The organism is Methylobacter sp. Wu1, assembly GCF_036553575.1.
In the GTDB taxonomy this organism is placed as follows: Bacteria; Pseudomonadota; Gammaproteobacteria; order Methylococcales; family Methylomonadaceae; genus Methylobacter.
In genome coordinates this window covers 1-57,671 of sequence record NZ_JAZHOC010000073.1, presented here as the reverse complement: position 1 = coordinate 57,671, position 57,671 = coordinate 1, and the positions used below count along the sequence as shown (strand labels likewise).

52 protein-coding genes and 1 tRNA gene (1 of these 53 running past the window's edge) are annotated in these 57,671 nt (G+C 48.5%); 39 read left to right on the top strand and 14 right to left on the bottom strand.

From position 1 onward, the window contains the following. The 9 genes from ftsW to lpxC form a co-directional block, all read left to right on the top strand. Positions 1–1,032, top strand: the 3' portion of a protein-coding gene (gene ftsW / locus V2P20_RS15995; RefSeq protein WP_331820045.1) for a putative lipid II flippase FtsW. It extends 144 nt beyond the left edge of the window; only the last 1,032 of its 1,176 coding nucleotides appear in the window; its start codon lies off the left edge, out of view; the stop codon is at positions 1,030–1,032. Beyond that, positions 1,017–2,072: an undecaprenyldiphospho-muramoylpentapeptide beta-N-acetylglucosaminyltransferase gene (gene murG / locus V2P20_RS15990; RefSeq protein WP_331820044.1), complete on the top strand. Its 1,056-nt coding sequence runs from the start codon at positions 1,017–1,019 to the stop codon at positions 2,070–2,072. The genes ftsW and murG overlap by 16 nt, the downstream gene beginning before the upstream one ends. Further along, the gene (gene murC, locus V2P20_RS15985) at positions 2,069–3,520 is read left to right on the top strand and encodes a UDP-N-acetylmuramate--L-alanine ligase (protein ID WP_331820042.1); all 1,452 of its coding nucleotides are present in this window, start codon (positions 2,069–2,071) and stop codon (positions 3,518–3,520) included. The genes murG and murC overlap by 4 nt, the downstream gene beginning before the upstream one ends. 23 nt (positions 3,521–3,543) lie before the next feature. Continuing rightward, a complete protein-coding gene (gene murB, locus V2P20_RS15980) occupies positions 3,544–4,431 on the top strand; it encodes a UDP-N-acetylmuramate dehydrogenase (protein WP_331820040.1) in 888 nt (295 codons plus the stop codon). Further along, positions 4,428–5,360, top strand: a complete 933-nt coding sequence (locus V2P20_RS15975) for a D-alanine--D-alanine ligase (protein ID WP_331820038.1) — start codon at positions 4,428–4,430, stop codon at positions 5,358–5,360. The genes murB and V2P20_RS15975 overlap by 4 nt, the downstream gene beginning before the upstream one ends. 98 nt (positions 5,361–5,458) lie before the next feature. Beyond that, positions 5,459–6,163, top strand: a complete 705-nt coding sequence (locus tag V2P20_RS15970; protein ID WP_331820036.1) for a cell division protein FtsQ/DivIB — start codon at positions 5,459–5,461, stop codon at positions 6,161–6,163. Then, entirely contained in the window at positions 6,141–7,367 is a 1,227-nt protein-coding gene (ftsA, locus tag V2P20_RS15965) for a cell division protein FtsA (protein WP_194968208.1), read from the top strand. Before V2P20_RS15970 ends, ftsA begins: the two co-directional genes overlap by 23 nt. Before the next feature lie 32 nt (positions 7,368–7,399). Then, the gene (gene ftsZ, locus V2P20_RS15960) at positions 7,400–8,560 is read left to right on the top strand and encodes a cell division protein FtsZ (RefSeq protein ID WP_194968209.1); all 1,161 of its coding nucleotides are present in this window, start codon (positions 7,400–7,402) and stop codon (positions 8,558–8,560) included. An 82-nt stretch (positions 8,561–8,642) separates the two neighbouring features. After that, positions 8,643–9,566 carry a UDP-3-O-acyl-N-acetylglucosamine deacetylase gene (lpxC, locus tag V2P20_RS15955; protein ID WP_331820032.1) on the top strand — a complete coding sequence of 308 codons (924 nt, stop codon included), beginning with the start codon at positions 8,643–8,645 and terminating at the stop codon, positions 9,564–9,566. Positions 9,567–9,579: 13 nt separating this feature from the next. Here lpxC and V2P20_RS15950 read toward each other — a convergent pair whose 3' ends face one another. Continuing rightward, on the bottom strand, positions 9,580–10,044 hold the full coding sequence (locus V2P20_RS15950; protein ID WP_331820030.1) for a DUF721 domain-containing protein: 465 nt from the start codon (positions 10,042–10,044) through the stop codon (positions 9,580–9,582). 109 nt (positions 10,045–10,153) lie between these two features. Here V2P20_RS15950 and V2P20_RS15945 point away from each other — a divergent pair, with 109 nt between their 5' ends. The 7 genes from V2P20_RS15945 (at position 10,154) to V2P20_RS15915 (ending at position 15,868) form a co-directional block, all read left to right on the top strand. Then, a complete protein-coding gene (locus V2P20_RS15945) occupies positions 10,154–11,938 on the top strand; it encodes an NAD(P)H-dependent oxidoreductase subunit E (RefSeq protein WP_331820028.1) in 1,785 nt (594 codons plus the stop codon). Then, on the top strand, positions 11,931–12,647 hold the full coding sequence (locus V2P20_RS15940) for a 2Fe-2S iron-sulfur cluster-binding protein (RefSeq protein WP_331820026.1): 717 nt from the start codon (positions 11,931–11,933) through the stop codon (positions 12,645–12,647). Before V2P20_RS15945 ends, V2P20_RS15940 begins: the two co-directional genes overlap by 8 nt. Continuing rightward, the gene (locus V2P20_RS15935; protein WP_331820024.1) at positions 12,637–13,176 is read left to right on the top strand and encodes an NADP oxidoreductase; all 540 of its coding nucleotides are present in this window, start codon (positions 12,637–12,639) and stop codon (positions 13,174–13,176) included. The genes V2P20_RS15940 and V2P20_RS15935 overlap by 11 nt, the downstream gene beginning before the upstream one ends. Before the next feature lie 6 nt (positions 13,177–13,182). Further along, positions 13,183–14,685 (top strand): Ni/Fe hydrogenase subunit alpha, encoded by a 1,503-nt coding sequence (locus tag V2P20_RS15930; RefSeq protein WP_331820022.1) that lies wholly within the window; start codon positions 13,183–13,185, stop codon positions 14,683–14,685. Further along, entirely contained in the window at positions 14,678–15,178 is a 501-nt protein-coding gene (locus tag V2P20_RS15925) for a hydrogenase maturation protease (protein WP_331820166.1), read from the top strand. Before V2P20_RS15930 ends, V2P20_RS15925 begins: the two co-directional genes overlap by 8 nt. Beyond that, the gene (locus V2P20_RS15920; RefSeq protein WP_331820020.1) at positions 15,175–15,438 is read left to right on the top strand and encodes a hypothetical protein; all 264 of its coding nucleotides are present in this window, start codon (positions 15,175–15,177) and stop codon (positions 15,436–15,438) included. Before V2P20_RS15925 ends, V2P20_RS15920 begins: the two co-directional genes overlap by 4 nt. A 220-nt stretch (positions 15,439–15,658) precedes the next feature. Then, positions 15,659–15,868: a cold-shock protein gene (locus tag V2P20_RS15915; protein WP_194968218.1), complete on the top strand. Its 210-nt coding sequence runs from the start codon at positions 15,659–15,661 to the stop codon at positions 15,866–15,868. A gap of 69 nt (positions 15,869–15,937) precedes the next feature. On the opposite strand, the gene V2P20_RS15910 is transcribed toward V2P20_RS15915, so the two are convergent. Further along, positions 15,938–16,453 carry a DUF3465 domain-containing protein gene (locus V2P20_RS15910; protein WP_331820018.1) on the bottom strand — a complete coding sequence of 172 codons (516 nt, stop codon included), beginning with the start codon at positions 16,451–16,453 and terminating at the stop codon, positions 15,938–15,940. After that, positions 16,453–17,037 carry a phosphoribosylglycinamide formyltransferase gene (gene purN / locus V2P20_RS15905; RefSeq protein WP_331820016.1) on the bottom strand — a complete coding sequence of 195 codons (585 nt, stop codon included), beginning with the start codon at positions 17,035–17,037 and terminating at the stop codon, positions 16,453–16,455. The genes V2P20_RS15910 and purN overlap by 1 nt, the downstream gene beginning before the upstream one ends. Positions 17,038–17,532: 495 nt before the next feature. Here purN and secA point away from each other — a divergent pair, with 495 nt between their 5' ends. The 3 genes from secA to trmL all read left to right on the top strand — a co-directional run bounded on the left by secA (position 17,533) and on the right by trmL (position 23,452). Beyond that, positions 17,533–20,241 (top strand): preprotein translocase subunit SecA, encoded by a 2,709-nt coding sequence (gene secA / locus V2P20_RS15900; protein WP_331820014.1) that lies wholly within the window; start codon positions 17,533–17,535, stop codon positions 20,239–20,241. Between the two features lie 231 nt (positions 20,242–20,472). After that, positions 20,473–22,980 carry a glycogen/starch/alpha-glucan phosphorylase gene (locus tag V2P20_RS15895; RefSeq protein WP_331820012.1) on the top strand — a complete coding sequence of 836 codons (2,508 nt, stop codon included), beginning with the start codon at positions 20,473–20,475 and terminating at the stop codon, positions 22,978–22,980. A gap of 1 nt (position 22,981) precedes the next feature. Beyond that, positions 22,982–23,452 carry a tRNA (uridine(34)/cytosine(34)/5-carboxymethylaminomethyluridine(34)-2'-O)-methyltransferase TrmL gene (gene trmL / locus V2P20_RS15890; protein ID WP_331820010.1) on the top strand — a complete coding sequence of 157 codons (471 nt, stop codon included), beginning with the start codon at positions 22,982–22,984 and terminating at the stop codon, positions 23,450–23,452. A 93-nt stretch (positions 23,453–23,545) separates the two neighbouring features. Here trmL and V2P20_RS15885 read toward each other — a convergent pair whose 3' ends face one another. The 4 genes from V2P20_RS15885 to V2P20_RS15870 form a co-directional block, all read right to left on the bottom strand. After that, positions 23,546–24,544, bottom strand: coding sequence for an NAD(P)H-dependent glycerol-3-phosphate dehydrogenase (locus tag V2P20_RS15885; RefSeq protein WP_331820008.1), 999 nt, complete (start codon positions 24,542–24,544; stop codon positions 23,546–23,548). Between the two features lie 7 nt (positions 24,545–24,551). Next, positions 24,552–25,022 carry a protein-export chaperone SecB gene (gene secB / locus V2P20_RS15880; protein WP_331820006.1) on the bottom strand — a complete coding sequence of 157 codons (471 nt, stop codon included), beginning with the start codon at positions 25,020–25,022 and terminating at the stop codon, positions 24,552–24,554. A gap of 70 nt (positions 25,023–25,092) precedes the next feature. Further along, positions 25,093–25,542 (bottom strand): rhodanese-like domain-containing protein, encoded by a 450-nt coding sequence (locus V2P20_RS15875; protein WP_331820004.1) that lies wholly within the window; start codon positions 25,540–25,542, stop codon positions 25,093–25,095. A gap of 37 nt (positions 25,543–25,579) precedes the next feature. Next, complete coding sequence (locus V2P20_RS15870; protein WP_027159106.1) at positions 25,580–25,894, bottom strand: metalloregulator ArsR/SmtB family transcription factor; 315 nt, start codon at positions 25,892–25,894, stop codon at positions 25,580–25,582. A 282-nt stretch (positions 25,895–26,176) separates the two neighbouring features. Here V2P20_RS15870 and gpmI point away from each other — a divergent pair, with 282 nt between their 5' ends. Genes gpmI through V2P20_RS15855 form a run of 3 tightly spaced genes read left to right on the top strand, consistent with a single transcriptional unit; the run spans position 26,177 to position 30,357 of the window. Beyond that, positions 26,177–27,721, top strand: a complete 1,545-nt coding sequence (gpmI, locus tag V2P20_RS15865) for a 2,3-bisphosphoglycerate-independent phosphoglycerate mutase (RefSeq protein ID WP_331820000.1) — start codon at positions 26,177–26,179, stop codon at positions 27,719–27,721. Positions 27,722–27,728: 7 nt separating this feature from the next. Continuing rightward, the gene (locus V2P20_RS15860) at positions 27,729–28,985 is read left to right on the top strand and encodes a peptidoglycan DD-metalloendopeptidase family protein (protein WP_331819998.1); all 1,257 of its coding nucleotides are present in this window, start codon (positions 27,729–27,731) and stop codon (positions 28,983–28,985) included. A gap of 46 nt (positions 28,986–29,031) precedes the next feature. Continuing rightward, on the top strand, positions 29,032–30,357 hold the full coding sequence (locus tag V2P20_RS15855) for a S41 family peptidase (protein WP_331819996.1): 1,326 nt from the start codon (positions 29,032–29,034) through the stop codon (positions 30,355–30,357). A gap of 272 nt (positions 30,358–30,629) precedes the next feature. Here V2P20_RS15855 and V2P20_RS15850 read toward each other — a convergent pair whose 3' ends face one another. Then, positions 30,630–31,082, bottom strand: a complete 453-nt coding sequence (locus tag V2P20_RS15850; protein WP_331819994.1) for a DUF934 domain-containing protein — start codon at positions 31,080–31,082, stop codon at positions 30,630–30,632. After that, positions 31,069–32,721, bottom strand: coding sequence for a nitrite/sulfite reductase (locus V2P20_RS15845; protein WP_331819992.1), 1,653 nt, complete (start codon positions 32,719–32,721; stop codon positions 31,069–31,071). The genes V2P20_RS15850 and V2P20_RS15845 overlap by 14 nt, the downstream gene beginning before the upstream one ends. A gap of 208 nt (positions 32,722–32,929) precedes the next feature. On the opposite strand from V2P20_RS15845, the gene nhaD reads away from it, so the two are divergent. Further along, positions 32,930–34,237, top strand: coding sequence for a sodium:proton antiporter NhaD (gene nhaD, locus V2P20_RS15840; RefSeq protein WP_331819990.1), 1,308 nt, complete (start codon positions 32,930–32,932; stop codon positions 34,235–34,237). Positions 34,238–34,290: 53 nt separating this feature from the next. After that, positions 34,291–35,643 carry an AmpG family muropeptide MFS transporter gene (locus tag V2P20_RS15835; RefSeq protein ID WP_331819988.1) on the top strand — a complete coding sequence of 451 codons (1,353 nt, stop codon included), beginning with the start codon at positions 34,291–34,293 and terminating at the stop codon, positions 35,641–35,643. Here V2P20_RS15835 and V2P20_RS15830 read toward each other — a convergent pair. Next, positions 35,579–36,391, bottom strand: a complete 813-nt coding sequence (locus tag V2P20_RS15830) for an exodeoxyribonuclease III (protein ID WP_331819986.1) — start codon at positions 36,389–36,391, stop codon at positions 35,579–35,581. The genes V2P20_RS15835 and V2P20_RS15830 overlap by 65 nt on opposite strands. Before the next feature lie 95 nt (positions 36,392–36,486). On the opposite strand from V2P20_RS15830, the gene rpmE reads away from it, so the two are divergent. Continuing rightward, on the top strand, positions 36,487–36,687 hold the full coding sequence (gene rpmE, locus V2P20_RS15825; protein WP_268119351.1) for a 50S ribosomal protein L31: 201 nt from the start codon (positions 36,487–36,489) through the stop codon (positions 36,685–36,687). A 198-nt stretch (positions 36,688–36,885) separates the two neighbouring features. Here the strand turns inward: rpmE and V2P20_RS15820 are convergent, their stop codons facing one another. Next, on the bottom strand, positions 36,886–39,210 hold the full coding sequence (locus V2P20_RS15820) for a penicillin-binding protein 1A (protein ID WP_331820164.1): 2,325 nt from the start codon (positions 39,208–39,210) through the stop codon (positions 36,886–36,888). 284 nt (positions 39,211–39,494) lie between these two features. On the opposite strand from V2P20_RS15820, the gene V2P20_RS15815 reads away from it, so the two are divergent. From V2P20_RS15815 to V2P20_RS15750, 14 genes are all read left to right on the top strand, one after another. Next, positions 39,495–40,556: a pilus assembly protein PilM gene (locus V2P20_RS15815; RefSeq protein ID WP_194968236.1), complete on the top strand. Its 1,062-nt coding sequence runs from the start codon at positions 39,495–39,497 to the stop codon at positions 40,554–40,556. Continuing rightward, positions 40,556–41,149, top strand: a complete 594-nt coding sequence (locus V2P20_RS15810; protein ID WP_331819982.1) for a PilN domain-containing protein — start codon at positions 40,556–40,558, stop codon at positions 41,147–41,149. The genes V2P20_RS15815 and V2P20_RS15810 overlap by 1 nt, the downstream gene beginning before the upstream one ends. Beyond that, positions 41,130–41,780 (top strand): type 4a pilus biogenesis protein PilO, encoded by a 651-nt coding sequence (locus V2P20_RS15805; protein WP_331819980.1) that lies wholly within the window; start codon positions 41,130–41,132, stop codon positions 41,778–41,780. The genes V2P20_RS15810 and V2P20_RS15805 overlap by 20 nt, the downstream gene beginning before the upstream one ends. Continuing rightward, positions 41,780–42,340 (top strand): pilus assembly protein PilP, encoded by a 561-nt coding sequence (locus tag V2P20_RS15800; protein ID WP_194968239.1) that lies wholly within the window; start codon positions 41,780–41,782, stop codon positions 42,338–42,340. Before V2P20_RS15805 ends, V2P20_RS15800 begins: the two co-directional genes overlap by 1 nt. A gap of 16 nt (positions 42,341–42,356) precedes the next feature. Then, entirely contained in the window at positions 42,357–44,687 is a 2,331-nt protein-coding gene (pilQ, locus tag V2P20_RS15795; protein ID WP_331819976.1) for a type IV pilus secretin PilQ, read from the top strand. A 76-nt stretch (positions 44,688–44,763) separates the two neighbouring features. After that, complete coding sequence (aroK, locus tag V2P20_RS15790; protein ID WP_331819974.1) at positions 44,764–45,297, top strand: shikimate kinase AroK; 534 nt, start codon at positions 44,764–44,766, stop codon at positions 45,295–45,297. Further along, a complete protein-coding gene (gene aroB / locus V2P20_RS15785; RefSeq protein ID WP_331819972.1) occupies positions 45,294–46,373 on the top strand; it encodes a 3-dehydroquinate synthase in 1,080 nt (359 codons plus the stop codon). The genes aroK and aroB overlap by 4 nt, the downstream gene beginning before the upstream one ends. Continuing rightward, complete coding sequence (locus tag V2P20_RS15780; protein WP_331819970.1) at positions 46,363–47,913, top strand: ATP-binding protein; 1,551 nt, start codon at positions 46,363–46,365, stop codon at positions 47,911–47,913. Before aroB ends, V2P20_RS15780 begins: the two co-directional genes overlap by 11 nt. A 154-nt stretch (positions 47,914–48,067) precedes the next feature. Then, positions 48,068–49,135, top strand: coding sequence for a uroporphyrinogen decarboxylase (gene hemE, locus V2P20_RS15775; protein ID WP_331819969.1), 1,068 nt, complete (start codon positions 48,068–48,070; stop codon positions 49,133–49,135). Between the two features lie 354 nt (positions 49,136–49,489). Next, the gene (locus V2P20_RS15770) at positions 49,490–49,954 is read left to right on the top strand and encodes a DUF411 domain-containing protein (RefSeq protein WP_331819967.1); all 465 of its coding nucleotides are present in this window, start codon (positions 49,490–49,492) and stop codon (positions 49,952–49,954) included. Then, positions 49,954–50,949 carry a glucokinase gene (gene glk / locus V2P20_RS15765; protein WP_331820162.1) on the top strand — a complete coding sequence of 332 codons (996 nt, stop codon included), beginning with the start codon at positions 49,954–49,956 and terminating at the stop codon, positions 50,947–50,949. The genes V2P20_RS15770 and glk overlap by 1 nt, the downstream gene beginning before the upstream one ends. Positions 50,950–50,955: 6 nt before the next feature. Further along, on the top strand, positions 50,956–52,056 hold the full coding sequence (gene ald / locus V2P20_RS15760; protein ID WP_331819965.1) for an alanine dehydrogenase: 1,101 nt from the start codon (positions 50,956–50,958) through the stop codon (positions 52,054–52,056). A 31-nt stretch (positions 52,057–52,087) separates the two neighbouring features. Continuing rightward, positions 52,088–52,163, top strand: a tRNA-Thr gene (locus V2P20_RS15755). Positions 52,164–53,176: 1,013 nt separating this feature from the next. After that, complete coding sequence (locus V2P20_RS15750) at positions 53,177–54,163, top strand: phosphatidylglycerol lysyltransferase domain-containing protein (RefSeq protein ID WP_331819963.1); 987 nt, start codon at positions 53,177–53,179, stop codon at positions 54,161–54,163. On the opposite strand, the gene V2P20_RS15745 is transcribed toward V2P20_RS15750, so the two are convergent. The 3 genes from V2P20_RS15745 to V2P20_RS15735 all read right to left on the bottom strand — a co-directional run bounded on the left by V2P20_RS15745 (position 54,142) and on the right by V2P20_RS15735 (position 57,323). After that, positions 54,142–55,026 (bottom strand): CocE/NonD family hydrolase, encoded by an 885-nt coding sequence (locus V2P20_RS15745; RefSeq protein WP_331819961.1) that lies wholly within the window; start codon positions 55,024–55,026, stop codon positions 54,142–54,144. The two genes, V2P20_RS15750 and V2P20_RS15745, sit on opposite strands and share 22 nt — an antisense overlap. Before the next feature lie 559 nt (positions 55,027–55,585). Next, complete coding sequence (locus V2P20_RS15740) at positions 55,586–56,152, bottom strand: hypothetical protein (protein WP_331819959.1); 567 nt, start codon at positions 56,150–56,152, stop codon at positions 55,586–55,588. 184 nt (positions 56,153–56,336) lie between these two features. Next, positions 56,337–57,323, bottom strand: coding sequence for a hypothetical protein (locus tag V2P20_RS15735; RefSeq protein ID WP_331819957.1), 987 nt, complete (start codon positions 57,321–57,323; stop codon positions 56,337–56,339). Positions 57,324–57,671 lie beyond the last annotated feature (348 nt).

Genomic DNA, 57,671 nt, shown 5'->3' with positions numbered 1-57,671 from the left:
AGCCTGCATTATCCGATCAGGCAGCTGATACACATCGGCCTTGGATTATTCCTGGGTGCCGGCGTTATGGCGGTGCCCATGCAAACTTGGGAAAAATGGGGACCGTGGCTGTTCATAACGGGCTTGCTGTTGCTGGTGATTGTGCTGGTGCCCGGCCTCGGCATAAGAGTCAACGGCAGCGTGCGCTGGCTGTCATTAGGCGGTTTGCGCATACAGGTGTCGGAAGTCGTTAAGTTCTTCGCCGTTATCTATATGGCGGGCTATGTTACTCGGCACGAGCAGTCTCTGCGCGAGTCGGCTTACGGGATTGTAAAACCTTTGGCGCTGTTTTCGTTGGCTTGCCTGTTATTGCTGATGGAGCCGGATTTTGGTTCGTCGGTAGTCATTTTATGCATCGCCATGGGCATTATGTTTCTCGCCGGTGCCAGATTGTCGCAATTCATTATTCTGCTGGCCGTAGTGGCCTTGCTGGCCGTCTTGCTGGTTTATTTTTCGCCTTACCGTCTGGTCCGGGTGACCAGTTTCATGAATCCTTGGGCCGATCCGCTGAATACGGGATTTCAGTTGGTGCAGGCGCTGATTTCTTTTGGGCGCGGCGAATGGTTGGGCGTGGGACTCGGCAGCGGCATACAGAAATTATTCTATTTGCCGGAAGCGCATACCGACTTCCTGTTTTCAGTGATTGGCGAAGAGTTGGGGCTGCTGGGCGTAGTGACTGTCATCGGCTTGTTTTCGTTACTGATATGGCGGACTTTTCAGGTGGCTGTCGAGGCAGAAAAGGCAGGGCAAAAATTCTCGGCTTTTGTTGCCTATGGGTTGGCCATCTGGTTTGGTTTTCAGTCGTTCGTCAATATGGGGGTCAACATGGGCATTTTGCCGACGAAGGGGCTGACTTTGCCGCTGATGAGTTACGGCGGCGGCAGTATGATGATTATGTGTTGCGCGGTGGCGCTGCTGTTTCGCGTGCAGAGCGAAGTTTATGAAATTAATGCCAACAGGCCTAAAGGAAAATCGGAATGGGCAAGCGCATAGTCATCATGGCCGGCGGGACCGGCGGTCATGTGTTTCCAGCCTTGGCGGTCGCACAGTCGCTGGCGGAAAAAGGCTGGCAGGTCAGCTGGCTGGGTACGCGGAAAGGCTTGGAAAGCCGTGTCGTTCCCGAGAATGGCATTGAGATTGACTGGCTGTCGGTTTCGGGCGTGCGCGGCAAAGGCATAATGGCCAAATTAAAAGCCGTATTGACACTGGCAAAGGCTTGCACGCAGGCATTGCGAGTCTTGCGGCGGCGCAAACCCGATGTGGTGCTGGGCATGGGCGGATTTGTCGCAGGGCCGGGCGGACTGATGGCAAGATTGCTGGGCATACCTTTGGTCATTCATGAGCAGAACCGTGTACCCGGTACGACAAACCGGCTGCTGGCAAAAATAGCCAATCGCATACTGGAGGCTTTCCCCGACAGTTTTAACAGGGAGGTGAAGGCTGAATGCACAGGCAATCCACTTCGGAAACAGTTTTTAAACAGGCTCGATGACCGCGGCAGGCGGAGCAATCAGGCTGTCCATATCCTGGTCGTGGGCGGCAGCCAGGGCGCCCAGGTATTGAATGAGGTCGTTCCGGAAGCGGTCAGGCAACTGAAAGATGCGCAGATCAAGCACCAGACCGGCACGGCCATGTTCGAGCAAGTCAAAAGCCGATATGAAGCTTTGGGAATTAATGCTGACGTAAGCGCTTTCATAGATGATATGGTGGCGGCCTATCAATGGGCTGATATGGTGATTTGCCGGGCCGGCGCGATGACCGTCAGTGAAGTCGCAGCCTTGGGGGTGCCGGCTATTTTTATACCGCTGCCGCATGCCATTGACGATCATCAAACAGCGAATGCCCGCTATTTAACCGATGCCGGCGCCGGAATCTGCTTGATGCAGAAAGACTTGAATGCCGCAACGCTGGCAGAACAAATAACAAGAATGCTGAAACAACTGGATGTAATGAGTAAAACTGCAAAACAATGCGCCCGCCTGGATGCGACTGAAGTCGTTGCCGGCTATTGCATGGCCGAGGCCGGCTTATGAATTTCCCTAATGTACAGATGCCGACCCAGGTGTTAGGCAAAATCGACCGGATACATTTTGTCGGCATAGGCGGCACCGGCATGAGCGGTATCGCAGAAGTTTTGTCCAATCTGGGCTATAAAGTCTCAGGTTCGGACATAAAAGAAAGCTCGGTCACGCAACGGTTGGCCGGCTTGGGCGTAACCATCAATATCGGACACAAGCGCGAAAATGTTGCAAAAGCGGATGTGGTTGTTGCTTCAAGCGCCATAGACCGCAGCAATGAGGAAATCGATGAAGCGTATCTGAACAGGATACCGGTGATTCCGCGGGCGGAAATGCTGGCGGAATTGATGCGCTTCAGGTTCGGCATTGCCGTAGCGGGCACGCACGGCAAAACCACTACGACCAGCCTGACAGCCAGCATGCTGGCCGAGGGCGGACTTGATCCGACTTTCGTCATTGGCGGCCGGCTGAACAGCGCGGGCAGCAATGCCAAGCTGGGGCTGGGCCATTATCTGGTTGCCGAGGCCGATGAGAGCGATGCTTCATTCCTGTATTTACAGCCGATGATGGCGATAGTCACCAATATCGACCAGGATCATATGGCGACTTATCAAGGCAGCTATCAGCGATTGAAGGAAACGTTTATTGAGTTTCTGCATCATTTGCCTTTTTATGGTTTGGCGGTCATGTGCATGGATGACGAAGGCGTCAGAGAAATTCTGCCGCACATCTCCAAGCCGGTGACCACTTATGGTGTGCATGCCGATGCCGATGTGCGAGCAATCAATATCAAACAGGAAGGCATGCATACTTCTTTTAAAGTGATTCGCCGGAGCGATCATCCGCCGCTGCAGGTCACCTTGAACATGCCCGGCTGGCACAATATGCTCAATGCGCTTGCGGCTATCAGCATCGCGACCCATCTGAATGTCGATGATGAGGCGATCATCAAGAGTCTGGGCGCATTCAAAGGCGTCGGCAGGCGGTTTCAAATTCAGGGCGATCTGGAAATCGCCGGCGGGCAGCTGACATTCGTTGACGACTATGGCCACCACCCGCGCGAGATTGCCGCAACGCTGGAAGCCTTACGGCAGGCCTGGCCGGACAGACGTTCGATTGTTATTTTTCAGCCGCACCGCTATACGCGTACACGGGACTTGTTTGAGGATTTTGTCAAAGTTCTTTCGACCGTTGATGTGCTGATTCTGATGGATGTTTATTCAGCAGGGGAAGCGGTTATTCCCGGCGCAGATGGAAGAGCATTAAGCAGGGCTATTCGCTTGCGTGGCCAGGTTGATCCGGTATTCGTCGAAGACTGGGAAGATCTGCCGCAAATACTGGCTGGGATCGTAAAGCCTGATGACGTGATTTTAACAATGGGGGCCGGCAATGTGGGGCAAGTCGCCACGCAATTGCCGCAACTGCTATTGGACGCTTTCGGGTCAATAACTTGTCAGGATTGAGAGAAGAAAGATTGGATCTTGCGATGAAAGGGCGATTGTTAAATCATGAAAAACTGGCGAAATATACCAGCTGGCGAGTCGGCGGACCGGCTGACCGGTTATATATGCCATCTGATCGACAGGATTTGATAAATTTCATAGCGGAACTGTCTAATACGAAAGGCACAGTTTCAGGACCAGTATTCTGGATGGGACTGGGCAGCAATTTGCTGATCAGGGATGGTGGCATACGCGGCACGGTCATTAATACCAAAGGCCGGTTGAAAGAAATGAGATTGACCCCGGACGGATCGATTTATGTCGAGGCCGGCGTTCCTTGTGCGCATGTGGCGCGCTTCTGCGCGGAGCAAGGACTTGTCGGTGCCGAGTTTCTGGCAGGCATACCAGGAACGATGGGAGGCGCCCTGAAGATGAACGCTGGCGCCTTTGGCGGCGAAACCTGGAGTATTGTTAAAAGCGTGGACATGTTGAATTCGAAAGGCCAGGTTCATATCCGGCTGCCTGAGGATTTCGAGATTAGCTACCGTTCGGTGAAAGGCTGTGACGATGAATGGTTTCTGGCGGCGCATCTAACGCTGCAGCAAGGCGACACAGCAGAGAGTATGCAGCGCATAAAAGGTTTGCTGGAAAAACGGGCGCAAACGCAGCCGACCAACCAGCCGAGCTGCGGATCGGTATTTAAAAATCCGCAAGGCGACTATGCGGCAAGGCTTATAGAGCAGACCGGTTTAAAGGGCTATGCCATAGGCGGCGCCTGCGTGTCGGAAAAACATGCGAATTTTATTATTAATACCGGCACGGCGACGGCTGCCGATATCGAAGCCTTAATTAATTATGTTCAGATTAAAGTAATGGAAAGTCAGGGGGTTGAATTGCAGACTGAAGTTTGTATGGTAGGCGTAGCATTATGAAGCCGTTGAAGATTAAAGAGGCGCGAGAGTTCGGCCGGGTTGCCGTGTTGATGGGCGGGGCCGCCGCTGAAAGAGAAGTTTCATTGAAAAGCGGCGCCGCCGTGTACGAAGCTTTAAAGCGCCAAGGCGTTGATGCAATCGCCATTGATGTGGCAGGCAATCCCATAGAAGCACTGGCCGGGCTTAAGGTTGACCGGGTATTCAACATCATTCATGGACGGGGCGGTGAAGACGGCGTGCTTCAGGCGGTTCTGGATGTCATGGGCATCCCCTATACCGGCAGCGGCGTTCTGGCCTCGGCATTGAGTATGGATAAACTCCGAACCAAGCTGTGCTGGCAGGGTTATGGATTGGTTACGCCTAAATGGTTCTTGCTGAAAGATGAACGTGATCTGGACGATTGCATAGCACAGCTGGGCTTCCCGGTCATTGTGAAGCCGGCTCAGGAAGGCTCCAGCATAGGCATGAGCAAGGCATCCAATCGTGACGAGCTGCAAAGAGCGTTAAAAACGGCGGCAGAATTCCGTTGCGATGTCTATGCGGAGTCTTGGGTGGCAGGCAAGGAATATACGGTTGGTGTATTGAACGGCGAGGCATTGCCGGTCATACGCCTGGAAACGCCGCATGCGTTTTACGATTATGAAGCGAAATACAAGGCCACCACGACTCAATATCATTGTCCGTGCGGCTTGAACCAGGACGACGAGTTGCAGTTGCGTGATCTGGCCGTGAAAGCCAGCCAGGTGCTAGGCGTTAAAGGATGGGCAAGACTCGATGTGTTTGTCGATGATGCCGGGCAATATCAATTGATTGAGATTAATACCGTACCGGGCATGACGGATCATAGTCTGGTGCCGATGGCGGCTAAACAGGCCGGCATTGATTTTGATGAATTGGTTTGGCGGATATTGGAAACCAGTATCGGCTAATGAATAAATACGCGGTAAGAATTCTGGCGGCCGCATTATTGCTGACAGGTTTGATCTGGCTGTACAGGCAGGATGTCAGGAGTTATAGCTCCGACACGATGCCCATTAAATACGTCAGGATAGAAGGCGTCTTTCAATACCTTAGCAAGGATGAGATAAAAACGGCGCTGCAGCCGCTGGTTATGACCAGTTTTTTCTCAGCGGATATGCAGGCGATACACGAAGCTGTCGCGCAACTGCCGTGGGTGCAGACCGCTACGGTTAAACGGGTCTGGCCGGATGCGATTGACATAAAAGTATATGAAAGGAAACCTTATGTACGATGGGGGCAACACAGCCTGTTAAATGAAAGAGGCGAATTGTTTACTCCGAAGAATGTAGAACAATTTCAGACATTGCCTATGCTTGTAGGGCCGGAGCAGCAACACAGGAAAGTTCTGGAAATAATGAAGGGCATTAAAACAGTGCTGGCGGATCAGTCTATGGAGTTGGCCGAGTTTAGCATCGATGACCGGTGGGCATGGAAAATAAAGCTGGCAACCGGTATGGAGATACTGCTGGGACGAAATGAGCCATTAAAGAAACTGCAGCGTTTCTTGAAGACGCTGGTAGTGTTTGGGCCAGAGCAGGTTGGTGCAATGGCTGTGGTTGATTTGAGGTACCCTAATGGCTATGGCGTTTCATGGAAGCCCGGAACTGCTGAAATTGACTGGAAAAAAATTGCAAACCCCGAAAACGAAACAGATGGGCGATTAGAAAAGGCGACACAGAGTAAACAAAATGGCGAAAAAAACAGAGCGTAATTTAATAGTCGGACTGGACATTGGGACTTCCAAGGTCGCTGCTATTGTGGGTGAGCTTACCGGTGAAGGCAGAGTAGAGGTCATAGGCATCGGCTCAACAGCGTCGCGCGGACTGAAAAAAGGCGTAGTCGTTAATCTTGAATCGACCGTGCAATCCATACAGCGGGCCGTGGAAGAGGCTGAATTAATGGCAGGGTGCCAGATCAGGTCCGTATTCGCAGGCATTGCGGGCAGCCATATCAGAAGTCTTAACTCTCATGGCATCGTGGCGATCAAAGACAAGGAAGTGACTCAATATGATATCGACAGGGTCATTGATTCCGCCCGCGCAGTCGCTATCCCTGCCGATCAGAAGATTATTCATATTCTGCCGCAGGAATTTGTCATTGATCTCCAGGAGGGCATTAAAGAGCCTATCGGCATGTCAGGCATACGTCTGGAAGCGAAAGTTCACATGGTCACGGGCAGCGTCAGCGCCGCCCAGAATATCATCAAGTGTATCCGCCGTTGCGGGCTTGAGGTTGAGGATATTGTGCTGGAACAGTTGGCGTCATGCAATTCGGTGCTGACCGAAGATGAAAAGGAACTGGGCGTCTGTTTGATTGATATCGGCGGCGGCACTACGGATATCGCTATTTTTGTCGATGGCGCGATCAAACATACGGCCGTCATTCCGATAGCCGGCGATCAGGTCACCAATGACATTGCCGTTGCCTTGCGCACGCCCACCTTCAATGCGGAAGAGATCAAGCAAAAATATGCCTGTGCATTAACGCAATTAGCCAATATTGATGGCGTCATTGAAGTGCCCAGCATCGGCGACAGGGCACCGCGCAAGATTTCGGTGCAAAGTCTGTCAGAGATTATAGAGCCACGTTATGAAGAGCTGATGCTGCTGGTACAGGCGGAACTGAGGCGCAGTGGATATGAAGAATTGATTGCCGCCGGAGTTGTCTTGACCGGCGGCAGTTCAAAAGTGATGGGATTGATCGAACTGGCGGAAGAAATTTTTCATATGCCGGTCCGCATGGGTATCCCGCAAAATGTGACTGGACTAACCGAAGTTGTGAGAAATCCAGTTCACTCAACAGGGGTCGGTTTATTAATGTATGGAAAAGAGCATCAGAGCGGCGACAGAATCATTGATTCCGAGAGTTCTGGATTGTTTTTAAAAATAAAGAGTTGGTTTCAGGGTAATTTTTAGTATTCGTAGGGTTTATTTAAGGGGCAGCGAAAATGAAATATGAATTAATGGATATGTGTACTGAAACGGCCAATATCAAAGTTATTGGTGTTGGCGGCGGTGGCGGTAATGCGGTCAATCACATGATTGACAGTCACATTGAAGGTGTGGAGTTTATCTGTGCGAATACCGATGCGCAGGCTTTGAGAAGATTGAATGTCGGTACGATTATCCAGCTGGGCGTTGAGTTGACTAAAGGCCTTGGCGCAGGCACCAATCCGGATATCGGAAGACAGGCGGCGGAAGAAAATAAGGAACGCATCAGAGAAGTGATTGAAGGCGCGGACATGCTGTTTTTGACTGCGGGCATGGGCGGAGGTACCGGTACGGGCGCTATTCCGGTTATTGCAGAAATCGCCAGAAGCATGGGTATTCTGACTGTGGCGGTCGTAACCAAACCCTTCCTGTTCGAAGGCAAGAAAAAGTTGGCGGTTGCGGAAAGGGGCATTAAAGAACTTGAGCAATATGTCGATTCATTGATCACGATTCCGAATCAGAAATTATTGCGAGTACTGGGCAGCAGCGTCTCTCTGGTCAACGCGTTCAAGGCTGCCAACGGCGTATTGCTGGATGCGGTGCAAGGCATTACTGAGCTTATCGTGCATCCGGGCATGATCAACGTGGACTTTGCCGACGTGAGAACTGTCATGGCCGGCATGGGCGCCGCGATCATGGGAACAGGGTCGGCGACAGGCGAGCATCGTGCCCGCGAAGCGGCTGAAAAAGCCATTGCCTGCCCATTGTTGGAAGATATCAATTTACAGGGCGCAAGAGGCATTCTGGTCAATATTTCTGCCGCCGATATGGGTATTGCCGAGTTTGACGAAGTCGGCAATATTGTCCATGAGTTTGCTTCCGAAGATGCAATCATCAAGATCGGCACCGCTATTGATCCTGAGCTGGGCGATGAAATTAAGGTCACTGTCGTCGCGACAGGCATGGGATTGGCGGCGTCATCAGCTAAAGGGGGGCCGGTTAAACTGGTACAGAAAGCGGCGGCCGGCGAGGTCGACTATGGCGTGCTCGATAAACCGACAGTCATACGCCAGAACAGACCTGAAACCAGGGAAAACCGGTTCGGAGCGCAACCTAAAAAAGATATCGATCTGGATTATCTGGATATCCCTGCTTTCCTGAGACGGCAGGCCGACTAGACGGAAAGTCGACTTAATCTCTTTTTTGGCCTGGTTGTGGTAGAATTCCTGTTTTGCCCCTTAATTCGGCGTCCTTTATTTTATGATTAAACAGCGAACTTTAAAAAATACAATCAGGGCTACAGGCGTAGGGCTGCATACGGGCGATAAAGTGTATCTGACTTTACGCCCTGCAGAACCGAATACCGGCATTAAATTTCGCCGTGTTGATTTAGATGAGCCGGTTGTCATTAATGCTTCACCGGAAAATGTCGGCGAAACGATGCTTTCAACAACGCTGGTCGCAGGTGACGTAAAAATTTCAACCATAGAACATCTGCTTTCGGCGTTTGCCGGGTTGGGCATCGATAATGCGATTATCGATGTCAGTGCCGCGGAAGTGCCTATCATGGACGGAAGCGCCGGCCCTTTTGTGTTTTTGCTACAGTCGGCCGGGGTTGAGGAGCAGGATAGCCCAAAACAGTATATTCGCATAAAGCGCAGCATCAGAGTTGAAGACGGTGATAAATGGGCGGCTTTCGAGCCATTTGAAGGCTTTAAGGTGACGTTTACCATCGATTTTGAGCACCCGGCATTTGATGAGCGTGTCAAAACTGCAACAATGGATTTCTCGTCCACGACTTTTGTAAAGGAAGTAAGCCGAGCCAGAACCTTCGGTTTCATGAAGGATATCGATATGCTCCGGCAGAATAATCTTGCTTTGGGAGGCAGTCTCGATAACGCCATCGTGGTGGATGACGATAAGATTCTCAACGAGGATGGCTTACGTTGTGCGGATGAGTTCGTTAAGCACAAAATTCTTGATGCGATAGGCGACCTGTACCTCCTGGGGCATAGTTTGATCGGCGCCTTTACCGGTTATAAGTCCGGGCATGGACTGAACAACAAATTATTGCGTACTTTACTGAACGACAAAGACGCGTGGGAAATGGTTACGTTTGATGAAGAAGAAGACGCGCCGATTTCCTTCATGCGCTCCGCGCAATCACCGCGGTCCGCTGCATAAAGTCCGCTCTGGGCTATCCGGCATCGTCGGATAACCGCTGCAGCGTTGCGCTTAACTTCAGCAACGCTTGTTTCAACTGATTATCCGGAACATTCAGACCCAGGTTCCGGATGATTTCAATTTTGTCCTTTGCCGGCACATTGGCTTTCCTGATTGGTTTTTCATAAAGGCTTTTCTGCTCGGTAAGGATTTTAACCTGCATAAGGGCGACAGGCTCACGCGTGATTGGCGCAACAGCGGCAAGAATGGCTTGGCTATAAAAGCGCAACTGTGATGCCCAGGCCGCGGAATCCGTATAAATCAGCAATTTCTTATCGTTTATTACGCAATAGCGCGCATGTTTTGCCAGGGCTTTCGGCAATGCCTCCCGAATGTGTTGCAGAACCTGACGTTGCTGCTCGATCCGGCTGTAAAAATGGGCAATGGCCCGGTTTGGAAACGATAGCGCCGCTTTAAATGCGACTGGTTTTTTAGCCATGTACGTGTGAAAAGGTTCTTACAGGAATGTTGGATTATTTAAGAAATTATCATATAGTGACAAAGAAGTTCATTTTCTCATACTGTAAATACGCAACCAGGCGGATAAAATGAAACAATTCATTCAGGATCTTGCAGAAAAACATAACAACCAGGAAAAACAGCTGCTTCAGATCCTGCGAGAGGTTCAGGCCTGTTGCCATTATATCCCGGAACAGGCGATAGAACAGTTATCCGGATTATTGTCCATTCCCCGAACGCGAATCACCGGCGTAGTCGAATTCTACAGCTTTTTGCACTTGACCCCCAGAGGTCAGTATGAACTGCTGATCAGCGATTGCATTACCGACCACATGCGGGACAAAAAAGACCTGACCGGTTATTTGGCAGATAAGCTGAACGTGGCTGTCGGCGCGGTGCGTAAAGATGGCTTGGTCAGTCTCGATAATACCTCCTGTACGGGCATGTGCGATCAGGGCCCCGCCGGCATGGTTAACGGCTATGCCTTAACCCGCCTGGACCGGGACCGGATTGACCGGATCGCTGATTTGATCAATCGCCGGGAGCCATTGGCTGCGTGGCCGGCTGATCTGTTCTATGTCGACGACACTGTAGCCAAGCCAGGGCTTTTATTAAAACAGTCCATTATGCAAGGCGCCGCGCTCAGAGCAGCCTTTAAAAGAGGTCTGAAAGCCACGCTGGCGGAAATTGACCAATCCGGTTTGCGAGGCCGAGGCGGAGCCGGTTTCAAGACCGCCATGAAATGGGCGTTCTGCGCCGGCGAAGCACAGAACGAGCGTTATGTCGTCTGTAACGCTGATGAAGGCGAACCCGGCACATTTAAGGATCGGGTGCTGCTGAGTTCATTTGCGCATCAGGTCTTTGAAGGCATGACCCTGTGCGCAGCGATTACCGGCGCCAGGAAAGGCTTCCTGTATTTGCGCGGCGAGTATCTGCATCTTTATGACCAGTTGCAGAGTATCCTGGATCAACGCAGGCAGGCCGGCCTGCTCGGAACCAATATTCTCAGGGAGGGGCTGGATTTCGATATCGACATCCACCTCGGCGCTGGCGCTTATATCTGCGGTGAAGAATCGGCGCTGATCGAATCGCTGGAAGGCAAAGCCGGCATTCCGCGCAACCGCCCGCCTTATCCTGTCACTCACGGGTATCTCGGCAAGCCGACGGTAGTCAACAACGTCGAGACATTTTTTGCCGCGAGCGCAATTGCCGTCAATGGCGCCGACTGGTTCACAAAGGCCGGAACGGAGAAATCAACGGGCACGAAAATTCTCAGCATCAGCGGAGATTGCGCCAGACCCGGCATCTACGAATATGCGTTCGGCACAACCATTCAAACGGTATTGAATGATTGCGGTGCAACGGATGTGCTGGGCGTGCAGATCGGCGGCCCTTCCGGCACGTTTATTTCCAGCCAGGAATTCGACCGTAAGCTGGCTTTCGAGGATCTGGCGACTGGCGGATCAGTCATTATTTTTAACGAAAGCCGTAGCATTTTCGATATCGTTCATAACTTCACGCACTTTTTTGCGCATGAAAGCTGCGGATTTTGTACGCCGTGCCGGGTTGGAACTTCGTTATTGAAGAAGCAGGTCGATAAAATTCATGAAGGGCATGGCTCGGCCGGCGATGTCGCGGCCCTTGAAGAATTGAGCCGGCTGATCAAGGGCTACAGTCACTGCGGCTTGGGGCAAACGGCCGCCAATCCGGTGTTGACGACTTTGGAGCGCTATCCTGAGTTGTATCAGAACAAACTGAAGAAAATCAGCTACGAACCGGGATTTGATCTGGATGGGGCGCTGGATATCGCCAGACGCCTGGCTCAGCGCGATGATGCCGCGGCTCATTTATCTCAGGTGGGGGATCATGACTAAAACCATTACGATTGACGGCAAGACCATCCCTTTCGAAGAAGGCCAGACCATTATGGAGGCCGCGGCTGCGGCCGGCGTTTATATCCCGCATTTGTGCCATCATCCGGAATACGCGCCGCACGGCAGCTGCAAGCTGTGCTCGGTCTCCGTGAATGGCCGGTCCTGCACTGCCTGCACATTCCCGGCCATGGAAGGGCAGGAAATACTCAATGACACCAGGGAACTGAATGACAGCCGGCGCAGAATCACACAAATGCTGTTCGTGGAGGGCAATCATTTATGCCCGGGCTGCGAAAAAAGCGGCAATTGCCAGTTGCAGGCCGTCGGCTATTACCTGAATATGCTCGACAACCATTTCCTGCACTTCTTTCAACCGCGTCAACTGGATGCTTCGCATCCCGATGTGCTGGTCGATCGCAACCGCTGCATTTTTTGTACGCTGTGCGTGCGTGCCAGTCATAGGGATGGCAAGGACGTGTTCGCGATCAGCGGCCGCGGCATCAACAAGCGGCTGATTTTCAATTCCGAGAGCGGCCTGTTAAAGGACACCGATCTGGACGTCAATGATCGGGCCGCGCATATCTGCCCTACCGGGGCCATTTTGATCAAGCGCACCGGATTTACCGTTCCGATCGGCGAGCGCCTGTTTGACGGCAAGACCATCGCGGAAACCAGTCTGGATTATGAGCGGGGTGATCATGACGGATAAAGTCAAAGTGGCAACCGTGTCGCTGGCAGGCTGTTTCGGCTGCCATATGTCGCTGCTCGATATTGATGAACGCATAGTGCAGCTGGCTGGTCAGGTTGAATTCATCCGCTCGCCGCTTACCGATATAAAGCGTTGCACCGATTGCGATATAGGCCTGATCGAGGGCGGGGTGTGCAATTCGGAAAATGTCCATACGTTGCGGGAATTCCGCAAGCACTGCAGGATTCTGGTGGCTGTCGGCGCCTGCGCCATTAACGGCGGCCTGCCCAATTACAGAAACTATGTGCCGTTGGAAGAATGTCTGGGGGAATCTTATCTGGACGGGATCGGCGTCGAGAACCCGCATATCCCCAATGATCCCGAACTGCCTTTGTTGCTGGACAAGGTATATCCGGTGCATGAAGTCGTCAAGATTGACTATTTTCTGCCGGGCTGTCCGCCTGCAGCCGATGTATTCTGGAAATTCCTGACCGATCTGCTGGAAGGGCGCGACCCTGCACTGCCTTATGAATTGATCCACTACGATTAGATGCCTATGTACGATTATTTGGAAACGGCCGAAAATCCGGAAAACCTGAAGCGCGTTGCCATCGATCCGGTTTCGCGCGTCGAAGGGCACGGCAAGATCACCTTACTGCTGGATCAGGACAACAAAGTCAAACAGGCCCGGCTGCATATCGTCGAATTCCGGGGCTTCGAGCGCTTCATGCAGGGCCGGCCCTACTGGGAGTTTCCGGTTATCGTGCAGCGCCTGTGCGGCATTTGTCCGATCAGCCATCAATTGGCCGCCGGCAAGGCCATCGATCAACTGGTCGGCGTTGATCCGCAGAATTTGCCGCCGGCGGCAGACAAGCTCAGGCGCCTGCTGCACTTCGGGCAGGTGCTGCAGTCCCATGCCCTGCATTTCTTTTATCTGGCCAGCCCGGATTTGCTGTTCGGCTTTGAAAGCGATCTCAATAAGCGCCACATTGTGGCCGTACTGGAAGCCTATCCGGATATCGGCCTGCAGGGCATCAAGCTGCGCAAATACGGCCAGGAAGTCATCCGCATGATCTGCGGCAAACGCATACACGGGACGGGGGCCATTGCCGGCGGCATGAACAAAGCGTTGGCTCAGGCAGAGCGTGACTACCTACTGCAAGATATCGATCAGATAATAGCCTGGGCGGCAGGGGCTGTAGAGCTGGTCAAAAAAGTGCACGGCTCCAACCTGCCGTATTATGATCAGTTTGCCACGATACGCAGCAATTATCTAGGCCTGACCAGGCCTGACGGCGCGCTGGAGCTTTATCATGGCGGCTTGCGCGCCAGGAATGATAAAGGCGAGACCATCATCGATCATGTGGACTATTGCCGATATAACGACTATATCCATGAAGAAGTACGTTCATGGAGCTATATGAAATTCCCTTATCTATTGTCGCTGGGCAAGGAGAACGGTTGGTATCGCGTAGGTCCTTTGGCTCGCGTCAATAACTGCGATTACATCGATACGCCGTTAGCGGAAACTGCGAGGCTGGAATTCAAGGCATACGGCGGTGAAGCCATGGTGCACAGCACGCTGGCTTATCATTGGACGCGCATGATCGAAGCCCTGCATTGCGCCGAACGCATCAAGGAACTGCTGAACGATCCTCAAATCTTGAGCCATGATCTGGTTGCTCAAGGCGAGAAACGTTACGAAGGCATTGGCGTGATCGAGGCGCCGCGCGGCACATTATTTCATCATTATCGTGCCAACGACGACGGTCTTGTCACCAAGGTGAATCTGATCGTTTCGACCACCAGCAACAATATGGCCATGAATGAATCCGTACGACAGGTCGCGGCAGAGTACCTGTCCGGCCAGGAATTGACGGAGCCGTTGCTAAACAATCTGGAGGTCGCCGTTCGCGCCTATGATCCCTGTTTGTCCTGCGCGACGCATGCCGTCGGAAAAATGCCGCTGCAGCTGGAATTGATCGATGCGGAAGGCAAGCTGATCGATAGGCTGGTCAGGCACAGCGACGGTGAATTCGAGCATAACCTGGATGGTTAAGCCGGTCCTGCTGTTTGGCTATGGGAATCTCAGCCGCGGCGACGATGCCCTGGGGCCGCTGTTGCTGGAGTTCGTTGAATCCCATTTGGACCTGGACAATATCGATATATTATCCGATTTTCAGCTGCAGATCGAACATGCGCTGGATCTTGAGAACAGAGCTTTGGTTTTGTTTGTCGATGCGTCCGTATCCTGCGCGAAAGCATTCGATTTTGCCGAACTCAGTCCGGCACGCGACAAAAGCTACAGCACACACGCACTGAATCCTTCCGCGGTTCTGGCCGTGTATCAGGATGTCAAGAAACAAACGCCGCCGCCGTGTTTCCTGCTGAGCATTAGAGCGCAGCAATTTGAACTCGGCTCCGGATTGAGCCTGGACGCTGAGGTTTGCTTAACGCAGGCCAGTCAGTTTGCGGCACTGTTATTGAATAATCCGGCGCTCGATTTTTGGCGGCGGCAGGCAACGTCATGCAAGGAAGAGAGTCATGCATGAGATGTCATTGCTTGAAAATGTGCGGGAAACTCTGGAAAAAACATGCTGAAAGCCAGGCTACCAGGATGATACTGGAAATCGGCAAGTTGTCCTTTTGTAGATCCGGCCGCCTTGCGGTTTGGTTTCAATATGATCATGAAGGACTCGCTCAATATGCCGTACAGGTCAATCCCGCCTTTCAGATCATCAAGTTATCGGCGGCCAAAGGCGGTTATTTCTTCGATCGGCTGGCCCGGAATATCAAGCCGGCGTCCAGATAGCGGCTGACTATCTGGAAAAAGGTTGATTTAATAAATTGACATGCCTGGAATGCCCATATAGAATGACCGTTAGCTCGAAATACGATTTACCGCATGTTTATCTTTACGAAGTTCTTCTGTAGTTGCTCGTCCTGTTTATCATTAAGTAATTCTTCATTTCCCAGCTCCACCGGCCTTAACAGGCTAAATTACTAATTTTTATTTTAATAGGATTGCAATTATGGCTTCCACTACTACCGGTACCGTTAAATGGTTTAACTCTGAAAAAGGCTTCGGCTTTATTCAACAAGAAAACGGCCCTGATGTATTTGTTCATTTCCGTAACATTAACGGCTCCGGCTTTAAATCCCTTGATGAAGGCCAAAGAGTACAGTTTGTTGTGACTCAAGGCCAAAAAGGCCCGCAAGCAGAAGAAGTAACTATCATCTAATTTGCGTAAAAGCCGTAGCAGTCAAAAGGCTGCTACGGCTTTTTTATGCCCGTTTATTAAAGCAGCAAGCTACTCATATCTCCTGCCGTTATAGGTTAGCCACCCGCCTTCATGCTGGCCTTGCGGATCATGATGCGTCCAGTGAATGACGCCGCCTTTATTGTTCCATTCATACTCGCCAGAAAAACTGATCATTGATCCTTCGCTGATGCCCTCGACTTTGGGCGCTAGATCGATGTTGTGCGCAATCAATACGGACTGGCCGGAACTTAACCGCACGATAAAGCGCTGATGCCTCGAGCCGTTGGTATCGTCGGGCAGTATTTTGACAATCGTGCCGGCTTGCCTGACTTGTATGTTGCTGCGCTGGTTTTCGAAAGCGTCAGTTAAGGTATCTAAGTCGGTAAAGTCTTGAACATCGTTTTGTCGGCTTTCAAAATCACCTGTTAGGCTTTTTAGGCTGGCAAGACCGTTTTTATCAGTTGAGGCTGGCTTATTTTCGCAGCCGGGCAGCAGCATGCCTGCGCTGCCGGCAATCAAAAAAGCCAAGGCTGCGTTTCTGATCAAAGCTTTAGTTGATCGCATTACAGCTTTCCCTCAACGATATCCTTAAGCGTTTCCAGGTAGAGATCGCCTTCCGTTGCCTGTACGCGGGCGCGTAAAGAATCGACCGTGTCGTCAGGCAAAACCGGCACATGGCTCTGCTTGAGCACGGGACCTTCGTCATAGCGTTCGTTGATAAGATGCACGGAGGCGCCGGAGACCGTGTCGCCCGATTTCAGCACGGCTTCATGGACGCGATCCCCGTAGAGGCCGTGGCCGCCGTGCTTCGGCAATAACGCCGGGTGTATGTTCAGGATATGCCCGTTAAAGCGCGCCAGCGTATGCGGTCCGATTTTTTTCATATAACCCGACAGCACGACCAGATCGGTCTGGGCTTCAGCCAGCGTGTTCATAATCGCCAGGTCTTCGCTTTCCGGATCGGGATGCGTTTTGGCATTGATCAGATGCACGGGGATATGCTGCTCCTGACACCAGCGCAATATGGCTGAGTCGGAATTGTTGGTGATGACTACACCCAGTTCGGCGGTTAAGGCTTTTTGCTCAATGGCGGCGATGATGTGTCTGGCGGAAGAGCCTCCATGTGAGGCGATGAAGCTGATTTTCATGGATATTGATTTTTATAGGTTAATCGAAAAGGTAGGTTCAACATATTCTAAGCAGTTGTTTGCCACTTCAGAATGCAGCTGATGTTAATAAGCAGTGTTTTTAGCGTAGTCAGTCCTTCTGTTGGCGCTTTGGATATTGGCATGGACACAAGCAATGCAGCCTTGTTGATTTTGAAACGCTGTCCTGTGGACATGGCTAATTTTACCAAGACTCTGGCTAGGATGCCGCATGTTAAATCGCGTGGATAATAGATTTCAATGCCCGCCTTGAGCAATCTCTGAAGAAGTTCGGCAATATCAGCGCAGTACTCTAAATGCCGTGTAACCCCCAGTCCCTGAAAAACCTTTGAGATCAATCCGTAAATGTTCCTTGTTGATATTCAAAGTTTTGACCCCATAGTTTAAGGGTGTTTTTAGCTGTAACTAAAAAATTAGACAGTATATAATCCAACGCTTTGAATCAATTTTTTACTAAATACAACACCGGAAAAAAATATGCTCGGTAAGCTGGTTAGATTAGTTGTAGGGAGCCGTAACGACAGGCTTATAAAGAACAAAAGGAAGTTGGTCAAAAAGATCAATGCATTAGCTTCTGAATACGAAAAATTATCTGATGAAGCCCTAAGAGGCAAAACGCAGGAGTTTCGTGACCGTCTGGCGCAAGGCGAAAAGCTCGATAACCTGCTTCCTGAGGCATTCGCAACAGTCAGAGAGGCGTCCACACGCGTTTTTGGCATGCGTCATTTCGATGTACAGCTGATCGGCGGCATGATCCTGCATGACGGCAAAATCGCTGAAATGAAAACCGGTGAAGGTAAAACCCTGATGGCGACTCTGGCGGCTTATTTGAATGCGTTGCCAGGACGCGGCGTGCATGTCGTGACCGTCAATGATTATCTGGCCAGACGCGACTCCGAGTGGATGGGGCGCCTGTACGGCTTTTTGGGATTGACGACCGGCGTCATCGTCAGCCAGCTTGACAGCCGTGAGCGGCGCCAGGCTTATGCATCCGATATCACCTATGGAACCAACAACGAATTCGGCTTTGACTACCTGCGCGACAACATGGCGTTCAGCCTGGAGCAGAAAGTTCAGCGCGATCTGCACTTTGCCATCGTCGACGAGGTGGACTCGATTCTGATCGATGAAGCGAGGACGCCGCTGATCATTTCCGGCCCTACCGAGGAAGGCACCGAGGTTTATGTCAAAACCAATGAGATCATACCGTTCCTGACCAAGCAGGAAAAAGAGGGCGAGAAAGGCGATTATTCGGTCGATGAGAAAGTCCGTCAGATTTATCTGACTGAAGAAGGCCATGAGCGCATAGAGCGTTTGATGGTCGAACATGGCCTGATGGCCGAAGGCAGCAGTCTTTACGACGCGGCCAACATTCGCCTGATGCATTATCTGAATGCATCGTTGCGGGCGCATATACTGTTTCAAAAAGATGTCGATTACATCGTAGCCAATAATGAAGTCATCATTGTCGATGAATTCACAGGCCGTATCATGCCGGGCCGGCGCTGGTCCGAAGGTTTGCATCAGGCGATCGAAGCGAAAGAGCATGTCACAATCCAGAATGAAAACCAGACGCTGGCTTCAATTACGTTCCAGAACTATTTCCGCTTGTACCATAAGCTGTCGGGCATGACTGGAACGGCCGACACGGAAGCGTTCGAGCTGAACAAGATTTACGGCCTTGAAGTGGTCGTGGTGCCCACACACAGACCTATGGTCCGTAAGGATCTGGGGGATGTGGTTTATCTGACTGCACGTGAGAAATATGAAGCCGTAGCCAAGGATATCCAGGCTTGCGTCGAACGCGGCCAGCCGGTTCTGGTCGGCACGACATCGATCGAGAACTCGGAACGGCTGTCGGCATTGCTGAAAAAACAGGGCATCAAGCACGAAGTACTCAATGCCAAACAGCACGAGCGCGAGGCGCATATCGTTGCGCAGGCGGGTATGCCCGGCGCCGTCACGATCGCGACTAATATGGCCGGACGCGGTACCGATATCGTGCTCGGCGGCAACCTGGAGGCGGAACTGGCCGCTTTGGGTGAGGATGCGGCTGAAGACGAAAAGGAAAGGATACGCGGCGCCTGGTTGGACAGACATGAGCGGGTTATTGAAAGCGGCGGTCTGCATGTGATCGGTTCGGAGCGCCATGAATCGCGCCGTATCGACAATCAGTTAAGAGGCCGCTCCGGACGTCAGGGCGACCCGGGGTCAACACGTTTTTACCTGTCGCTGGAAGACGATCTGATGCGTATTTTCGCCTCGGAGCGTGTAGCGGGGCTGATGCAGAAATTAGGCATGGGCGATGGTGAGGCAATCGAGCATCCCTGGGTAACGCGTTCCATCGAAAATGCCCAGCGCAAGGTCGAAGCGCGTAACTTCGATATTCGCAAGGAAATTCTTGCTTATGACGATGTCGCCAATGACCAGCGTAAAGTAATCTATGAACAGCGTAATGAGCTGATGGCGGCGGCAGACGTTTCCGACATTGTTTCAGCGATACGCGAAGATGTCGTCAATGACGTCATTACACAGTATATTCCGCCTAAGACTATGGAAGAGCAGTGGGATATAAAAGGTCTGGAGGAACATTTGCACCAGGAATTCAACGTTCAAATTCCAGTGCAAAAAATGCTTGATGAAGATAAGGCTCTGCAAGAAGCAGCCTTGCGCAATCGCATCATCGATATTCTGGAACAAAACCATAAAGAAAAAGAACAGCAGATTTCCAAGGAAGTTTTACAGCATGTTGAAAAATCAGTCATGCTGCAAGTACTGGATAACAGCTGGAAAGAACATCTGGCCGCGATGGACTATCTGCGTCAGGGCATTCACTTGAGAGGCTATGCGCAAAAAGATCCCAAGCAGGAATACAAGCGTGAAGCCTTTCAGATGTTCACTGCGCTGCTCGATCATATAAAGCATGAAGTCATCACTATTTTGGCAAAAGTTCAGGTCCGTCAGGAAGAAGATGTGCAGGCTCTTGACGAACAGATGCAGGCGCCGAAAGAGATGCATTTCGAGCATGCGGAGGCTTCGGCTCTGGAGGAGCCGCCACTGGAAGTTTCGCCAGAGGAGAAGCCCGCACAGCCTTTCGTTCGTGCCAGCGATAAGGTTGGTCGCAATGATCCTTGCCCTTGCGGGTCAGGCCTGAAATATAAACAATGTCATGGCAAGTTAAGTTGATTCTTTAGATAAACCGCTTCCGGCAGTTAGGCAGACTGGCCGGAGAACCCGGAATAATGTGTTCGAATAACATAATTATCGGGTTCTCCGGCCATTTTGTTATAAATAGCCAAGCCCCTGCCGATCTGAAAAATCCCTTAAAAATAACCATGCCCATGAGGCCGAGGCTTGATCAGGGTGTGTTTAATGGTTAACATCGATTTCATATAAATTCCTCAAGTATTAAGAATTATGCCGAATAGAAGTTTCAAGAAAAGTAAACCCGCTCCAGCCATTACTACGCTTCCGGACTTAGGAATGGATAAAGAACACTTGGTGGCCGATTTTAAACATTATTACGGGCACAGGCTTGGCAGAGACGAGCATTGCAAATCGCCGCATTACGCCTATGAAGCGTTGGCTATGGTTGTCAGCGATCGGCTTATAGTGCGCTGGAAGGAAACCTATAATGCATACAGGGATGAGGATTGCAGAAGAGCGTTCTATTTGTCCATGGAGTTCCTGATGGGGCGTACATTAAGCAATGCTATGCTTAATCTGGGCATTAATAATGCAGTCGATAGCGCCATGTATGAATTGGGGCTGGAGCTTGAAGAACTGATCGACAGCGAACCGGATGCCGGTCTCGGCAATGGCGGCCTGGGGCGTCTGGCGGCGTGTTTTATCGACAGCTGCGCGACATTGCAGCTGCCTGTGACCGGATATGGCTTGCGTTATGAATATGGCATGTTCTCCCAGGATATCGTTAATGGGGAACAGGTGGAAAAACCGGACCATTGGCTGCGTAATGGCAATGTCTGGGAGATTGAGCGTCCTGAGTATACACATCGCATCAAATTCGGCGGACGCACTGAGACCCATGCCGATGAGCACGGCAATAAAAAAGTTTATTGGGTCGATACCCATGACATATTGGCTGTTCCGTTTGATACGCCGATTCCCGGCTACCAGAACGGCACAGTCAACACGCTGCGTTTATGGAAGGCCACGGCAACGGAAGAGTTTGATTTGCAGGAATTCAATGCCGGCGATTATGCGGAATCGGTTGCAGCCAAGAATACGGCCGAAAATATCACCATGGTGCTGTATCCGAACGATGCCAATGAAAACGGCAAGGTTCTGCGTTTGCGCCAGCAATACTTGCTTGCCTCGGCAAGCTTGCAGGATGTGATCGCCAACTGGGTCGGACGGCACGGCAACGATTTCTCGGAATTTGCGGCGAAAAATTGTTTTCAGTTGAACGATACCCATCCGAGCATAGCGGTTGCGGAATTAATGCGTCTGCTGATCGACATGTACGGCCTGGACTGGGATGAGGCCTGGCATATTACCCGCAACACGATGGCGTACACTAACCACACGCTCTTGCCGGAAGCGCTGGAGCGGTGGCCGGTTGATTTGTTCAAGCAATTATTGCCCCGTCTGATGGAAGTCATTTTTGATATCAATGCCCATTTTCTGGCGGAAGTATCGGCGCGTTGGCCCGGCGATATAGATCGGTTGGCGCGCATGTCGCTGATTGAGGAAGGCCCTCAGCAACAGGTCAGAATGGCCTATCTGGCGATAGTCGGCAGCTATTCAGTCAATGGTGTTGCCGAGTTGCATTCAAAGTTGCTGCAACAAGGTTTGTTTCGGGACTTTTATGAGCTCTGGCCGGAGAAATTCAACAATAAAACCAATGGCGTAACGCCGCGCCGCTGGCTGGCAGGCTGTAATCCGGAACTGGCGCAGCTGATTACTGGAGCCATAGGCGATGGCTGGCTGACCGATTTGTCTTTATTAAAAAATCTGAAGCCGTTTGCCGACGACAAGGCGTTCCGCGAACGCTGGTATCAGGTCCGGCAAAATGCCAAGGAAAGGCTCATCAATTATAAAAAGCAGGAACATGATATCGATCTGGACGCGGATGCTTTATTTGATGTGCAGGTAAAGCGAATTCATGAGTATAAGCGTCAATTGCTGAATGTACTCCATGTCATTCATCTTTATGACCGCATTAAACGCGGTGACACGGCAACCTGGACCAATCGCTGCGTGTTGATCGGCGGCAAGGCCGCACCGGGCTATTACATGGCGAAAAAGATCATAAAGCTGATCAATAATGTTTCCCATGTCATCAACAGCGATCCCGATATTGGCAATAAGCTGAAACTGGTTTTCATGCCTAATTACCGGGTGTCGGCCATGGAAAAAATCTGTCCGGGCACTGATCTGTCAGAGCAGATTTCAACGGCCGGCAAGGAAGCCTCGGGCACCGGCAATATGAAGTTCATGATGAACGGAGCTTTGACGATTGGTACTTTGGATGGGGCCAATATCGAAATTCGGGAAGAAGTCGGTCATGAGAATTTCTTCCTGTTCGGTTTGACCGAAGCGCAGGTTGAAGAATTGAGCCATCATTATGACCCTGCTTCAATCATCAGTCAGGATGAGGATCTGCAGCGTGTTATGAATCTGCTGGAGTGCGGGCACTTCAACCAGTTCGAACCGGGCATCTTTGACGATATCATTGCATCGGTTAAAAGTCCGCACGACCCGTGGAAGACTGTTGCCGATTTTCGCAGCTATGTCGATGCCCAAAACCGTGTGGAAGATGCTTATCGCGATAAGGATCACTGGATTCGCATGAGTATCCTGAATTGCGCGGCCAGCGGTAAATTTTCCACGGATAGGACGATTGCCGATTACAATGACGATATCTGGAAACTGACGCCGGTCAGTGTAGGCAATAAAGATTAAGATGTTTCATATCGTCTTGTATGAGCCGGAAATTCCTGCGAATACCGGCAATATTATTCGTTTATGCGCGAATACGGGCGTTCAACTGCATTTGATTGAACCGCTGGGTTTTGAATTGGATGATAAAAAACTGCGCCGTGCGGGTCTCGATTATCATGAATGGGTTGATGTTAGGGAACATGATTCTTTGGCTGCCTTTATGGATAGCGTCAGGCCTGAGCGCTTGTTTGCGCTGACTACCAAGGGGCGGCAAGTCTATAGTGAGACGGCTTTTCAGTCCGGGGACGCTTTTTTGTTCGGGCCGGAGACAAGAGGTTTGCCTGAGGCTGTTCTGGCAGGACTTGCTCCCGACAGGCGCCTGTATTTGCCTATGAGAGCGGAAAGCCGGAGCCTGAATTTGTCCAATACCGTTTCAATTGTCTTGTACGAGGCTTGGCGGCAGATGTCTTTTTCAGGCGCGCTGATAAAGTAGAGATCCCTGCTCAGCCGATGAGCAGGGCGGTGCGATAAAAGTCAGTGGATGAACTGTCAATTGATTTTTAATGCTGTTCCTTTGAGGGCGGCATTAAGACTCGGATTTTTGCTCGCGCGCCAGCAGATTCTCTACTGCCGTCAGTGGCGGCAAGCCTTCGTATAAAACCTTATAGGTCTGTTCAGTGATAGGCATCTCTATGCCATATTTTTGAGCCAGCAGGAACGTTTCCTTTGCGGCTGAAACGCCTTCAATTTCCTGGCCGATTTCCCGGGTTGCCGTCGCTCTGTCTTTGCCTTGACCCAAAGCCAGGCCAAAGCGCCGGTTTCTGGACTGGTTGTCTGTGCTGGTCAGAATAAGGTCACCCAAGCCAGCCAAACCCATGAAGGTTTCCTGTTTGCCGCCAAGTTTGACGCCTAGGCGGATGACTTCGGTGAGGCCTCGTGTAATCAAGGCTGCCCGTGTGTTAGCGCCAAAACCAAGGCCATCGGCAATGCCAGTGGCAATAGCCAGAACGTTTTTTACAGCGCCTCCTACTTCCACGCCAATCAGATCGGAACTGGTATAGGCACGGAAACGGCCGCTGTGCAGAATATCGGCTAATTGGTTGGCGAAGTTCGGCTGAAATGATGCGATCGTGACGGCGGTGGGCAGATCGGCGGCAACCTCGCGGGCAAAGGAAGGGCCTGAAAGGACGGCTGCAGGCGTTTGTGCAGAAAAGACTTCAGCCACTATTTCATGCAGTAATGCGCCTGTTTGCGGGTTAAAGCCTTTGGTAGCCCAGGCAATTTTTACATCATCGGATACATAAGACTTGAGCTTGATCAACGTATCTTTAAAGGCATGGCTGGGCACTGAAACGAGTATCAGGTTGCTGAATGCAGCAGCTTCAGCCAAGTCCGTCGTCACGGAAAGCGTTTCCGGAAAAGGCAAGCCAGGCAGATAGCGGGCATTTTGCCGATCTCTTGCCAGATTTGCGATATGATCCGGATTGTGGCCCCATAACAGTGTTTGACAACCGTTTCTGGCAGCCAGAATCGCAAGCGCCGTTCCCCAGGAGCCGGCGCCCAGAACAGATATTTTTTTATTCATATTCGGCTTAGTTGACGGTCTCAGAGCTGGGGGCTTGATTTTGTACGTGTTGCAGGTGTTGTGCGTACAATGCGTCAAAGTTTACCGGCGCCAGCAGCAATTGCGGAAAACCGCCTTTTGCTACGAGATCGGAAACGACTTCCCGCGCATAAGGGAAAAGGATGTTGGGGCAGAAGCTGCCAACCATCGGGCCCATTTCCTGGTCGTTAAAGCCATTCAAGGCGAAAATGCCGGCCTGATTGACTTCAACAAGATATGCCGTCGTATCGCCGCTTTTAACGGTGATGGTAATGGTAAGCGCTACTTCATAAAGCGAATTCTCCAACGTTTCAACATGCGTGCTGAGATTGAAGTCGACGGAGGGCTCCCATTTCTCGATAAATACTTTAGGTGAATTTGGGGTCTCAAAAGAAATATCCTTGGTATAGATCTTTTGAATGGAAAATTGTTTTTCTACGGTTTTATTTTCTTCGGCCATGAGGAATTATTGGTTAGTTTTATAGAGTAATCGTGAAATTTACGGGTTTGCAAGCCGTCTGCTTAAAAAGTCAGGCGGCAGCCTTGTTTCTGCCGGGTATCTTTATGGGTAATTTATAATCGCCTTCCCAGGATTGCATGCCGCCGGTAATGACGAATACCTGCTCAAATCCTGCCTTAGCCAGTATTTTGCCGGCAGAAGCTGCGCGTGCGCCAGTTTGGCAGGCTATAAGAACAGGCTTTCCCTTGTGCGGCGCCAGTTTTGAGAGATGTTCCGGCAGTTTGCTTAAAGGCGTGTTGATGGCGTTCTCAATATGGCCTTGAGTAATCTCGTTTGGTTCGCGCACATCGATAACAACAGCCTCGCCGTCATTCATTTTGGCGACCGCCAATAAAGGCGAAATGTATTTGAATTTTTTGAATGCCGTGTCAAAAAATTCCTGTATTAATAAATATGTCACTACAGCCAGCGCTAGAGATAAGATGTAGTGATTTAAAATGAATTCTAAATAGCGGTCCATAATAAATCGGTGTTGAATAAATGAAAGGAAAAATAAATCAGTTGATGGAACAGAAGACGTCTTGCATCATTTTGATGAGCTGCAGCATGCGTTCATCGTCGATGTAGTAATAAACCCGGTTGGCTTCCTTTTTATGGCCGAGAATGTTTTTTTCCCGAAGAATGGCCAGATGTTGGGAAATATTGCTCTGGCTGGTTCCAACCTGTTCTACAATATCTTGCACGCTGACTGAATTAGTGCCAAGCACGCACAAAATTTTCAAACGCAATGGATGCGACATTGCCTTTAAGCAGCGCGCCGCTTTGGTGATGTCGGGGTCATTATATAAAATGTACTCGTCTTTAGTTTCCATAGGACTGCTTAATGTTGCTGGGTTGTCTGAGTCTAATTCTAAAAAAAGAACCCACGAAGAATTATTTATACACATCTATTAACGTGTATTACTATAATGACCACTTGCTTACGAATTTTTATCAAGTTGCCAAATCAAAAAATTAGTAAATCTAACAAAATGATACCCCATTTTCAATCATTTTGGGTAATGAAGAAACAAAACAACATTTCCACTGATTGCGAGTCTAAAAGCAGTCGGTTGCAGTGAGTTTCTGCTTAAGCGTACGGAGATAAATAAAGAATGTTAAATCGGCCAAAGCCTTTGGTATTACTGATCCTTGACGGGTTCGGTTATTCGCAGGACAAAGAATACAATGCGATTGCAATGGCTAATACGCCCTGCTGGGATAGACTGCAGCGCGATTATCCCATGACTTTGCTGAATTGTTCCGGAAATGTCGTGGGACTGCCTGACGAGCAAATGGGAAATTCGGAAGTAGGACATCTTCATATCGGAAGCGGTCGTTACGTGCCTCAGGATTTATCATTGGTCAATAATGCCATAAAAGACGGCAGTTTTTTTTCAAATCCGGTGCTTTGTCGAGCCGTAGATATCGCTAAAGAGTCAAACAAGGCGTTACACATCCTGGGTTTATTGTCTCCAGGCGGCGTGCACAGTCACGAGGACCAGATTCTGGCGATGGTTGAACTCGCCGCCAGACGCGGCTTGAGTAAAATTTATATGCACGCATTTTTGGATGGGCGGGATGTACCGCCTAAGAGCGCGGCGTCATCTTTGCAATTGCTGGAAGCAAAATTCGCTGAATTGGGCGTGGGACGCATAGCCTCGATTGCCGGACGGTTTTATGCCATGGATAGAGATAATCGTTGGGAGCGCGTAAAAGGCGCCTATGATTTAATCGCAAAAGGCGAGGCGAGTTTTTATGCCGATTCGGCCATGGAGGGTTTGGAGTCGGCTTATAGCAGAGGAGAAACTGACGAGTTTGTTTCCCCGACTGCTGTTTTGGGGGGCGATCATCAGCCCATAGTCCTGGATCCTGATGATTCCATTGTTTTTATGAATTTCCGTGCGGACCGTGCGCGTGAAATCAGCCGGGCTTTAACGGAAATAAATTTTGATGCTTTTGACAGAAGCCATGAACCTCATAAAGGCTATTTCGCAACTTTAACCGAGTACCATCAGGATTTTGATTTCGACGTGGCTTTTCCTTCCATTGATATAAAGAATAGCTTGGGAGAAGTACTGTCCAATTTAGGCATGAGACAGTTAAGGTTGGCTGAAACCGAAAAATATGCACATGTCACCTTTTTCCTGAATGGCGGCATAGATACGCCTTTTCCTGGAGAATACAGAATATTAGTGCCGTCTCCCAAGGTCAAAACGTATGACCTGCAGCCTGAAATGAGTGCGCCGGCGGTGACCGATCATTTGGTGGAGGCCATTACGGGCGGAAAATACGATGTGATTATCTGCAACTATGCCAATTGCGACATGGTGGGGCATACCGGCGTGATCGACGCAGCCATTAAGGCGGTTGAAACCGTGGACGCTTCATTACAGCGCATTGTCGATGCATTGCTGACAGTAGGCGGACGCCTGTTGTTGACTGCTGATCATGGCAATATCGAACAGATGGTTGATAAAGAGACAGGGCAGCCTCATACCGCTCATACTACCAATCCAGTGCCTCTGGTCTATGTGGGCGGCGACAAGCCATTAGCCTCTGGCGGCAGTTTGTCTGATTTGGCGCCGACTATGCTGGCTATTTTAGGCATTGAGCAACCCGTTGAAATGACTGGTAGATCGCTTCTTAAATCTGTTTAACCTGTGAATGAGAAAAAAGATAGTTTTTTGTTTTTTGCTGAGCGCATTTATAAGTCAGGCTGTAGCCGATGTTTCGCAAAAAAGCAAGGAACTGGATGATGTTCAGTCTGATATCAGGGCCGTCGAGCAAAATATGGAACGTATCCAGCAGGAAAAAGATACGTTAAACGCTCAATTGGCAGACATTGAAAGAAAATATGGAGAGACAGTCGCTTTATTGAAAGAGCTGCAAGAACAAATTGATCAGAAGCGGCAAAATCTGAGTCAGACCCAGCTAAACATACAGAACTATCAGGACGAAGTAAAAAAACATAATAAAGAACTGGCAGGTCAGATAAAAGCAGCCTACGCGATGGGGCAAAAAGAAAAGCTGAAGCTAATGCTGAATCAGCAAGACCCCGCCTTATCAAGCCGGATGATGGTATATTACAATTATCTTAATAAGGCTCGCTTAAAGAAACTGGCGGATATCGACGAGGCCTTGAGGCATCTAAGTCAGCTGGATAAACAAAAAATAGAAGAAACTGAACTTTTAGAACAAAAACTGGAACAAAAGAAGGCAGAGCAAACAGCTTTGGCTGATGTCAGAAAACGGAGAAATGATGTACTGATACAATTAAGTCGGGATTTTTCCTCAAATGAACAGCAATTAAATAGCTTGAAAGAAAGCGAAAATGAGTTGATGGCTTTGATTGCCTCATTGCAGGGAGAAAGAACCGATGAGTTCGCTCTTGATGCCGATCAGGCAGGGTCTGCCAGGAATGAAGAAGATCTTCTGGCTCTTAAGAGCGATTCGGTTGACGACCAGGATGGAACTGCTGAAATTAAGGCAGATTTTTCCAAACTTAAAGGTGACTTCTCTTTGCTCAAAGGCCGATTGCCTTGGCCAGTCGAGGGGAAGTTGGCGCAGAAGTTCGGCAGCCCGCGCTCGGAGGGGCTTTGGGATGGCGTATTGATCGAGGCTCGAGAAGGCACCGAAATACATGCCGTCACCAAAGGAGAAGTCGTCTATGCGGAATGGCTCCGGGGTTACGGTTTGTTGACTATCATTGATCATGGCAAGGGGTATATGTCCCTTTACGCTTTCAATCAGAGTCTTTACAAGCGTGTCGGTGAATGGGTGGAAGCGGGTGAGATTATCGCTTCCGTAGGGCAGAGTGGCGGGCGTAGCCAGCCTGGGTTATATTTTGGGATACGCAAGCAAGGCAAGCCGGTCGATCCTCTTGAATGGTGTCGGAAAGTAAGCCAGGGTCAAGTTAGTTAATCATTGGATAATATTTTAGGAAATCGTATTCGGAGTTTTAAGATACATGCTAAAAAAGAAGAGCGTTTTTATATTGTTCCTGGGCATTATGCTGGGTGTTTTTGTAGGCACCTGTGGCAGCGTCTTTGCTGATCGGGATAATGCAGAGGTTGCCACTGATACTGAAGCACTGCCATTCGAAGATTTGCGGACATTCACGGAAATTTTTGGTCGGATCAAGCGGGATTATGTAGAACCTGTTTCTGATAAAAAATTACTGGAAGATGCGATTCGCGGCATGTTGTCTGGGCTTGATCCTCATTCGGCCTATCTCATTGCAGAAGAGTATCAGGAGTTAAAGGAAGGTACTACAGGGCAATTTGGCGGCCTGGGTATAGAAGTAACGATGGAAAACGGCTTCGTTAAAGTGGTTTCGCCAATTGACGATACGCCTGCGCAAAGAGCGGGCATAAAAACCGGCGATCTTATTGTCCGGCTTGATGATCAGCCGGTTAAAGGCATGTCTTTGAACGATGCAGTTAAAATCATGCGAGGCGAGCCGGGCAGCAAGATTTTACTCACGGTTGTGCGAGAAGGGGAGGAAGCGCCTCTGAAAATAACCATAACCAGAGACATAATAAAAGTTAAAAGTGTAAAAAGCCGGATGCTGGAAAAAGACTACGGCTATGTGCGTATCAGCAGTTTTCAATCCAGAACCGGAGAAAGTCTTAAAGAAGCTATCGCCGATCTGAAAAAGGAAAATGCGGGCAATTTAAAAGGCCTGGTGCTGGATTTAAGAAATAACCCCGGAGGCGTGTTAAATGCGGCTGTGGAAGTAAGCGATGCGTTCATTAAAAGCGGGCTTATCGTTTATACAGAAGGGCGTATTGAGAATTCTGAAATGCGATTCAATGCTTCTCCTGATGATATTATCGAAGGCGCGCCAATTGTCGTGCTGATTAACGCGGGTTCTGCGTCGGCTTCTGAGATCGTAGCCGGAGCCTTGCAGGATCAAAAACGAGCGGTAATCATCGGTGAGAAATCGTTCGGTAAGGGATCGGTTCAGACTATATTGCCTACAAGCAATGGCGCGGCAGTTAAATTGACTACTGCGCGGTACTACACCCCTTCAGGAAGATCTATTCAGGCTGAGGGTATTGAGCCGGATATTGCCTTGGCCCGTGTAAAACTGGAGTCAGTGGATAAGTCGGAATTCACGCCTGTGAAAGAATCGGATTTGTCGCATCATTTAACGAATGGCAACAAACGTAAAGATGAGAAAACGAATGTAGAGCAGACGGAAAAGGTTAAGGAAGAAATCCTGGAGCTCAAAGATTATGCAGTACATGAAGCACTGACCTTATTGAAAGGCATCAGCATCATGCATAGATAATCATTAGTCTGGTTTGATATTCTGATAAAAAGCCGCCCTTCAGGCGTTATCTGAAGGGCGGCTTTTTTATGCCAAAATTAAAGCCATAAAAATTCTGAAGAATTTTGCCAGTACAGATTGGCGGCGCTCAAAGATACGCTGGCGATTTTATGTTTGAACGAAGCGTGTCCGCAGCATAACTCCCGGATGATCGAGTCGGTTGGCGGAGGGCTGGATGGGGCCGAGGATGTGAAAAGGTCAGGTGGGCATGATGATGCCCACCTGGCTATATTTTAATTGGTGGATTTTTGATAAATGACTGTAAAGTCATTTAGCGTAGACAAAGCTGCAGGCAGGTCTTCAGTTTTTTCAAGACTGAATGCATTGATGCCGACGCGCGACAAATAAAATACCTGGTCCGGCATATAGTGTCCTGTCGCTCTGATTTCGCCTGTATATTGATAGCGATTTCTAAGCAGCCATGCATGAGAGAATGCGCGCCCGTCAGCAAAAACAGGAAAGTTCAGTTCAATCAATTCAATTTTTTTCAGGTCTTCGGCAATGTTGTCAACCGAGTCAGAGGGTTCTAGCCTAACGCCTACCTTTCCATCATGATGCAACAGTTGCTGCTTGTCTTTATTCCAGCGAGCCAGTGAAACGCTGATGTTGCCGGCCTTCAGTTCGGCGTCATCAGAAATATAATTCCAGCTGTCATCAATGATCTGCTTGTCTTTAATTATCTGCATAGACTTCTTCTTTGAATGGGGTGATTCCGACCCGTTTTACCATGTCCAGGAATGATTCATCGTCCAGGCGCTGTTTGACATAGACGTCAAGAATAGTCGTCACCACTTTGGCTACCTGGTCTTTGGCAACAGCGGGACCTAATCGTTCGCCAATTGCGGCTTCATTTTCCGAAGATCCGCCTAGCGTCAATTGATACCATTCAACGCCTTTTTTATCAACGCCCAGGATGCCGATATGGCCGACGCTTTGGTGCGCACAGCCGTTCATGCAGCCGGACATGTTGATTTTTACATCGCCTATGTCATGGATGTAGTCCATATCATCCAAGGCCTCATTGATTTCTTTGGCAATGCCGATGGAGCTGGCGTTGGCCAGCGAGCAAAAGTCAAGGCCGGGGCAGCAGATCATATCGGTCACGGTGCCAATGTTAGGCGTCGCCAGTTTTAGCGCGTCCAGTTTCTGCCATAGTGAGAACAAATCCGCTTGCCTGACATCGGCGAATACCAGATTCTGTCTGTGGGTGCTCCGGATCAGTCCGAAACTGTATTGATCCGCCAGGTCTGCAACCGCGTCAAGCTGCGTATCTGTCATATCGCCGGGAGGTGAGTCAGGGGCTTTAAGCGACAGGAAGGTAATACGGTAGCCCGGCACTCTATGATTAAGGGTGTTATGTTTAACCCAGGTGGCGAAGGCTTTGTTTTCCTGTTGATGCTGCGCAAAGCTGGCGTCTTCCGCGGCGTTGGGATCGTAGGAAGGCGGGGTAAACTGGGCTTTTATCGCTTCAATCCGCTCGGCGCTAAGTTCCAGATTGTCCCTAATCTGCAGCCATTCTTTCTCAACCAGCCTGGTAAACTCTTCCAGTCCGGTTTCTTTGACCAGAATCTTGATGCGCGCTTTATATTTATTATCACGGCGCCCATATAAATTATATATGCGCAATATGGCTTCGAGATAAGACAGCAAATGCTTCTTTTCCAAGTAAGGCCTTATCACTTGGCCGATAATAGGGGTGCGGCCTAAGCCGCCGCCAACGAGTACTTGAAAGCCTGTTTCACCTGCATCGTTTTTGACTAGATGCAAGCCTATGTCATGAAATTGAGTGGCGGCTCGATCAAGTTTGGCGCCGCTGACTGCAATCTTGAATTTGCGCGGCAGATAGGCGAATTCAGGATGCAAGGTAGTCCACTGCCGAATGATTTCACAATAAGGGCGAGGGTCTTCAAGCTCATCAGTGCAAACGCCGGCCAAGTGATCTGAAGTCGTGTTTCTCAGGCAGTTGCCGCTCGTTTGAATGGCGTGCATCTGAACATCGGCCAGTTCTTCGAGAATGTCGGGAATTCTTTCTAGCTGCGGCCAGTTAAATTGGACATTTTGACGGGTCGTAAAATGACAATAGCCTTTGTCGTATTCGCGCGCAATATGCGCCAGTTTGCGAAACTGTTTGGAGGAAAGCAGGCCATAGGGTCCTGCTATTCGCAGCATTGGAGAGTGAGTTTGAATATAAACGCCATTCATTAATCTCAATGCGCGAAATTGATCGTCAGATATTTCGCCTTTTAAAAAACGCTCTGTTTGCCTTCTGAACTGGGCTACGCGTTCTTCAATAAGAGTTTGGTCGTCTTCGTTATACTGATACATGGATAGTGTATTTGTTATGCCTGTCGGGCCCGTATTCAAGAATGATTATCATATACTGCGAGCCATAAAATGACAAAGTTTATTATATGGTGGTAGTATTACCGGTTAAGATTCGGTCAGTGTTTATTAACTACTAAAAAATTAGGGGGTTATTTTGTTGCGGTTTTTCTTTCTTCTATTATCGATACTGGTATTGCCCGAAATGGCGATGGCAGCCGAAAAAATTGAAACACTTGGGCTGACGGGGACGGAGCGTGGCATTTACACGGTTCTGATCTTTATTATCGCCTATGGGTTTGTTATGGCTGAGGAATTTACGCATATGCGTAAGTCCAAGCCGGTTATTCTGGCAGCTGGCATTATTTGGGCGCATGCTGCTGTTTTGGCGTCTCAAGCAGGCGTTTCAGCACAAGATATGCACGAAGCTTTCGAACACAATTTGAAAGAATACGGTGCATTGATGTTATTCCTTTTAGTTGCGATGACTTATATCAACGCAATGACGGAACGGAATGTGTTTGAAGCCTTGAGATCCTGGCTGGTAAGAAAACAGTTCGGATACCGTCAACTGTTTTTGATTACTGGCGTGATTACTTTCTTTTTGTCCGCTATAGCGGATAACCTGACGGCCGCATTATTGGTCGGAGCGGTAGTTATGGCGGTAGGGTCTGATAATGCGAAGTTTGTCAGCCTTGGCTTCATTAATATTGTTATTGCAGCTAATGCGGGCGGCGCTTTCTGTCCTTTTGGCGACATTACTACACTGATGGTCTGGCAGGCAGAATATGTCCAGTTCTTCGACTTCTTCAAGCTTTTCATACCTTCAATGGTAAACTATGGCGTCCCGGCGGCATTTATGTATTTTGCCGTGCCCGATGAGCAACCTCAGGCTACCAGTGAAGAAGCGGTGCAGCTAAAGCCCGGAGCGATCCAGGTTTGCGTATTATTCTTGCTGACGATTGTTACAGCGGTAAGCTTTCATCAGGTTCTGCACTTGCCTCCCTTTATGGGCATGATGGTTGGTCTTTCCGCATTGATGATTTATGGATACCGCATCAATATCATGTATTCATCACAAGGTCAGCCGTTTGATATTTTTAATAAAGTGCGCGAAGCTGAATGGGATACCTTATTCTTCTTCTTCGGCGTTGTGTTTGCTGTGGGCGGATTGGGATACATCGGCTATCTTGAATTGCTGTCAGGTGCTTTATACGATGGTTTGGGACAGACAACTGCCAACATCCTGGTTGGTCTGATATCAGCGGTTGTTGATAATATCCCTGTCATGTTTGCAGTGCTGAATATGAATTTGGATATGAGTCTTTATCAGTGGTTGCTGGTTACTCTGACTGCTGGCGTAGGCGGTTCCTTGCTGTCGGTGGGTTCGGCTGCGGGCGTCGCCTTGATGGGTCAATCCAATCATAAATACACTTTCTTCAGTCACTTGAAATGGACGCCAGCGATTGCTGCCGGTTATGTCGGAAGTATCGTTGCTCATTACCTGATTAATGGCTGAAATTTCTAGCATGCACCGCATGAAAATGCGGTGCTTTCTCGCTGGCAAGGTCAATGGCAGCTGAAAAAAGTTGGCGGTCGGCCTTTTCTGTTTATGCTCAGCCGCGCGTGCTGAGCATGATGCTTCTCGGTTTTTCAGCCGGGTTGCCTTTTCTATTGGTCTTTTCCACATTATCCGCCTGGTTAAGGGATGAGGGCGTGACTCGTTCCGTCATCGGTTTTTTTAGCTGGGTGGGGCTGACTTATTCAATAAAAATATTCTGGGCTCCTGTGATCGACAGGCTGAGACTGCCTTTGTTCACTAGGTTATTGGGTAAAAGGCGAGGCTGGATGTTTCTTGCTCAATTGGGAGTCATGGTTGGTCTGGCAGGTATGGCGAGCTCGGATTCGCACACGCAATTACAACAGATTGCTTTATTTGCCGTATGGGTGGCATTTTGCTCGGCTACGCAAGATGTCGTTATTGATGCCTACCGCATTGAGGCTGTCAAACCGGAATACCAAGGTGCAATGGCGGCAACTTATGTGCTGGGGTATCGGATTGCGTTGCTGGTATCTGGCGCGGGCGCTTTTTATATTGCGGATTATTCGGGCTGGAAATTGGCTTACTTTGTTATGGCGGCAGCAATGCTTGTCGGCATAGTCACGACGCTCTGTTTAAGCGAGCCTGAGCACAAGCAGGCTAAAGCCGTGGAAGTGCTTGAAAGTAAGCTTGAGATGGCATTGGGTGTGAAAAAACGTCAGAACGTCTGGCAGCGTGTGCTGGCAGGTATTTCCGATGCTGTTTTGAGTCCGTTTGTGGAGTTTTTCAGCCGCAACGGCGCCGTTGGTCTGTTGATTCTGACGCTTATTGCAGTTTACAAGATGAGCGATATCACAATGGGGGTAATGGCAAATCCGTTTTATCTTGATTTGGGCTTTAGTAAAAAAGAGATCGCCGAAATCAGCAAGATTTTTGGTTTTTTTATGACCATTGCCGGCGCAACCTTGGGCGGCTTGTTAGTGGTAAGGTATGGCGTTATGCGCCCCTTGCTGTTAGGCGCGATCATAGTGGCGAGTACTAATCTGCTATTTGCTGTTTTGGCGATCAGTGAGCCTAGCCTATGGTTGTTGGCAGGCGTAATAAGTGCCGATAATTTAAGCGGCGGTATAGCGACATCCGTTTTTATTGCTTATCTTTCCAGTCTGACAAACACAGCATATACCGCCACACAGTATGCTTTATTCAGTTCCCTGATGACATTGCCGGCGCAGCTTCTGGGTGGTTTATCCGGCATTATTGTTGATACTTACGGTTATTATGTATTTTTTATTTACGCCTCAGTCGTAGGTTTGCCGGCTATTATTCTGGTGCTGGTGCTGATGCGTTATCAATATTTGACTCAAGCTCGTAATCATAGTCCATAATAAGCGGTGCATGGTCGGAGAAGCGCTCTTCTTTGTAAATTGATCCGGCTTTCACTTTGTCTTTGAGTCCGGCGCTAATGATCTGATAATCAATACGCCAGCCCACGTTTTTCTTCCAGGCTTGGCCTCTGTGCGACCACCAGGTATATTGCTCGGCTTCTTGATTAATCAGTCTGAAAGCGTCCAGCCAGTGATTGCTGGCGAATAACTGAGTCAGCCACGCTCTTTCTTCCGGCAAAAAACCCGAATTTTTCTGATTGCCCCGCCAGTTTTTCAAGTCGATCTCTTTATGAGCAATGTTCCAGTCGCCGCAGATAATGTAATCTCTCCCGCTTTGCGCGCACTCTTGCAGATAGGGCTGAAAGCGATCCATGAATTTAAACTTTATTTGCTGCCGCTCTTCTCCGGAGGTGCCGGATGGCAAGTAAAGCGATATCACACTGAGTTTGCCAAATTGCGCTTCGATGAAGCGGCCTTCTGCATCGATGTCGGACCAGCCTATGCTTCTTATAATTTTATCGGGTTGTTTTTTGCTGTAGATCGCCACGCCGCTATAGCCTTTTTTCTCCGCGTCATGATAGAAGCAGTGATAACCGGCCGGGCAGAAGAGCTCAGGGTTTAGCTGGTATAGTTGGGCTTTTGTTTCTTGTATGCAGATGATGTCGGCATTTTGTAAGTGCATCCATTTGAAAAAGCCCTTGCTCTCTGCCGAGCGAATGCCGTTGGCATTTAGTGTAATAATGCGCATGCGTGTAAATTGAGTTGCGGTTTTAGTATGAAAAACGTATTATACGGGGTTCTTCAATAAGTATGTAGCCCGTCCATGGGTAATGTGAAAGTGATATGAAACCAGAAATTCATCCTGAATATAAACAAATTACCGTAACATGTGGTTGTGGTAATACATTTGAAACGGGTTCTGTACTAAAAGGTGACTTGCAAATAGAGGTGTGCTCTTCATGTCATCCTTTCTATACAGGCAAGCAACGTGTTGTCGATACAGCAGGTCGCGTTGATAAATTCCGTAAGAAATACGGCAAATAACTTTTTGGGTTTTTTGTTCCTGCAGTCTATAGATATAACTCAGCAATTTCAGAAAACGCTGACTGTATCTAAACTTTAAAAAGCTGTTCAATTAAATATATAGCAGCGGCAGAGATAGTTACACATCAAAAAAGCTGGGGTTGTTCTTATGGCCCCAGTTTTAGTTCTCAATATTTGTATCTTGCACGTCAGCGTATTCTAAAACAGGGCTTCAATCGGTTTCTCATGAGGCTGACTATAGTCACTGGGTAAATTTTCAAACACTGGCGCGGATTGATTGGGGGCGTGCTCGGCCTGAAAAAATTCCCATATTCCATTTCGGCTTCCTTCGGGCATCAGCAGACCTGTCTGAGGGTCGATAAATGCTTTTACTATTCCTTCAGGCGCATCAAAGGGAGTTTCAGGTGTGTTTTTCAGCGCTGTCTGCATAAATTCTATCCACATCGGCAAGGCAGTGGCGCCGCCTGTTTCAAGATTTCCTAATGACGCATAGTTGTCAAATCCAACCCATGCAGTAGCTGCGATCGAAGGGGTATATCCATTGAACCAGGCATCGCGCTGTTCGTTGGTTGTACCCGTCTTGCCGGCCAGATCCTGCCTTTCCAGAACTTTTGCGCGAGTTGCCGTGCCATGTTGAACAACGTCTCTTAGCAAGGAATTCATAAGAAAATTAATTCTTGGTGAAATAATCCGCGGGGCATAGGTTTTATTCAATTCCTGACTGCTATCGCACGATGGGCAGGCAATTCTGGGTTTTGCCTGATAGATGACTTTGCCCTCATTGGATTCAATGCGTTCAATGAAATAGGGCTTAATAAGAAAACCGCCATTAGCGAATGTGGCATAGGCTCTCGCCATTTGCAGCGGCGATGCATAGCCGCTGCCTAATGCCAGAGAAAGGCTTTTGGGCAATTGCTCATGTGTAAAGCCAAAACGCAAAGCCGCGGAGACGGCTTTTTCGATGCCTATTGTTCTCAAAAGGCGAATGGAAATAATGTTTCTCGAGTGAGTTAGAGCTGATCTAATGCTGGTGGGGCCAAAAAACTTTCGGTTGTAATTTTCAGGCCGCCATTCCTCGTTTTCCTGGCTTTGATCCTCAACGACAATGGGGGCGTCGTTGATAAAGCTGGCCGTGGTATAGCCTTCCTCTAGCGCCGCGGTGTAAATGATGGGTTTAAAGCCCGATCCCGGCTGTCTTTTGGCTTGGGTGGCGCGATTGTATTTGTTGTGAGAGAAGTCGAAGCCGCCGGATAATGCCAGGATTGCGCCATTGATGGGATTTATTGAAACAAAAGCCCCTTCCGCTCCGGGAACTTGAGTTAAAGCCCAGGTATCGTTTTTCAATTGCCGGACCCGAATGATGTCTCCGGGCTTTAGAAAGCTTTTTACAGTATTCTGAGCCCATTTGATATTTTCCCAGGGAATTTCAATGGTGGCGTTATTTTGAAGTCTGGCAGTAACCGTGCTTTTATCGACGCTTACAATACAGGCTGGCAGGGTATCGCCGATAATGGGAATGTCTCTGAAATTGTTGACTGTATTAATGTTTGCAAGAGGTGCTGAATGATATCCGTGACGCTCATCATAAGCGTGTAATGTATTTCTAAGCGCCTGATCAGCCGTTGTCTGCAATGATGAGTCGATTGTTGTGTAGACTTTAAAACCCGATGTATACGCTTCTTCACCATATTTATCGAAAAGCTTTTGTCTGACCATTTCAGCTAAGTAGGGCGCTGAAAGCTCAGGTAATACGTATTGCAGTTTTGCGGTTGAAGGCTGGTTGGCGGCGCTTTCAAATTCCTGCTGAGTTATATAGTTAAGCTCAAGCATCCTTCGTAAAACATAATTGCGCCTTTGCAGCGCCCGAGTCTCATTGGTGATCGGATTATACGCCGATGGGGCTTTAGGCAAGCCGGCGATCATGGCATGTTCGGCAAGCGTCAGCTGATTAAGGGCTCTGCCGTAATACGTCTGTGCAGCCGCAGCGATGCCATAGGCTCTATGGCCCATGTAGATCTGATTCAAATAAAGTTCAAGGATTTGCTTTTTTGAATATTCGTTTTCTATTTTTAGCGCCAGAATAATTTCTTTTATTTTCCGGATATACGTTTTTTCTCTGCCAAGCAGAAAGTTACGCGTGACCTGCATGGTAATCGTACTGCCGCCTTGTCTTTTTTTTCCGGTCAAGGCCAATTGTATGGCAGCTCGCAATAAGCCCTTATAGTCAACGCCGGGATGCTTAAAGAAGCGTTCATCTTCGGCTGCCAGAAAAGCATCAATAAGCTGCTTGGGAACCTCATCAATTTTGATTGGAGTGCGCTTTTTCTCTCCGAATTGAGCAATGAGAAGATTATCTTTGCTGTAAATGCTGAAAGGGATCTGATACTGAACATTGTGCAGGGTTTTTATGTCCGGCAGTTCCATTGATAATTTTTGATGCAGCAAATAGCCGGCGAGCGCTAAGCAGGCGCTGATCGCTATAAAAAAAGCAATCAATCCTATCAAAATTTTTCCGCACAGCATTTTTATAGTCACAAGTAAGCCTGAATAAAATCTACGTTATAGAGGAACTACAGCTTATCAATAATAACAAGATCTTCCAGTCAAATGCCGATTGCAGCAATCTTCGTCCGAGTATAGTGGAACCGGTCACACAAATAAACCGGATATTTTGCTCATCAAAATAAAAAAATAAAAAACACTACTATACTTCTGACAGTGATTAGTTTTTTGACTGCTGAACATACGAGAGACAGGCTTTCAATTTATGCAATACATTCATAATCAAGTTTTCCGAGAGTTAATTCATGAGCTGGTTTAATCAAAAACAGAATGCTGTTCTTGGTGTTGATGTAAGTACAGCTGCAGTAAAGTTACTGGAATTGAGCAAGGTCGGGGCTCGTTACCGGGTCGAGAATTATGCGGTAGCGTCTTTGCCGCAAGACGCGATCATTGATAAAAATATCGCCAATATCGATGTTATAGCTGACGCCATAAAAGTCGCATTAAAGCAGTCCGGATCAAAGCTCAAGCAAGCGGCTGTAGCTGTTGCCGGTTCGGCTGTCATGACAAAAATTATAACCATGCCTGCTTCACTATCCAGCGATGAAATGGAAGAGCAGATCATGGTTGAGGCTGATCAATACATACCTTATTCCCTTGATGAAGTTAATCTCGACTTTGAAGTGCAAGGCGAAAATGAAAATAATCCGGACATGGTCGATGTGCTGCTTGCCGCCTCAAGAAAGGAAAATGTGGACGACCGGGTTGAGGCATTAGCGAAAGCCGGTTTGAAGGCCAGAGTGGTCGATGTAGAGGCATTCGCAATGGAAAACGCATTTACATTGCTCGCCGATCAATTGCCGGATTCATTAGAAGGACGAACCATCGCCATCGCCGACATAGGGGCAACAATGGCCACCTTAAACGTTCTTCATGATTGCCGCACCGTATATACGAGGGAGCAAGGATTTGGAGGGAGGCAGCTGACTGAAGAAATTCAGCGCAGATATGGTTTGTCTTATGAAGAAGCCGGTTTGGCAAAAAAACACGGCGGATTGCCGGACAATTATGCCACTGATGTACTTGAGCCGTTTAAAAGAGCTATGGTGCAGCAAATTGCTCGGTCATTACAGTTCTTTGTCTCGTCAAGTGCGAATAGAGGCATCGACAGCATCATTCTGGCTGGCGGTTGCGCTTCAATTCCCGGTGTAGAAAAGCTGGTTGAACAAAGCTTAGGCGTGCCTACCTACATTGCCAATCCTTTCATCAACATGGCCTTATCCAATCGAGTGAAACCGCAGGTATTGAGTAATGATGCTCCGGCAATGATGATTGCCTGCGGGTTGGCATTAAGGAGCTTTGACTAATGACAAAGATCAATTTACTTCCTTGGCGCGAAGAGCTGCGTAAGCAAAAGAAGCAGGATTTTATAAATGTGATTGTCTTATCAGTTCTGCTCACGATTGTTGTTCTTGGGCTGGTTCACTTCTATATTGAAGGGCTGAAAGAATACCAGGAGCGAAGAAATAAAATGTTGCAGGATGAAATAGCGTTGCTGGACAAAAAAATTCAGGAAATCAAGGATATTGAAGAGAAAAAAAGCAAGTTGCTGGCAAAAATTGATGTGATTCAGCGATTGCAGGAAAGTCGTCCGGAGATTGTGCATTTATTCGATGAAATCGCTCGAACGACACCTGAAGGCGTCTTTCTTACCAAATTCACCCAAACCGCATCCGACCTGACTTTTGATGGCAAGTCGCAATCGAATGCGAGAGTTTCCGCTTTCATGCGCGCGATAGATATATCGCCTTGGCTGCAAATTCCAAAGCTTGATGTGATTCAGTCGAAGGACAAAACCAATTCTGAACAGTTAAGTGATTTCACAATGCATGCGAAGCAGGGCAAGCAAAAGGCCGAAGACGTGAATGGGGAGGTGACCAATGAATCTGTCAGACATTAATTGGGATTTTAACGCGGCCGGCACATGGCCATCACCCATCAAGGCCGCAATCGTTTTACTGATATGTTCTGTAGTGGCCGGCGGAGGTGTTTACTATGACACCGTTGACCAGTTAGAGGAGCTTGAAAATATTGAGCAGCAGGAGAAGGAGTTAAGGCTATCGTTTGAAACGAAACAAAAAAAAGCAGTCAATCTCCAGGATTACCGGGATCAGTTAGCGCAAATTGAAGTTTCATTACATGAAATGCTCAGGCAGATGCCCACTAAGGAAGAAGTAGCAAGCCTGCTTATTGATATTTCACAGACAGGATTGGCGAGCGGCCTGGAATTCAGATTGTTTAAACCGGCCGCTGCCGTGAACAAAGATTTTTACTCGGAGTTGCCGATTAATATTGAGGTAATAGGGAAATACGAGGAATTGGGCTTGTTTGTAAGTGGGGTGGCTGCTCTACCCAGAATTGTGACCGTGCATGATGTCAATATTGTTCCTATCGATAAGAGCAAAAGCAAAGATAAGGACAAAGACAAGTATGAAGCGGGGGACATGTTGATGAATGCGACGATAAAGACCTATAACGAAAACGTTGATAAAGCGGTCTCCAGCGTCAAGAAGAGAAGGGGGAAAAAATAATGGGACGCAAAGGTTTGCCATTATTGATTAGCAGGCGGACGGGTATACAGATAAGCTGCACCGTTTTTCTCATTCTATTGGCAGGGTGCGGAAACGACGATTTTTCAGATCTGAATCGTTATATCTCCGAAGTGAAAGCCAGGCCTAAAGGTCCGATTGAGCCATTGCCCGAAATCAAAGTTGTTGAGCCATTCATCTTTAAGCCGGAGGGGTTGCGTGACCCATTCAGGCCGCTGGAACAGACTGAGCAGGCGGACGGGGCGGATGTTGGAACAGGTAGCGGTATAAAACCCGATACTTCCCGCCGTAAAGAAGAGCTGGAGGCGTTCTCTCTGGACAGTTTAAGAATGGTAGGCACTGTGGTTATGAAGTCAGGTTTGTGGGGGCTGATAAAAGCAAGTGACGGTACGATTCATCGCGTTCGGGTTGGGAATTATATGGGAAAAAATTATGGAAAAATTATACGGATATCCAACGATAAAATTGAACTGACGGAAATCGTTCCTGACAAGCCGGGATCATGGCGCGAACAATCCGCTTCATTAGCTTTGTCAGAGTGATTTCGAGGATAACAAAATGAATAATAAACATAGTGACATTATGTTGAATAGAATGGGACGTTCCCTATGGGCGCGCATCGGCTTAAGCTTATTTTTATTTATATTCCAAATTGCAACCGCGCAAGCCGGTGGCGTATCCGTTCAGGGTATAGATATCGCGACCTTGCCCGGCGATAAACTACAGATACAATTGGAAATGAACGGTGCAGTCGTTGAACCTAAAGTCTTTCATACGGATAATCCTGCCAGGATTGCCCTGGATTTTCCTGGAGTGAAAAATGCGTTGGATAAAAAGGAATATCCGATAAACCAAGGGGCCGCACGTAACATTTACGTGGCGGAAGGGGCCGATAGAGTGCGTATTGTACTCAATCTGGTTGAATCCGTGCCTTTTGATACCAAAGTGATCGGCAATAAAGTGCAGCTTACTTTAACCAGCGCAAAAGCAGTAATGCCTGAACGGTCTGCTCCGGTTGTTCAAAAGCCTGCAACAACTTTAGTATCCAGTTTAATGCCTGAACAGGTTATCCGGGGGCTGGATTTCAAGCGCGGAGAAAGAGGCGAAGGGCGCATACTGGTCTCTTTGGCAAATCCCAATACCATCGTAAACAGCAAGGAAGAAGGCGGGAAAGTTGTTATCAGTTTCCTGAATACGCAATTGCCGGGTAATCTGGAGAAAAAACTCGATGTATCCGATTTTGCAACACCGGTTAGGTCTATCGATGCTGTTTCGTCAAACAATGATTCCGCCATTACAGTGTCGCTACAAAATAGTCTTTATGATTATTCACTTTTTCAGTCAGAAGGATTATTGACTGTTGAGTTCAGACCAATAACTGCCGAAGAAAAAGAAGCGGTTGACAAAAAGAGAGCGAAATACACCGGTGACAGGTTGTCTTTGAATTTTCAGGAGATCGATGTTCGTAGCGTTATTGCGGTCTTGGCTGAATTTACCGGGCAGAATGTGGTTGCCGGTGACGACGTTACTGGAACCGTTACCTTGAAACTGGATGATGTGCCCTGGGATGAAGCTCTGGACTTCATCATGATGACCAAGGATCTGGAAAAGTATGAGACAGGCAATGTCACATTGATTGCGCCACAAGGCAAGATTAAGAAATATAAGGAAGAACAGCAAAAAACAGAGACTGTCGTTGAACAGTTAGAGCCTTTAGTAACCGAATACCTCAAAATTAATTATGCTAAAGCAGAGGACTTTAGAAACTTATTGTATGGGCAAGATGCCAGTGCCGTAGGTAGCTGTTCCCGTATTACCAAGTCAGAGCTTGAATCATCCGGCGGCAATCAAAGCCAAAATCAAGGTCAAAATCAATACCAAAATCAATTCCAAAACCCATTCCAGAACCAAGGTCAAAACCAAGGTCAAAATCAGGGTTTCGGAGACCTGGGAAATAATTTAGGCTCTAATAATGATCGCTTGGTGTTGCTCTCCGCTCGAGGATCTGCAGTTGTAGATTCAAGAACCAACACGCTGATTGTGCGCGAAACAGCAAAACGTCTGGAAGAAGTAAAGAAATTGATACGCAAGCTGGATATTCCGGTGCGCCAGGTTATGATTGAATCAAGAATCGTCATCGCATCCAATACATTTGCGAAAGAACTGGGCGTGAGGTTTGGTGTTGCAAAACAGGCCGAAGCCGGTTCCGGCAAGGTATTCGCTGTTGGCGGCCGGGGAACCCGAGGCAACGGCAATGCTCAAGTCGATGAGGATGGCAACATTGGTACGCTAAATGATGCGCTGGTGGATCTGGCTACAACGTCTAATCCTTATGGCGCTTTAGGCATGACCTTGGCAAGAGGTGCGGATTATGTGTTAAATCTTGAATTGTCGGCGTTGCAGGACCAAGGGCGCGGCGAACTCATCTCCAATCCGAGAGTCATGACCTCTGACCGCTGCTTGGCAGTGATTCAACAGGGCGCCAAAATTCCTTACTTGTCTTCAAGCGCTAATACCGGAACAAATACCGTATTCGTTGACGCTGTGCTGCAATTGGGCGTATTGCCCCAGATAACGCCTAACGGTAGTGTGATCATGGGCTTATATATCACTAAAAATACGCTGGGCGAAGAAGCGACAGAACTTGGCGACCGTATGATTGACAAGCGGGAACTTAGAACCAGCGTGCAAGTGAACGATGGCGAGACGGTTGTACTTGGCGGTGTCTTTGAAGAAGAGATAAATAACGATACTAACAAAGTGCCGTTTTTTGCGGACCTGCCTGGCATAGGCTTCCTGTTTAAGCGTACATTCAATCAGGATGATAAAAGGGAGTTGCTGATTTTTGTAACACCAAAAATTGTCAAAGACGCATTATCATCTTATTGATAGCTTCTACTTGGAGCAAAAAGGGGGCATAATGCCCCCTTTTTTTATGCTTAAATCTTAAAGAGTCAAGTAACTCATGACGCAATCAGAAAATATCTATTTAATTGGTCTCATGGGTGCCGGGAAAACCACTATAGGCCGGCAGTTGGCGAAGGCGCTCAAATTGCCTTTTTATGACAGCGATAAAGCGATTGAAGAAAGCACGGGCGTAGACATCTCTACTATTTTCGAATTTGAAGGCGAGGAAGGATTCAGGGATCGCGAACAGAAGATGATCCAACAGCTAACGCAAAAGGAAGGCATTGTGCTGGCTACCGGCGGCGGTGCAATTTTGCGGGAACAGAACCGCAAGCTATTGAAGGAAAATGGTTTTGTTGTTTACTTGCAATGCTCGGTGGAAAGAATTCTGGAAAGGACACGCAGAGATTCCCAACGACCATTATTACAGACTGATAACCCTAGAGGGCGGCTAGAAAACTTGTTTGCGCAGCGTGAGCCTCTCTACTTGTCATGTGCCGACTATAAAATTGATACCAGTGTGATGCAAAGCAAAACAGTTGTTAACCATATACTGGAAAAATACAGATCTGTTAATCGTTTACGTAAATGAAAAAATTACTTGTACAGTTAGACGACCGTAGTTATCCGATATATATAGGCTCCGGTTTATTGAACCGTCCGGAACTCTTAACTCAGCATATAAAATCCAGGCAGGTTCTGGTTGTTACTAATGAAACCATAGCGCCATTATATCTGGATGCGATTTTAAAGAATTTGCAGAGCTATATTGTTGAAACGGTGGTTTTGCCGGATGGCGAGCAATATAAAACTTTAGATTTTGTCGCCAGGATCTTTGATAAGTTACTGGCCGGCAAATTTAGCCGAAACGCGACCTTGATCGCTCTGGGCGGCGGCGTCATAGGGGATATGGGCGGCTTTGCCGCAGCCTGTTACCAAAGAGGCATTCCTTTCCTTCAAATACCGACAACCTTGCTGGCGCAGGTTGATTCTTCAGTGGGCGGAAAAACCGGTGTCAATCATGCGCTGGGAAAAAACATGATCGGTGCTTTTTATCAGCCGCAGTGCGTTATTGCCGATGCCGATGTTTTGGATACGCTGGATGACCGTCAACTGTCAGCCGGTCTGGCGGAAGTGATAAAATATGGCTTGATCAGGGATGCGGAATTTTTTGTGTGGCTGGAAAATAACATGGATGCGCTGCTGGCAAGAGATAAGCAGGCGCTTGCCTTTGTCATTGAACGGTCCTGTATCAACAAAGCTGAAGTTGTCGTTGAAGATGAAACAGAATCAGGGGTCAGGGCCACATTAAATTTGGGTCATACTTTTGGTCATGCAATTGAAACAGGCGTAGGCTATGGTCAATATTTGCATGGCGAAGCCGTAGCCATCGGTACCTGTCAGGCGGCCGACCTTTCCAGAAGAAAAGGCTGGCTGAATGACGCGGATGTGGCAAGAATAATGGCGCTTTTCAAAAGAGCCAAATTACCTGTCAATCCACCGAAAGAAATTGACTCGCAAAGATTCCTTGAATTAATGGCGGTTGACAAGAAAAATGTAGACGGTCAAATAAGGTTGATTCTGCTGAAGAAAATTGGTGAAGCAACCTTGCCAACAGACATAAATCAAGAACTATTAGAAGTAACGCTTAAAACCTATGGTAGATAATGATACCTTTACGTATCATCTGAAAAAGTCGGCGGACAAACCAGTCGATACGACCGCTCGCTCTCTGATAACGCAGGAACGAACTCAGAAGCTTGAGTTACTGACTCATCTGCTTGCCAACTTAACACAGCCTCTTATCGTCTGCGGGCCGGAAGGCATCGGTAAAACCACTTTGCTGAGAGTCTTGCAAGAGCGCAAGGTTGACTCCTGGCTGTATTGTCCAATACAGGGCAATGCCGATTTAAGTTTTGAAAAAATTCAGGAGCACATGGCGAAGGCCATCACGCAGGATAAGTCTGACAAGCATGGTCTGGCTTTGGCGACTGCCTTTGACCAGCATGAAAGCCAGAAGAGAAAGGTAATCCTGACCATTGATAATGCAGGTCAGCTAGTACCAGGTCTGGTAACGACAATTATTCAATACGCTGCCTTAAACCCTGTGTTAAGGGTGGTTTTTGTTTTGACGCATGATGAACTGCACATAAAAAGCAGGTCGGACCGGGCTATTGATAATTGCTATTTTATAGAAATACCGCCTTTATCGGAAAAACAATGCGGCGAATTTTTGCAGCATTTATCAACACAGCCCCGGGCGCAAATTTCATTTAATGCCATCAATGAGGACATGGTGGAGGCCATTTATAAGGAAACGCACGGCATTCCTGGGAAAATCATCGCTGAATTGCCCGCTTTGGCAAGCAATCCCAAACCTGGCGGCAATGCCAAATGGATACTGCCGGCTGCCGTAATCGCATTGATTGCCGTAGCGCTCAGTGTGCAGTGGATGAGTTCGCTACCGCGTAAAGAAGATAACGCCTCTACCGGTTCTTCTGCTGGTCAGAAACAGATTGCTATTGAAATAGCGCCGCCATCAACTGTAACTTCGACTGAAAGCGCCAAAAACGGACAGTCTGTGCAACCAGTGCAAACAGAGCCGCAACAGCAGAAATCGATCAATGAAAAGATTTTGACGCAGTCTGAAACGGAAGACGCGCTAGACGATCCAGAGGCATTAGATACGCCAGAGGCGGCAGAAGATGCCTCTGAGGAAATGGATGCGGTTCCGTCCGAACATGACATGGAAAACAGAGGCGCTGCCAATGAGATTCAGCCAATAAACGACAAGCCTGAAAAGCCGGAAGCAGATAAAATTACCAATAGTGCCGAACAGATTGAATCTAAAAAAACGGAAATCAGTGATAAGAAAAAAAATGTAGAGGATGCTATTGTTGTCCCTAGAGAGAAACAGGCAGCAAAGCCTGTCACTCAAGAAAGCGAAAAGCAACCGCCAGTCACGCAGACGGCTAATGGTTACACGCTGCAGCTCATGGTTTTATCCAAACAACAATCGGTAGCGGATGTGCTGAAAAAATACCCGTCGTTGGGGATTAAACAAAGCCGGAAAATAACCAATGGCAAGGAACTCTATGTCCTAATGTATGGTTCTTTTTCCAGTGCGGCGCAGGCGATTCAGGCCCGGAATTCACTGCCGCCAGAGTTTCGCAAAGCCATACCTATAAAAGTGGGTGCAATTAAATAAAGACCTGTGAACCTCGGCGGACAAAAATTGAATAGTTGAGCGGCAGATCTTTCGAATTTCTATGCTTCAGTGTGTTTAGGATAAACAGCATTCCTTGAGTGTTAGTATCTTGTGACTGAAGATAAATCTAAACCGGAAAAATCGATATAAAGCAATGACAGAATTAAAAAACGACACCTTGATCAGAGCTCTTTTAAAGCAACCTGTTGATCGAACGCCGGTCTGGATGATGCGTCAAGCGGGACGATATCTGCCTGAATATAGAAAAGTCAGGGAGCAGGCCGGCAGTTTTTTAAATCTTTGCACCAATCCTGAGCTGGCGTGTGAAGTCACTCTGCAACCGTTGCGGCGGTTCGATTTCGATGCGGCCATTCTGTTCTCCGATATATTGACTGTTCCTGATGCAATGGGGCTGGGGCTTTATTTCACGGAAGGCGAAGGCCCTAAATTTAAAAATCCGGTAAGAACGGCTGAAGATATCAACAAATTGCCGATTCCAGACCCGGAGGTGGAGTTGCGCTATGTGGTGGATGCCGTTCGACTGATAAGAAAATCGCTGCAGGGCAATGCGCCGCTCATCGGATTTTCGGGCAGCCCTTGGACATTGGCCACTTATATGGTTGAAGGCGGCAGCAGCAAAAGCTTTCATAAGGTCAAAGGCCTGATGTATGAGCAGCCCAGGTTAATGCATGTCATGCTCGATAAATTGGCTCAGTCAGTAGCAGCCTATTTAAATGCCCAGATCGAAGCGGGCGCCCAGGCTGTCATGCTGTTTGACACATGGGGAGGAATGCTGACTTCCGAAGACTATACCGAGTTCTCCTTACATTATGCCAAGCAGGTCAGATCATTGCTGAACACCACTATAAACGGACAGCAGATTCCGACAATCTTATTTACCAAAGGCGGCGGCCTCTGGCTGGAAGCCATGGCTGAGGCCGGTTATGATGCATTGGGTCTGGATTGGCAGACAGATATACAGCAGGCCCGCGCCAGAGTTGGTGATCGAGTGGCTCTGCAAGGCAATATGGACCCGGTTTCACTCTATGCGAGCTCTGAGGTTATTACCGAAAAAGTAAAAACCGTTTTGCAAAAGTATGGTTCTGGCTCAGGCCATGTGTTCAATCTGGGGCACGGAATTCTGCCCGATATTAACCCGGATCATGTTAAAGCAATGGTGGATGCCGTACGCAAGTACAGTCCAGCCTATCATCAATCATAATTTTTTAAACGGCAGCGTTTTTACTGGATTGGCCGGTCTGCTTGACTGAAAAACGACAATTTCTTCAAGCCACCGAAAACAAGATGGATACAAAAAAAATTCGTTTGGTCTTAAGGTTAAGATTTTCATCAGCGCATGAGATTCTTAATGAGATACTTAAAACAGAGGGCTTAAAAGCAGGATTTTTGAATTTACCCGCTATCTAGAGCGCTGTTAGCGCTGTTAGTGTAATAAAGACACAGAACATTTATGGACGACTTATTTTTTGAAGAACCGAAAAATCATTTGGCCGGTCAATAAAGAACCATGGTCAAACACATCGGTAATGAAGTTGGAAAATTAAGAGGTTAGCTTATGAAGTTGTTAAATATATTTCTGGCAATAGGGTTGCTTAGTGTAAATGCCGGTGTGAAAGCTGAGAATGTCGAATCGGCCAAGCCTGTTGACATTGTGGTTTACAGAAGTCCTACATGCGGCTGCTGTGGAAAATGGCTGGAACATCTGAAACAAAATAACTTTAATGTCAAAGATATCGTTACCAGTGAAGTTCAGACCATAAAAGACAAGCATGGCGTGCCAAATGAAATGGCTTCCTGTCATACGGCTCTGGTGAATGGCTATGTTATTGAAGGGCATGTGCCAGCGAATGATATCAATACACTTTTGAAGACGAAGCCGAAGGTGGTAGGAATAGCGGTTCCAGGCATGCCGGCCGGCACGCCCGGCATGGAAATGGGCGGCAGAAAAGATCCTTACCAAGTGGTAAGCTTCGATAGCGAAAAGCATTACCAGGTATTCAACAGTTACGAGAACAAGTGATGATCCTCGCCGGCGATATAGGTGGCACCAAAACAATCCTGGCATTATATGAAGTTGAAGGCGGCAACTGGCGCTGTATCAAAAAAGAACAGTTCCCCAGTTCCGCCTATCAGAGCTTCAACAAAATACTGGATTTATTTTTAAGCGATGCTGAGCCTATTCAAGTATCGGCAGCCTGTATCGGCGTGGCCGGCCCCATAGTGGACGGTAACTGCACAACAACCAATCTTCCGTGGGTATTAATTAAAACCGAAATCGGCAGCCAATTGCGTACCCAGAATGTCAAATTGTTAAATGACTTGGAGTCCACCGCATGGGGTGTGCTGGAAATGCCCGAACATAATTTCGTCGGGCTTAATCCGCACGCAGAGCCGCGAGAAGGCCATCTAGCCATTGTTGCGGCGGGCACGGGCTTGGGTGAATCAATAATTACATGGGATGGTGCAAAGCATTATGTCATGGCAACAGAAGGCGGTCATACGGATTTTGCACCTGGTACGGAGCAGGAAATAGCGTTGCTCCATTACCTAAGGGAAAAATATCCCGAGCATGTCAGTTACGAAAGATTATTATCCGGAGAAGGATTGATAAATATTTATCAATTTCTTAAAAAAAATGATTGGGCATCTGCTCAACCCGATATTGAGCAACAAATGACCAAGCGCGATCCAGCTGCAGTTATCGGCGAAGCCGGAGTTGCTGGAAGCGATGCGTTATGCGTGGAAGCATTAAACATTTTTTGCAGGATATACGGTGCGGAAGCGGGCAATCTTGCGCTTAAGTGCCTGCCCTATGCCGGCGTTTATCTCGCCGGCGGAATAGCATCGAAAATTTTGCCCTTTCTACAAAAGGGAGCATTTATGCAGGGTTTTCTGGCTAAAGGGCGATATCGTCCAGTGCTGGAAAAAATACCCGTTAAAGTTTGCACCAACCCTGAAGCGGCTCTTTTAGGCGCGGCAAGCTATGCCATAAAACAGCTGAACGAAAATAATTGATAAACAATGAAAATCGGCATTCCTAAAGAAATTAAAGAAAAAGAAAGCAGGGTTGCTATTACGCCTGAAGCTGCCAGGCATCTGATACAAAAAGGACACTCTGTTCTGGTTGAGATCGATGCCGGGCTGGGGTCCGGTTTTAGCAATGCTCAATATGAGCAGGCAGGTGCGCAGCTGGTTTCTGCCGCCACTGCCTGGGCGGCCGATATGGTTGTAAAAGTCAAGGAGCCTCTGGAGCCAGAATATCAGTATCTGGATAGACAAATTGTGTTTACCTTTTTTCATCTGGCCGGCGTGTCGCCTGCATTGACTTTGGAGCTATTAAAAAAAGGCACAACCGCAATTGCCTATGAAACGCTGGAAGATGAACAAGGGCGATTGCCAATCCTTGCGCCGATGAGCGCTGTTGCCGGTAACATGGCGATATTAATGGGCAGTTATTATCTTGCCAAATTCAATCAGGGAAAGGGAATACAGTTAGGCAAGGTATTAGGCAGACGGCATGGCAAGGTTGTTATCGTTGGTGATGGTGTGGTTGGTCAACATGCCGCGCAAGTCGCCTGTGCGATGGGGGCTGATGTGTTTGTTGCAAGCATAGACTTGGCGGCAATGCAGAAACTGAAAGAAACCGTATTGCCGGAAGTGAATTTCTTTCTGTCCAATAAAGAAAATATCGAGAAGCATATTGTAGATGCCGATTTAGTGGTAGGGGCCGTGCTTTGCCGCGGAGCCAAGGCGCCTAAAATAATCAGCGAAGATATGATCAAGTCAATGGCCGAAGGGACGGTTGTTGTCGATGTCAGCATCGACCAGGGCGGATGCATAGAGACATCAAGACCTACAACGCATTCGGATCCGGTCTTTATAAAACATGGCGTGATACATTACTGCGTGACCAATATGCCTGGCGCTTATCCAAGAACATCAACTATCGCGTTAGTTGATGCTACGCTACCGTATATTGCAAAGATAGCAGATGCTGAATTGTCATCTTTAAAGTTTGACAGAGAACTCGCCAAGGCAATTAATGTATTTGATGGTAAAATTACGTGCAAAGCAGTGGCAGAAGGGCTGGGAATGATGGACCAGTATCAGCCATTAGATTAGCTTTTTAAGCTTTTATAATTTTCTTCTTAAAGCCGATGTAGCTCAGTCGGTAGAGCAACTGATTCGTAATCAGTAGGTCGCGGGTTCGAATCCCGCCATTGGCTCCATAAAATCAATAACTTATCTTAAATTAGATGCTGGCTTTTCTTGCCAGTGTCTATATTATTTAAGGGATTCAGTTTTTTGCTTCCTCTCAGTGTTCCGGCGCAGGGTCGCTATATCGCATAGTCATGTTCAAGTTGCCATGCCCTAGCTCGTAGGGTGCGCTGAACGCAGTGATGCGCATCGATCGCGAACGGTGCGGTTCGTACCTCACCGCATCCTACCGCGCTAGCGCGGTCTCAACAAGCAGATAAAATTATTCTATTGACACTGCTAAATTGGAAGACAGATACCTATTTGTCAACTGACCTTATTTATGATGTATCGATGACCGTTTTTGACTCACAAGGTCATGAATTGACAACAAAGCGCTTGCAAGATACTGACCTTCTTGGAAAGAAGTACTTAAGCTCTGAATCGATGGAGGCTGAACTAGCTCCAATAGCATTTGAAAAAAAATAGAAGAATTGTTTGGCGGCAATATTTCGGGACTGTTGTCTAGTAATTGATAGCCATCCAATCTTGCAATCAGTTATCGAAGTAATATCGGTCTTTGACGGTTGCTGTCAATGGGGCATCACTAGGCAAAAAAAGCCCTTGATTAAAAGGGCTTACTTAGAGGGGTCAATGATAACAATTATGCAAAATAGTGCATTAACTACTAACATTATCAAAGACAACTTCTTGTCTAAAAAATTCCTTAAATTTTCATCAAAAAATACTTAATAAGCGATAGTCGCTTTAGAAACTTGATGTATTGCTGCGCCAAGTAAGCGAGATGACATACTTTCAACGGCAGGGTCGAAGCAATGAATAAGAAATTCAAGATGAATACTGTCGAATGCTTTCATTATGATGGAGCCGAAGTACACAAACAGTAACCAGGCGCCTACTTGATGAGCTATAGTTTCAATGCCAAGTTGCATGCCATTGGCCGCGTCTCGCCTTTTTTGTCTGCGCCTTAAACTTATGTCATTCTTGTTTACTCTAATGTCGCTATCGATATTTAATCACCCCTATGACTAAACCGCTTTCAGCCGCTGTGGACTTGGTCCGGCAGTATGGCGGCCCCGTGTCGCACATTGCTCTGGATCCCTCACGCAGCATCTTTCGCACTCCTGCCGTTGACGGGCTGATTAACTTTTTACTCGTGTGCAGGTGTGCTGTTGTGCAGGGCGATCCGATCTGCGCGCCGGAAAATAAAGCCTGCTTGGCTGATGCTTTTGCAGACTATTGCGCAGGCAAAGGCTGGTCGATCTTGTATGTCACGGCAACGGTCAGCATGCAAGCCTATGCCCATGAGCGCGGATATGCCTCGATGGAGTTTGCTAGTTTGCTGATAGCCGATCCTCAGAACGATCCTGAGGCAGGCCCGCAGGCCCGCCATCTGCGCCAGCACCTCAATCATGTGCGGCGGACGAGCGTGACCGTGCGCGAGTGCTTGGGGGAACCTGATGCGCAGATGGAAGCACAGGCAGAGGCAGCTTGCAAGGCTTGGCGGAGGGCTCGCCATGGGCCTCAGATGTATCTGGGCCAGCCACGACTTTTCGATGATAAAGTGGGCAGGCGCTGGTTTATTGCCGAACAGGCGGGCGAGGTGGTCGGCTTTCTCTCCATGCTGCAAGTGGGCTGCACAGGGTGCCAGCGCCTGATCAACCTCGTGTTTTCCACGCCTGCGGCCCCACTCTATACCAACGAACTTATGATAGTCACTGCCCTGCGGGCACTACGCGAAGAGGGTATTGGTTCGGTCTGCCTGGGAGTTGGGCCGCTGGAAAAACTGGGGCGGATTGAGGGTTGCAGTGCCATGGCTGAGTGGCTGTCTCGCAAGCTTTACCACTTGTTTGCGACTAAGCTAATTCATCAGCACGGCAAGACGGTATTCTGGGAAAAATTCCGCGTGGCGCAAAGAGAGCCTTTATATCTGCTTTTCCAATCGCCTCGCATCGGGCTAAGGGAACTTTACGCTTTATCGCGGGCTGTTCATTTTTCCTTGACTGGATAAGCTTGCGCCACGCGGATGGTGGCCTGGCTGGACATCGGCATTGGCAAGGCCGGTCCACCCTGGAGATGCTGGAGGAAAAAACCAACAGTCGCGCGCCTTGCTGTGATGCGCACTTGGCGCGAATCCGCCGTGCCGCTGCGGCATATGCCGTAGCCGAATCGGTCCGGCTCGTCCAGCATCTGCACATGGTCAGCATCCCGCAGCGTCAGTTCGATGGTTCCAGTCGGCGCCCGTTCGAAGAACCGCAGGTAATTAGTCGCTAGCGGCGCGCAGATACTGGATGCGTGCCAAGCGACTTCCGCGCCGATCAGCAGTAAAGGGGCCTTCAAGCTGGCAAGCGGGCCGTGCACTACCGAGACGCTGCCGTTGTCGTCGGGATCGATGGCCACTACACCAGCAAATCCGCCGTATTGTGCGGCCGCAAGCATCGCATCTTTGCCGCCCATTGAATGGCCGGCGATGCCAATTTTTCCCGGATTGGCTCCTTGAGCCAGGACTAGCCAGTCAGCGATTACTTTCGCATCGTGGGAAAGTTCGAGGTCGCTTCTGAACAGCGAATACCAACTGCGCACGGCCACGACAAAGCCACGGGAGGCGAGTGCACGGGCGTAACTTTCATACTGGTCGTCAGAAGCCATGCGGCCTGGCAGGAAAACAATAGCAGGCGCCGGTTGTTGTGGATGGGTGGGTTTGTACAGCACGACCTCCAAGCTCTCGCCTTGATGCAGAACTTCGACCCGCGAGGAGTCAACCCGCTGCAGGCCAAGGCCGGCCAAGTCGTTTTTCGACAGGCCTACCGCATCGGTTGCAAGCGTATCGAGTGATGGGTGTTTCCAGAAGTCATTGCTGTTGACGGTCGACAAAAGCAGACTTGTGGCAAGAATGAGTAGGGAAAAACAACGATAGTGGAGCATCGTTGATGAGTATATATGAATACCCGATGAGGAGGAAGAAATATACAGAGACACCACAAGGCAAGAGTGCGCTCTTTACCTGTTACCCTTGCAATAATCTTCTCGCGGACGTGCCCGGCTTCGAGCGGATGCTGTTGGGCGAGGCGAACTGACAGAGAGGTCGTGAAAAGGGCATAAGCCTTCCGTGCCATGGATTTCTGTTCCAGATTATTTCCTCCACAAAATTCATTAATTTCGCGGGCGTCGGAAGCTTCTCGAAAATGGTATGACACAGCCCCTGCATGGTGCCTGAAGCGAATTTTTCGGCGGAAGGGATTCGGCCCAATCGGCCTTGTCTTTTACGTGCAGATCTATTGTATTTTCTAATCGAACTGTAAAGCTGTATTCAGTCTACAAGTGAGAAGCTTTTACAAAATTTTCAGGCTGAATCTAACCCGACAGACACTGCCAGTAAAGTCAGTGTCTGCCAGATCAGGTCTGAACCTTTAAATGCAGTAAGATTTAATTGTCATCTATCAATCACCAGGGAAATGTCATCAATCTGCCATTGGCCTGCTGGAGTAGGGATCATTCGGACTCGAAGCTGATGAACTCCTGCTGTGGGAACTATATAGGTACATTGCGTGACAGCGCTCACCCATCCATCAAGTACATTAGGGGTGCCATTGCCGGATACGAATACATTGTTTGAACCAGACGGCGGGCAAACAGTTGGGCCAGTTGGACCAGCGGGATCTATAAAAACCGTGGAACCCAGCGTGGCCGAAAAATTGCCTAGCCTTGCACCAACGGCATTAAAAATGACGCGTATCAGCGTGTTTGGGCGTGATGTATTAAAGGTGATTGTTTGACCGCCAGCCTGCGGGCCATTGAGGTCGAGGTCTCTTGCGGCGGCGGCATTTTGTGGGCTGTTGTTCTGTGTTGCGAATAAAAGGTCGGCATTAGCCGTGTTAGCTATAAGTCCGAAACCCAGGATCGCCGTCAAGCTACCTAAGTAACGCATTTTCTTATTTATTGATCGTATATTCATGTTTTTACCCTCATCGTTGTATAAAAAGTAAAACAGCGTGATCAAAGTTTTCTCCTTCCTGATCGGTTACTTATCTAGCCTTGTCCCTGTAAGTCTTACTCGGCGTTTTGCGGTGTCCATTCGAATTGAGTATCCATCTTCGGATTGAGTATCCATCTCTTCCTGATCAGCTACTTATCGAGCCTTGTTCCTATAAGTCTTATTTGGCATCTTGCGGTATCCATTCAGGTTAAGGAGGCATCGTTTGTTCTTGAGATTCCTGGGATTCCTGTTCGCTTGGCTGAGCGGAGGGATCTTCCAGGGATTTCATGAGTTGCGCGGCAAGTTCTGATACTTCCGGATCGTCATCTTTTTGAGCAGTTGCTAGAGTATCCAGGATATCAGATGTTCCGATTAAACCGTTTACGGAGCGGTCGAATAAGCCAGCAAGGGCAATAGAGCGGATTTTCGCAGAAGCATCGTTTTCAGCCAGATCTTTGAGCGTATCTGACGGCAAGTCTATCTGAGCCCGCAGAGCGGCATCCAATGCTTGAATACGGATGAGTTCATCAGGGTCCGTCAGTGCGTTTTTTGCAATTTCGGTTGCAGCGTTGCCTTGCTGCTCAACCATATTGGTAATAGCTGAGGCTCGCTTGTTGATTGAGTCTGCATCCGTTATGTCTTGTATACTCTCATCGGCGCGCGTTGCAATTGACGGAGAAACTGGCGCCAATTTTTTTCCTTGGCCTTGCGGATAGACCCAAACAGTTGCCAGGCGGGTCGATTTGGCGTCGTCTCGGGTGTAAAAGAAAAAGATATCATAATTCTCAAAAAGCCGGTGCAAGCCCTGCTCTATAGAAAGATCGTGAAACTGGATTGTGGTTGTTGGATTTGCTATGGCTTCGCTCATTACAATAGTAATCCCTGATTGTTGGGCGATTTTATACGCAATGTCTTGAAGCGGATGTCTGGAGGCCTCAAGGCTTAAGTGGTTAGATCTGAATAGAACATAAAAGGGCGATGGATTGGCCGGTTGAGCGGTATTGTTTGGGATCTTATCTTGAACTACTGAGCCCGATGCAGAGTCAGAATGAGGTAGGGCGGACACCCGGGAGGAGTTGGCGGCACCAGAGTCTCTCGTTGTTTGTTCTGTTACCGGGCTTGGCAGATCTGGCCACAGCCAAGATATGAAGCCAATGGTCATAGCCGATATGATCACAATCTTTATTGTTTTCATAAGGAAACCTCCATCTAACAGGCGCGGGGTCAAATTCTCCTTTACTTAACGTACCGCGTAGCCGACTGACTGCGGGCGACACACAGGTTGCAGTCCGAATTGATGTGATGGTTAGTTATTGATGTCGTGCCAAGTTAAATTCCTATGCTTTTATGGCTATTATTCATGTTTTTAAGCGGATTTCTATTCGTGCTTTTACTGTCTAGCTAAGCAAATATTGGAACGATAGGCGGTAATGGGTCAAATATGTGATTTGCTCATATAATATGGAGCATGACCTGTTATCAAGAAATTACCTGCCCGGATTGTGGCAGCAACCAAATTATGAAGTCCGGCCGTAGTGCATCG

Bases quoted from the DNA above. Each gene is read 5' to 3' on its own strand.
- murG (WP_331820044.1), top strand. From the start codon at position 1,017: ATGGGCAAGCGCATAGTCATCATGGCCGGCGGGACCGGCGGTCATGTG.
- murC (WP_331820042.1), top strand. From the start codon at position 2,069: ATGAATTTCCCTAATGTACAGATGCCGACCCAGGTGTTAGGCAAAATC.
- murB (WP_331820040.1), top strand. From the start codon at position 3,544: ATGAAAGGGCGATTGTTAAATCATGAAAAACTGGCGAAATATACCAGC.
- V2P20_RS15975 (WP_331820038.1), top strand. From the start codon at position 4,428: ATGAAGCCGTTGAAGATTAAAGAGGCGCGAGAGTTCGGCCGGGTTGCC.
- V2P20_RS15970 (WP_331820036.1), top strand. From the start codon at position 5,459: ATGCCCATTAAATACGTCAGGATAGAAGGCGTCTTTCAATACCTTAGC.
- ftsA (WP_194968208.1), top strand. From the start codon at position 6,141: ATGGCGAAAAAAACAGAGCGTAATTTAATAGTCGGACTGGACATTGGG.
- ftsZ (WP_194968209.1), top strand. From the start codon at position 7,400: ATGAAATATGAATTAATGGATATGTGTACTGAAACGGCCAATATCAAA.
- lpxC (WP_331820032.1), top strand. From the start codon at position 8,643: ATGATTAAACAGCGAACTTTAAAAAATACAATCAGGGCTACAGGCGTA.
- V2P20_RS15950 (WP_331820030.1), bottom strand. From the start codon at position 10,044: ATGGCTAAAAAACCAGTCGCATTTAAAGCGGCGCTATCGTTTCCAAAC.
- V2P20_RS15945 (WP_331820028.1), top strand. From the start codon at position 10,154: ATGAAACAATTCATTCAGGATCTTGCAGAAAAACATAACAACCAGGAA.
- V2P20_RS15940 (WP_331820026.1), top strand. From the start codon at position 11,931: ATGACTAAAACCATTACGATTGACGGCAAGACCATCCCTTTCGAAGAA.
- V2P20_RS15935 (WP_331820024.1), top strand. From the start codon at position 12,637: ATGACGGATAAAGTCAAAGTGGCAACCGTGTCGCTGGCAGGCTGTTTC.
- V2P20_RS15930 (WP_331820022.1), top strand. From the start codon at position 13,183: ATGTACGATTATTTGGAAACGGCCGAAAATCCGGAAAACCTGAAGCGC.
- V2P20_RS15925 (WP_331820166.1), top strand. From the start codon at position 14,678: ATGGTTAAGCCGGTCCTGCTGTTTGGCTATGGGAATCTCAGCCGCGGC.
- V2P20_RS15920 (WP_331820020.1), top strand. From the start codon at position 15,175: ATGAGATGTCATTGCTTGAAAATGTGCGGGAAACTCTGGAAAAAACAT.
- V2P20_RS15915 (WP_194968218.1), top strand. From the start codon at position 15,659: ATGGCTTCCACTACTACCGGTACCGTTAAATGGTTTAACTCTGAAAAA.
- V2P20_RS15910 (WP_331820018.1), bottom strand. From the start codon at position 16,453: ATGCGATCAACTAAAGCTTTGATCAGAAACGCAGCCTTGGCTTTTTTG.
- purN (WP_331820016.1), bottom strand. From the start codon at position 17,037: ATGAAAATCAGCTTCATCGCCTCACATGGAGGCTCTTCCGCCAGACAC.
- secA (WP_331820014.1), top strand. From the start codon at position 17,533: ATGCTCGGTAAGCTGGTTAGATTAGTTGTAGGGAGCCGTAACGACAGG.
- V2P20_RS15895 (WP_331820012.1), top strand. From the start codon at position 20,473: ATGCCGAATAGAAGTTTCAAGAAAAGTAAACCCGCTCCAGCCATTACT.
- trmL (WP_331820010.1), top strand. From the start codon at position 22,982: ATGTTTCATATCGTCTTGTATGAGCCGGAAATTCCTGCGAATACCGGC.
- V2P20_RS15885 (WP_331820008.1), bottom strand. From the start codon at position 24,544: ATGAATAAAAAAATATCTGTTCTGGGCGCCGGCTCCTGGGGAACGGCG.
- secB (WP_331820006.1), bottom strand. From the start codon at position 25,022: ATGGCCGAAGAAAATAAAACCGTAGAAAAACAATTTTCCATTCAAAAG.
- V2P20_RS15875 (WP_331820004.1), bottom strand. From the start codon at position 25,542: ATGGACCGCTATTTAGAATTCATTTTAAATCACTACATCTTATCTCTA.
- V2P20_RS15870 (WP_027159106.1), bottom strand. From the start codon at position 25,894: ATGGAAACTAAAGACGAGTACATTTTATATAATGACCCCGACATCACC.
- gpmI (WP_331820000.1), top strand. From the start codon at position 26,177: ATGTTAAATCGGCCAAAGCCTTTGGTATTACTGATCCTTGACGGGTTC.
- V2P20_RS15860 (WP_331819998.1), top strand. From the start codon at position 27,729: ATGAGAAAAAAGATAGTTTTTTGTTTTTTGCTGAGCGCATTTATAAGT.
- V2P20_RS15855 (WP_331819996.1), top strand. From the start codon at position 29,032: ATGCTAAAAAAGAAGAGCGTTTTTATATTGTTCCTGGGCATTATGCTG.
- V2P20_RS15850 (WP_331819994.1), bottom strand. From the start codon at position 31,082: ATGCAGATAATTAAAGACAAGCAGATCATTGATGACAGCTGGAATTAT.
- V2P20_RS15845 (WP_331819992.1), bottom strand. From the start codon at position 32,721: ATGTATCAGTATAACGAAGACGACCAAACTCTTATTGAAGAACGCGTA.
- nhaD (WP_331819990.1), top strand. From the start codon at position 32,930: ATGGCAGCCGAAAAAATTGAAACACTTGGGCTGACGGGGACGGAGCGT.
- V2P20_RS15835 (WP_331819988.1), top strand. From the start codon at position 34,291: ATGGCAGCTGAAAAAAGTTGGCGGTCGGCCTTTTCTGTTTATGCTCAG.
- V2P20_RS15830 (WP_331819986.1), bottom strand. From the start codon at position 36,391: ATGCGCATTATTACACTAAATGCCAACGGCATTCGCTCGGCAGAGAGC.
- rpmE (WP_268119351.1), top strand. From the start codon at position 36,487: ATGAAACCAGAAATTCATCCTGAATATAAACAAATTACCGTAACATGT.
- V2P20_RS15820 (WP_331820164.1), bottom strand. From the start codon at position 39,210: ATGCTGTGCGGAAAAATTTTGATAGGATTGATTGCTTTTTTTATAGCG.
- V2P20_RS15815 (WP_194968236.1), top strand. From the start codon at position 39,495: ATGAGCTGGTTTAATCAAAAACAGAATGCTGTTCTTGGTGTTGATGTA.
- V2P20_RS15810 (WP_331819982.1), top strand. From the start codon at position 40,556: ATGACAAAGATCAATTTACTTCCTTGGCGCGAAGAGCTGCGTAAGCAA.
- V2P20_RS15805 (WP_331819980.1), top strand. From the start codon at position 41,130: ATGAATCTGTCAGACATTAATTGGGATTTTAACGCGGCCGGCACATGG.
- V2P20_RS15800 (WP_194968239.1), top strand. From the start codon at position 41,780: ATGGGACGCAAAGGTTTGCCATTATTGATTAGCAGGCGGACGGGTATA.
- pilQ (WP_331819976.1), top strand. From the start codon at position 42,357: ATGAATAATAAACATAGTGACATTATGTTGAATAGAATGGGACGTTCC.
- aroK (WP_331819974.1), top strand. From the start codon at position 44,764: ATGACGCAATCAGAAAATATCTATTTAATTGGTCTCATGGGTGCCGGG.
- aroB (WP_331819972.1), top strand. From the start codon at position 45,294: ATGAAAAAATTACTTGTACAGTTAGACGACCGTAGTTATCCGATATAT.
- V2P20_RS15780 (WP_331819970.1), top strand. From the start codon at position 46,363: ATGGTAGATAATGATACCTTTACGTATCATCTGAAAAAGTCGGCGGAC.
- hemE (WP_331819969.1), top strand. From the start codon at position 48,068: ATGACAGAATTAAAAAACGACACCTTGATCAGAGCTCTTTTAAAGCAA.
- V2P20_RS15770 (WP_331819967.1), top strand. From the start codon at position 49,490: ATGAAGTTGTTAAATATATTTCTGGCAATAGGGTTGCTTAGTGTAAAT.
- glk (WP_331820162.1), top strand. From the start codon at position 49,954: ATGATCCTCGCCGGCGATATAGGTGGCACCAAAACAATCCTGGCATTA.
- ald (WP_331819965.1), top strand. From the start codon at position 50,956: ATGAAAATCGGCATTCCTAAAGAAATTAAAGAAAAAGAAAGCAGGGTT.
- V2P20_RS15750 (WP_331819963.1), top strand. From the start codon at position 53,177: ATGACTAAACCGCTTTCAGCCGCTGTGGACTTGGTCCGGCAGTATGGC.
- V2P20_RS15735 (WP_331819957.1), bottom strand. From the start codon at position 57,323: ATGAAAACAATAAAGATTGTGATCATATCGGCTATGACCATTGGCTTC.